Genomic DNA, 57,671 nt, shown 5'->3' on the forward strand with positions numbered 1-57,671 from the left:
TGCGCGCGGACGGCGGGCCCGCCGCGGAACCGCTCGCGCGGCCGGGCAGCGGCGCCGCCGGAGGCTGCGGTTGCCTCGAGCCCCTCGCCCGCCGGAGGCCGGCGCCGCCGCCGCCCGTCTCCCTCCGACAGCCGCCCGCCGGACGCCGTGCGCCGCCGGCCGCCCGCCGGCCCGGCGCGGGCCTGATCGCGGGCCGTGTCGTACACCACTCGTACGATGGACCGCATGACCACCGCGCCCATCGCCTTCCTCAAGGGCCACGGCACCGAGAACGACTTCGTGATCGTGCCCGACCCGGACAACGCCATCGACCTGCCCCCCGCCGCGGTCGCCCGCGTCTGCGACCGCCGGGCGGGCATCGGGGGTGACGGGCTCCTGCACGTCGTCCGCTCCGCCGCCCACCCCGAGGCCCGGGACATGGCCGACGAGGCCGAGTGGTTCATGGACTACCGCAACGCCGACGGCTCGATCGCCGAGATGTGCGGCAACGGCGTCCGCGTCTTCGCCCGCTACCTGCAGCGCGCCGGGCATGTCGGCGACGGTGACGTCGCCGTCGCCACCCGGGCCGGCGTCAAGCAGGTCCACCTCGCGAAGAACGGCGACGTCACCGTCGCCATGGGCCGCGCCCGGCTGCCCGAGGACGGCGTCACCGTCACCGTCGGCGACCACAGCTGGCCCGCGCGGAACGTGAACATGGGCAACCCGCACGCCGTGGCCTTCGTGGACGACCTCGCCCAGGCGGGCGAGCTGCGGTCCGAGCCGCCGTACACGCCCGCGTCGGTCTACCCCGACGGGGTCAACATCGAGTTCGTCGCCGACCGCGGCCCCCGGCACGTGGCCATGCGCGTGCACGAGCGCGGCTCCGCCGAGACCCGCTCGTGCGGCACGGGCGCGTGCGCCGTGGCCGTCGCCACGGCCCGCCGGGACGGCGCCGACCCGGCCGTCACCGGCACGCCCGTCACGTACACCGTGGACGTCCTCGGCGGCACCCTGGTGATCACCGAGCACCCCGACGGCGAGATCGACATGACGGGCCCCGCCGTCATCGTCGCCGAGGGGCACATCGACCCGGCCTGGCTGGCGGCGTCCGCGCTCGCACCGGCCGCCGCCAAGCACCCGGAGAACGCGAACGCCTGAAGCTTCGCTCGAATGGGTGGTCCCGGTCACGCTGGGCGAGAGCGGGACTGCGCCACGTGGTGGGCTCGGTAGCATCAAGCACCGGCCCGGCGGGCATGCCCTGTCCGTCCACCGCCGGTCGACCCCGCCGGAGGTGCCCCCATGAGCGCAGAGGCCACCAACCCCGCGCCCAGCCGCCGGCGCGGCCGCCCGAGGATCGACCTCCGGAGGCTCGGCCGCGCCGCACTGCTCGGTCCCGGCGGGCGGGACCGGCTGCCCGACGCCATCAGTCACGTCGCGGACGCCCACCGGGCGCACCACCCGGACGCCGACCTGGTCGTGCTGCACCGGGCGTACGTCCTCGCCGAGTCCTCGCACCGCGGCCAGTTCCGCAAGAGCGGCGAGCCGTACATCACCCACCCGCTCGCCGTGACGCTGATCCTCGCCGAACTCGGCGCGGAGACCACGACGTTGACCGCCTCTCTCCTCCACGACACCGTCGAGGACACGGATCTGACCCTCGACCAGGTGCGGGAGCAGTTCGGTGACGAGGTCTGCTACCTGGTCGACGGCGTGACCAAGCTGGAGAAGGTCGACTACGGCGCCGCCGCCGAGCCCGAGACGTTCCGCAAGATGCTCGTCGCCACCGGCAACGACGTCCGCGTCATGTCGATCAAACTCGCCGACCGGCTGCACAACATGCGCACCCTCGGCGTCATGCGCCCCGAGAAGCAGGCGCGGATCGCGAAGGTCACCCGCGACGTCCTCATTCCGCTCGCGGAAAGGCTCGGCGTACAGGCGCTCAAGACGGAGCTGGAGGACCTGGTCTTCGCCATCCTCCACCCCGCCGAGTATGAACAGACCCGCGCCCTCATCGCCGACAACGCCACCGCCGGCGACGCCCTGGCCGCCATCGCCGACGACGTCCGCACCGTGCTGCGGGAAGCCGGCATCACCGCCGAAGTCCTCGTCCGCCCGCGCCACTTCGTCTCGGTGCACCGGGTCAGGCTCAAACGCGGCGAGCTGCGCGGCACCGACTTCGGCCGGCTCCTGGTCCTGGTCGGTGAGGACGCCGACTGCTACGGCGTGCTCGGCGAGCTGCACACCTGCTTCACCCCCGTGATCTCGGAGTTCAAGGACTTCATCGCGGCACCCAAGTTCAACCTGTACCAGTCGCTGCACACCGCCGTCGCGTCACCGGACGGCGCGGTCGCCGAGGTCCTCATCCGTACGCACCAGATGCACAAGGTCGCCGAGGCCGGTGTCGTCGCCCTCGGCAATCCGTACGCGCCGGTCGAAGGCGCCGAGGACGGCGAGGACGGGCTGCGCGCCGACCCGACCCGCCCCGGCTGGCTGTCCCGGCTGCTGGAGTGGCAGCAGGCCACCCCCGACCCCGACACCTTCTGGACCTCGCTCCGCGCCGACCTGGCCCAGGACGGCGAGATCACCGTCTTCCGCCCCGACGGCGGCACCCTGGCTCTGCCGGGCGGTGCGACCTGCGTCGACGCCGCCTACGCGCAGTACGGCGAGGCCGCCCACGCCTGCGTGGGCGCCCGGGTCAACGGACGCCTGACCTCACTCGGCACGGTGCTGAGCGACGGCGACACCGTGCAACTGCTGCTCGCCGAACCCGACGCGTCGCAGGACGCCGCCTCCGGGCCGTCGCCCGACTGGCTGGACCACGCCAGCACGCCCGCCGCGCGGATCGCCATCACCGGCTGGCTCGCGGCGCACCCCGAGGCCGCGAAGGCCCCGGCGACGGGCCTGCGGCCGCCCACCGCGGGGCCGTCGTATGAAGGCGCTCCGGCGGAGCCGGACGAGGGCGCCCCGGCCGGCCCCCGCGCGCCGTCCCCCGCCGCCGCGAACGCCGTGGTCGCCGACCTCCCCGACGCAGCCGTCCGCCTGGCCCGCTGCTGCACCCCGGTACCGCCCGACACGGTCACGGGCTTCGCGGTGCGCGGCGGCAACGTCACCGTGCACCGCGCCGAGTGCCCCGCCGTACGGCGCATGGAGTCGCTGGGGCGGGCGCCTGTCGCCGTGAGGTGGGGCGACGCCTCGGAGTGCCGGGTCACCCTGGTCGCGGAGTCGTTCGGCCGCCCGCGACTGCTCGCCGACCTCACCGAGGCCATCGCCACGGCCGGCGCCGCGATCGTGTCGGCCACCGTGGAACCGCCCAGCGAGCAGCGCGTCCGGCACACGTACACGCTCCAGCTCCCGGACGCCGCCCTGCTGCCCGTCCTGATGCGGGCGATGCGCGACGTGGCGGGGGTCTACGACGTCAGCCGGGCCCAGCACGCGGCCCGTGCCCACTGACCGGCAGGCAGGCGCCCACCGACCGCGCACGCACGGGCCCGGACCGCTGGAGAGACCTGACCGGCGCGGGCCCTTGCGCCGGCACCGGGTTTCCGCGCCGACGCGGGCCCGCCTGGCCGGCGCACCCGCCCCTCAGGCCGTCGGGGCCCGGTGCGCTCGGAGGCGCGCCCGGGCGGGGGAGGGCGTGCGACGCCGTTCGGGTGCGCGGGAGGCGCGCGGGGCGCGCGCCGCCACGGCCCGCGCCGGGTGCGCTGATAGCGGTTGCCCATGTCCCTCACATCCCGGTCTCCCGCTCGACCGTCCCGGCGCCTCCGCGCGGCCCTGCTGATCGCCGCCTCGGCCGGCCTGATCGCCGCCGGCGTGCCCCAGCCCCAGCCGCTCGGCATCGGCGACCCGCTCTTCCCCCACCTCGGCAACCCCGGCTACGACGTCCTCGCGTACGACATCGCCTTCACGTACCGCGGCGACAACACCCAGCCGCTGGACGCCTTCACCAGGATCGACGCACGGGCCACCGAACGCCTGGACCGCATCAACCTCGACTTCACCCACGGCACCGTCCGCTCGGTGCACGTGAACGGCCTGCGCGCCGAGTTCGCGAGCAGCGGCGAGGACCTGGTCGTCCTGCCGGTCCAGCCGGTCGCCCAGGGCACCCCGCTGAGCATCGCCGTCTCCCACACCAGCGACCCGAGCGGCCCCCGGGACGCGGGCGGCTGGGTCCGCACCTCCGACGGGCTGGCGATGGCCAACCAGGCCGACGCGGCCCACCGGGTCTTCCCCGGCAACGACCACCCGGCCGACAAGGCGTACTTCACCTTCCGCATCACCGCTCCCAAGCAGCTGACGGCCGTCGCCAACGGGCGCCGGATCGCGCGGGCCGTCGTGGGCGACCGGCAGACCTGGCTCTACCGGACCGCCCACCCCATGGCCACCGAGCTCGCCCAGGTCACCATCGGCCGCTCCGCCGTCGTCGAGCGCACCGGCACGCACGGCCTGCCGGTGCGCGACGTCGTGCCGGTCGCCGACGCCGAGCGCCTGGAGCCGTGGCTGGCGAAGACGCCGGGCCACCTGGAGTGGATGGAGCGGCTGGTCGGGCGCTACCCGTTCGAGACGTACGGGGTGCTCGTCGCTGACGCCGACACCGGCTTCCAGCTGGAGACCCAGACCCTCTCCCTCTTCGAGCGCTCCCTGTTCGCCGACGGTGACTACCCGAAGTGGTTCGTCGACTCCGTCATGGTCCACGAGCTGGCCCACCAGTGGTTCGGCAACAGCGTCTCGCCCCGCACCTGGTCCGACCTGTGGCTCAACGAGGGCCACGCCACCTGGTACGAGGCCCTGTACGCGGAGGAGACCGCCCAGCTGTCGCTGGAGCAGCGGATGCGCAACGCGTACCTGGCGTCCGACGGCTGGCGCGCGGCCGGCGGACCCCCCGCCGCCCCCAAGCCCCCCGCGCCGGGCGCGAAGACCAGCCTCTTCCGGCCGGTGGTCTACGACGGCTCCGCCCTGGTCCTCTACGCCCTGCGCCAGGAGATCGGCAAGGACGCCTTCGAGCGGCTCGAACGGCGCTGGGTCACGCAGTACGCGCACTCCACGGCGAGCACCGCGGACTTCGTACGCCTCGCCTCCGAGGTCGCCGGACGCGACCTGACGGCCTTCCTGAAGAGCTGGCTGTACGACGCGAGGACCCCGAGGATGCCCGGCCACCCGGACTGGCGCAGCAAGGCGCCGGCCAAGGGCGCGCAGCCCGGGTCGAAGCGCTGAAAACCCGCGTGACGGGCCCGGCGCGCCGTGCGACCATCGGGGGGTCGGCGGCGCTGCCGGGCCCGGAGCATGCCGGGGCCCGCCCCGGGAATGATCCGGGTGAGTCACGCGTTGTGACTGACGAACCGAGTGTTCCACCGAGTATTTCTTCGACGTAAGGATCCAATGACCTCCTCTTCATCCCCTTCCCAGGACGCACAGAGCTTCGCGGACACCACCCGCACCGAGAGCCTTCGGGCCGATGCCCTGATGGAAGAGGACGTCGCCTGGAGCCACGAGATCGACGGGGAGCGCGACGGCGACCAGCTCGACCGCCACGAGCGCGCCGCGCTGCGGCGTGTGGCGGGCCTCTCCACGGAGCTCGAGGACGTCACCGAGGTCGAGTACCGCCAGCTGCGCCTGGAGCGCGTGGTGCTGGTCGGCGTCTGGACCTCGGGGACCGTTCAGGACGCGGAGAACTCCCTCGCGGAGCTCGCCGCCCTCGCCGAGACGGCGGGTGCGGTGGTGCTCGACGGAGTGATCCAGCGCCGCGACAAGCCGGATCCGGCCACGTACATCGGCTCCGGCAAGGCCAACGAACTGCGCGACATCGTGCTCGAGACCGGGGCCGACACCGTCGTCTGCGACGGTGAGCTCAGCCCCGGCCAGCTGATCCACCTGGAGGACGTCGTCAAGGTCAAGGTGGTCGACCGCACCGCCCTGATCCTCGACATCTTCGCCCAGCACGCCAAGTCCCGCGAGGGCAAGGCGCAGGTGTCGCTCGCGCAGATGCAGTACATGCTGCCGCGGCTGCGCGGCTGGGGTCAGTCGCTGTCCCGTCAGATGGGTGGCGGTGGCTCCGGCTCCTCGGGCGGCGGTATGGCCACCCGTGGTCCCGGTGAGACCAAGATCGAGACGGACCGTCGGCGCATCCGCGAGAAGATGGCGAAGATGCGCCGGGAGATCGCGGAGATGAAGACCGGCCGCGAGATCAAGCGGCAGGAGCGGCGGCGCAACAAGGTGCCGTCGGTCGCGATCGCCGGGTACACCAACGCCGGCAAGTCGTCCCTGCTGAACCGGCTGACGGGCGCGGGCGTCCTGGTGGAGAACGCACTGTTCGCCACCCTCGACCCGACCGTCCGCCGGGCCGAGACGCCGAGCGGCCGCCTGTACACGCTGGCCGACACCGTCGGGTTCGTACGGCACCTGCCGCACCACCTCGTCGAGGCGTTCCGTTCCACCATGGAGGAGGTCGGCGACTCCGACCTGATCCTGCACGTGGTGGACGGGTCGCACCCGGCGCCGGAGGAGCAGCTGGCCGCCGTGCGCGAGGTGATCCGGGACGTCGGCGCGACCGACATCCCCGAGATCGTCGTGATCAACAAGGCGGACGCCGCGGACCCGCTGGTGCTGCAGCGGCTGCTGCGTATCGAGAAGCACTCGATCGCGGTGTCCGCGCGGACCGGGAAGGGCATCGACGAGCTGCTCGCGCTGATCGACGCCGAACTGCCGCGGCCGCGCACCGAGGTCGAGGTGCTCCTGCCGTACACGCAGGGCGGCCTGGTCTCACGGGTGCACGCCGAGGGCGACGTGATCTCCGAGGAGCACACCGCGGAGGGCACCCTGCTCAAGGCCCGGGTGCACGAGGAGCTGGCAGCCGCGCTCGCCCCGTTCGTCCCCGCGGCGCGCTGACGGCTCCCCGAGCCGCGCCGGGCAGTCCGCAGGCCCGCCCCCTCCTCGCGAGGGGGCGGGCCTGCGGCTTGGTCACCGGCCGGCGAACTTGTCGCTCATCATCGTGTAGATCTGCTGCGCGCCCGGGCCGAGGCGCGGGCCCGCCAGCCAGCCGGCCGTGACCGGGCCGATCGAGGTGTTCGACACCAGCGCCAGCTTGCCGTTGGGCATCTCACGGAACCAGCCGCCACCGGAGGAACCGCCGGTCATGGTGCAGCCGATCCGCCACATCGTCGGCGTACCGGGGCTGAGCGCCAGGCGGCCGGGGCGGTCGACGCACTTGTGCATCAGCGCACCGTCGTACGGGGCGGCGGCCGGGTAGCCCCAGGCGCCCATCGCCGGGATGCTCTGCGCCTCGGGGGCCTGGAAGTCGACGTCGAGGGCGACCCCGACGGTCTCCTCCAGCGACTTGCCGCCGTTCTCCGGCTTCACGTGCATCACGGCGTAGTCGTAGGGAGCGCCCGCGCCGCCGGTCGGGCCGCCGTCGGAGATCCACTCGTTGGACGTCGCCACCCAGTCCGCCCAGTACACGCCGTACGGAGCGACCTCCTGCGGCGGGGCGCTCTGCAGCTGCGCCGGGGACTTGCCCAGGTCGTTGTACGCGGGGACGAAGGCGATGTTGCGGTACCAGCCGCCCGCCTGTCCGGCGTGCACGCAGTGGCCGGCGGTCCACACCAGGTTCGACCTGCCCGGGTTCTTCGGGTCCTTGATGACGGTGGCCGAGCAGACCATCGAGCCTTCGGGGGCGTCGAAGAAGACCTTGCCGACCGGGGCCGCGTTCTCGTGGTACGGCTTCTTCTCGGGCTCGGCCCGGACCGGGCGCGGCTCCGGGTCGGTGACGCCCTGGTCACCGGAGATGCTCCCGGCGGCCATGGTCTTCTGCGGCGACGTGGCGGACTGCATCCGCTCGGGCTTCCACAGCCCCTCGATCACCGGGTTGACGAAGTCCTTGGCCTCACGCAGCCACGTGTCCTTGTCCCAGTTCTTCCACTCGCCGTTCTTCCACTTCTCCGGGTCGACATCGTGCTCCTTGAGCTTGTCGGCCAGGTCCTTCGGAAGCTCGGCACCGCCCTGACCGTCCCCGGCCGCGGAACTCGCGGCGGCCGGCTTGCCGGACGCGGCGTCCTCGGTGGGGCCACAGGCCGTGGCCGTCAGCGCGAGCGCCGAGGCCAGACCGGTGACGGCCAGCAATGGACGTATGGATCGCATGAAAACGACTCCCCCATGAAGGCGCAGGAAAGGGCCTGCGTATTGCCATGTACTTGTCACATTTGTCGCGCACGGCGGCGGTCTTCCGGGACCGCGGCACGAGGACGCGCCTCACTCTGTGCAGGTGGTGCCGGGGCGCATTGCCACCCGCCACCACCTGCACGGACTCTCCACGCCGAGGCCGGCGCACGCAGCGACCACCGGCCGCTGCCGGCGGCTACCGGCCCGCGAACTTCCTGCTGACCTCGACGTACACGCCCTTGGCCTCGTCACCCAGGCGCGGCCCCGCCAGCCAGCCGGCCGTGACCGGGCCGATCGAGGTGTTGGACACCAGGGCCGGCTTGCCGTCCTTGCCCTGCGCGACCCAGCCGCCGCCGGACGAACCGCCGGTCATGGTGCAGCCGATCCGGTGCATCGTCGGCTGGCCCGCCTTGATCGACAGCCGGCCCGGCTTGTCCTCGCATTGGAACATCTTCTGACCGTCGAACGGCGGCGCCGCCGGGTACCCGGTCGCCGTCATGCTCGCGATCTTCTGCGTGGCCGGGGCGGCGAACTCCACCGGAAGGGCCGAACCGACAGTCTCCTCCAGCGACTTGCCGTTGCCGCCCTTCTCCGGGGTCACGTGGATGACCGCGAAGTCGTACGGCGCGCCCTGACCGCCGGTCGTGGCACCCTCGTCGATCCACTGCTCCGACGTCTGCGCCCAGTCGCCCCACCACACGCCGTAGGGAGCGACCTCTTCACGCGACGCCTTCTCCAGCTCGGCGGTCGACTTGCCGCTGTCGTTGTACGACGGCACGAAGGCGATGTTGCGGTACCAGCCGCCGCTCTTGCCGGCGTGGACGCAGTGGCCCGCGGTCCACACCAGGTTGGACTTGCCGGGGTTCGCCGGGTCCTCGACCACCGTCGCCGAGCACACCATCGGGCCCTGCGGTCCGTCGAAGAGGAGCTTGCCGGCCTCCGGGACGCCGGAGTGGTACGGCGCCGCGACCGGCTGCGCCTGGACCGGCTCCGGCGTCGGGTCGGTCACGCCGTCGTCACCGGAGATGTCCCCCTCCTCGACCGGACGCTCCGGCTCCTCCGCCTCCCGCATCCGGTCCGGGTCCCACAGGTCCTCGATGATCGGGTTGACGAAGTCCTTGGCCTCACGCAGCCACGTGTCCTTGTCCCAGTTCTTCCACTCGCCGTTCTTCCACTTGTCCAGATCGATCCCGTGCTCCTTGAGCCGGTCCTTCAGGTCCTCGGGAATCGTGATCTTCCCGTCGGCGGTCGGGCCGGCGGAAGCGGCGGGGTCGCCGCCCGCGTTGTCCTCGGTCGGGCCGCACGCAGTGGCCGTCAGCGCCAGCGCGGCGGCGACGGATGCTGCGGCGAGCAGCGGACGAATGGGTCGCATGTCGTGATCCCCCTGGGACTTCGTAAACCAAGCACGTCTTCGACTAGGGCACCGGAGTGCGGCCCCCACTATGCCGGTGCCGATGGGGACGGCGTACGGCAGGTCCGCGGTTCCACCGCGCAAGGATCTCCACCGATGGCCGTGATCCCGGGCAGGCACCGTCGTTGGTACGGACGGGGGACACGCAACCGCTCCAGCCGGGAGGACCCGAAGACGTGGCCGCGACCGAACCGACCACGGTGGCGCCGCCCGCCGCGCACGAAGGCATCCTGCGCCGCCAGTCACTCCGCGAATCGGCGGCCCGCACCTACGCACGCTCCCTGCCCATCGTGCCCGTACGGGCCAGGGGCCTGACCATCGAGGGCGCCGACGGACGGCGCTACCTCGACTGCCTCTCCGGAGCCGGCACCCTGGCCCTCGGCCACAACCACCCGGTGGTCCTGGAAGCCATCAAGAAGGTCCTCGACTCGGGAGCCCCGCTCCACGTCCTGGACCTCGCCACCCCGGTCAAGGACGCCTTCACCACCGAGCTGTTCGCGACGCTCCCGCGTGAACTCGCCGACGACGCACGGATCCAGTTCTGCGGGCCGGCCGGCACCGACGCGGTCGAGGCCGCGCTGAAACTGGTGCGCACCGCCACCGGACGCACCGGGCTGCTCGCCTTCACCGGCGCCTACCACGGCATGACGGCCGGAGCCCTCGACGCCTCCGGCGGCGCCACCGACGTGCGGGTCACCCGCCTGCCCTACCCCCACGACTACCGCTGTCCCTTCGGCACCGGCGGCGAACGCGGCGCCGAACTCGCCGCCCGCTGGACGGAGCACCTCCTCGACGATCCCAAGGGGGGCGTGCCGGCCCCGGCCGGGATGATCCTCGAACCCGTACAGGGCGAGGGCGGCGTGATCCCCGCCCCCGACGACTGGCTGCGGCGCATGCGCCGCATCACCGCCGACCGCTCCATCCCCCTCATCGCCGACGAGGTGCAGACGGGCGTCGGCCGCACCGGGGCCTTCTGGGCGGTCGACCACAGCGGTGTCGTCCCGGACGTGATGGTCATGTCCAAGGCCATCGGCGGTTCCCTCCCGCTGGCCGTCATCGTCTACCGGTCGGCGCTCGACGCCTGGCAGCCCGGCGCCCACGCCGGAACCTTCCGCGGCAACCAGCTCGCCATGGCGGCCGGGACCGCCACCCTCGCCTTCGTACGCGAGAACCGGCTCGCCGAGCGGGCGGCGACCCTCGGCGCCCGCATGCTGGGCCGGCTCCAGGGCCTCGCCGCCACCCACCCCTGCATCGGCGACGTACGCGGCCGGGGGCTGATGATCGGCGTCGAACTCGTCGACCCGGACGCCGACGACGGCACCCGCGACGGCACCCCGCCCCCGGCCCCCTCCCTCGCGGCCGCCGTCCAGCGGGCCTGCCTCGACCGCGGCCTCATCGTCGAACTCGGCGGCCGTCACTCCGCCGTCGTCCGCCTCCTGCCGCCCCTCACCCTCACCGACGAACAGGCCACGGCGGTCCTCGACCGCTTCGCCGACGCACTGGCCGCCGCGGAACGCGGCCGGCAGCACCACCCCGACGACACAGGACCGTCCCGCTGACCCCGAACACCCTCACCAGAAAGTCCCCTCGTGAACGCCACCCCCGCACCCGAAGCAGCCGACGCCGACGGCCCGCCCACCCCGTCCCCCGCAGGGCACACACCCCTGAGCCGAGGCCCCCGCGCGGTCGAATCGACGACGGTGCCGCGTCAGCAGCCGGGGGCGTACGCCGAGCGGCGCACCCCCGCCGCCGCGCCCGGCGAGGACCCCCTGGACGACCCGGACCCCCGGCGCGCGGCGGACGCGGCGACCATCGAGAACCTGCTGCGCTGCTGGGTACGGGAGAAGAACCTGGCCGAACCGGCCGGCGGCACCCTGCGCATCCCGCTCGACGCCAGCGGCACCGCCCTGCTCGTCCCCGTCCACTACTGGTCCCCGACCGGCTGGCACCGCTTCGGGCCGCCCGCCCTCGAAGGCGTACCGCGCAGCGCCGCACCGGCCGACGCGGTGACCGTCGCAGCCCTGATCAACCGCGAGGCCCACCACACGGCGACCCGGCAGGCGGGCCCCGGGCCCGACGCGGCACACCGCTACGGACCGGCCGTGCACGCGGGCGGGGAGCCCGCCCCGGGAGCGGACCACACACCGCACGGCAGCGGAACCGGCCACCACGACGGTGCCGACCTCGTCGGCCGCGTCGCCGACTCCGCACGGCGCACCGCCGCGTTCCTCACCCACCGCCGCAGCCGGCCCGCGCCCGCGCCCGACGCCGATCCGTTCCTCGCCGGCGAGCAGTGCCTCCTGCTCGGCCACCCCCTCCATCCCACGCCCAAGAGCCGCGAGGGACTCTCCGACGGCGAAGCCCGCCTCTACTCGCCCGAGTTGTACGGCTCCTTCCCCCTGCACTGGATGGCCGTGGACCGCTCCGTCCTCGCCACCGACTCCGCCTGGACCGAACAGGGCCGCCCCCTGCCCGCGGAACAGCTCACCGCCCGGCTCGCCAGGGACCTGCACCTCCCCGACCACACCGTCGCCCTGCCCCTCCACCCCTGGCAGGCCCGCGACCTGCACCACCGCCCGCAGGTCGCCGAGCTCATGACCGCAGGCCTCCTCCGCGACCTGGGCCCGCACGGCGCCCCCTGGTATCCCACCTCGTCCGTCCGCACCGTGCACCGGCCGGGCTCCCCGGCCATGCTCAAGCTCTCCCTCGGCGTCCGCATCACCAACTCCCGCCGCGAGAACCTGCGCAAGGAGCTCCACCGGGGCGTCGAAGTGCACCGCCTGATGCGCACCGGCCTTGCCAGGCAGTGGCGGGCCACCCACCCCGGCTTCGACATCGTCCGGGACCCGGCCTGGCTCGCCGTCGACACCCCCTGCGGCGAGCCCGTCCCCGGACTCGACGTCATGCTCCGCCACAACCCCTTCGGCCCCGGCGACGACGCCGTGTGCGTCGCGAGCCTCACCACCCCACGCCCCTGGCCCGGCAGCGCCCGCATGCAGTCCCGCCTCGCCGCCACCGTCTCCCGGCTCGCCGCCCGCACCGGCCGGCCCACCGGAGCGGTCGCCGCCGAGTGGTTCCTGCGCTACCTCGACCACGTCGTGCGCCCGGTGCTCTGGCTGGACGGCACCGCCGGGGTCGCCCTGGAAGCCCACCAGCAGAACACCCTGGTCATCCTCGACCCGGCCGGCTGGCCCATCGGCGGCCGCTACCGCGACAACCAGGGCTACTACTTCCGCGAGTCCCACCGCACCGCACTGGAGGAGCGGCTCCCCGGCATCGGCGCCGTGAGCGACACCTTCGTCTCGGACGCCGTCACCGACGAGCGCTTCGCCTACTACCTCGGCATCAACAACGTCTTCGGACTGATCGGGGCGTTCGGAGCGCAGCGCCTCGCCGACGAACGCCTCCTCCTCGCCGCCTTCCGCCAGTTCCTGTGCTCCGCCCGCGCCCTCGGCTCCCCCCTGCCGGACCGTCTGCTGGAGAGCCCCACCCTGCGGTGCAAGGCCAACCTCCTCACCCGGGTGCACGGCCTGGACGAACTCGTCGGCCCGGTCGACACCCAGTCCGTCTACGTCACCATCGCCAACCCCCTGCACACCTGAACCGGTCCCGGCCCACCGAGCCGCCGAGAGGAGCGCCCATGCCTCCCACCCATGCGAGCACCGGCACCGGCACCGGCACCGGCACCGGTCTCAGTCCCCAGCCCCGGCCGGAACCCGACGGTGCGGATACGGAAGACACGCTGGACATGCGGCTGCCCGACGAGCTCATCGCCCTCCTGGCGGGGGAGCAGCCCCTCCTCGTCGACCCACCGCAGGACACCACCACCGACGGCGATCTCCTCGACGGAGTCGCCGGCTGGGACACTGCCACCACCCCCGCGGGCGTCCTCCGCCTCGTACCCGTACGCATCGAGCGCGACCTCCCCCTGATCACCCGCTGGATGAACGACCCTGCCGTCGCCGCCTTCTGGGAGCTCGCCGGACCCGCGGCCGTCACCGCTGCCCATCTGCGGACCCAACTCGACGGGGACGGCCGCAGCGTGCCCTGCCTCGGCGTCCTCGACGGCGCCCCCATGAGCTACTTCGAGCTGTACCGGGCCGACCTCGACCCCCTGGCCCGGCACTACCCGGCCCGCCTCCACGACACCGGCATCCACCTCCTCATCGGGGGCGTCGCCGACCGCGGCCGCGGCCTCGGCACCACCCTCCTGCGGGCCGTCGCCGACCTCGTGCTCGACCACCGCCCCAGCTGTTCCCGTGTCATCGCCGAACCCGACCTGCGCAACACCCCTTCCGTCTCCGCCTTCATGACCGCCGGTTTCCGCTTCTGCGCGGAACTCGACCTTCCGGACAAGAGAGCCGCCCTGATGATCCGCGACCGCGCCCTGCGACACCTGCTGTGAACATCCCCCGCCTCCGCCCCTTCGTCTTATGCACACCGCCCGATCCACATCGGTTCGACCCCGAGGAGTCCACGTGCCGAAGTCCCCTGCCGTCCCCGACTCCGCGGATCCGTCCGCCCCGTCCCCGTCCACCCCGCTCCCGGCCGACCCGCCGGCGGCCACACCGCCCGAGCTGACCGCCGCGGCGTGGGAGCGGGTATCGCGCCGCCTGCTCGCCAAGATGATCGGCGAGTTCGCCTACGAAGAGATCATCCAGCCAGTCCGGCAGGCCGCCGCCGTGCCGCCCCCGGCCGCGCCCCCCGCTCCGTCCCCGGCCGCCGCCCCGGCCGCGAGCGCCCCCGCCGCCCCGGCCCCGGCCGGGGACCCGTACACGCTCCGGCTCGACGACGGCGGCACCCTCACCTTCACCGCACGCCGCACCGCGTACGGGAGCTGGCGGGTGGCTCCCGACTCCATCGCCTGCGACGGGCACCCCTTCACGGACGCGCTCGCCTTCCTCGTGCGCGCCCGGGGCCTGCTCTCCCTCGACGGCGCCACCCTCGGCCACCTGCTGCGGGAGCTGACCACCACGCTCGCCGCCGACACCCGCCTCGACCACACCGCACTCACCGCCGACCGGCTCGCCGATCTCGGCTACGCGGAACTGGAGGGCCACCAGACCGGGCACCCGTGGATCGTCCTCAACAAAGGGCGCATCGGCTTCTCCGCCGGCGACGCCGCCCGCTGGGCACCCGAAGCCCGCAGACCGGGTCCGCTGCCGTGGATCGCCGTCAGCACCGAGCTCGCCGCCTACCGGGGAGTCGCCGGCCTCGAACGCCCCGAGCAGCTCTACGCCCGCGAACTCGACCCCGTCGTGCACGAGTCGTTCACCACCGTGCTGCGGGACCGCGGCCTCGACCCGGCCGCCTACCTCCTCCTCCCCGTCCACCCTTGGCAGTGGGACGAGGTGCTCCTGCCCCTCTACGCACCGGCGATCGCACACAACCGGATCGTGCCCCTCGGCACCGACAACGACCTGCGGCTTCCCCAGCAGTCCGTGCGCACCTTCCTCAACACCAGCCACCCGGACCGCCACACCGTCAAGCTGCCGCTGTCCGTCCTCAACACCCTGGTCTGGCGCGGTCTGCCCACCACCCGCACCCTCGCCGCCCCGGCCGTCACCGCCTGGGTGCACGCACTGCGGGACAACGACCCGTTCCTGCGGGACGAGTGCGGGGTGATCCTGCTGGGCGAAGTCGCCTCCGTCACCGTCGAGCACCCCCTGTACGACCACCTGCCCGAGGTCCCGTACCAGTACAAGGAGCTCCTCGGGGCGATCTGGCGCGAGCCCCTCCTGCTCCCGCCCGGGGAGCGCGCCCGTACCCTCGCCTCCCTGCTCCACACCGATCCGCACGGCCGCGCCTTCACCGCAGAGCTCGTCGCCAGGTCGGGGCTCGCCCCCGCGGTCTGGCTCCGGCACCTCTTCGCGGCCCTGCTGCCGCCGCTGATCCACTTCCTCCACCGCTACGGCACCGTGTTCTCCCCGCACGGCGAGAACGCCATCGTCGTCTTCGACGACCGGGACGTGCCCGTACGGCTGGCGATCAAGGACTTCGTCGACGACATCAACGTCAGCGCGCACCCGCTGCCGGAGCACGGGACGATGCCCGACGACGTACGGGCCATCCTGCTCACCGAGGACCCGGGCTTCCTGACCCAGTTCATCCATTCCGGTCTCTTCATCGGGGTCTTCCGCTACCTGGCCCCCCTGTGCGAGGAGCAACTGGGGGTCCCGGAGCGTGACTTCTGGTCACTCGTACGGGCGGAGATCGTCAGGTACCAGACCCGCTTCCCGGAGCTGAAGGACCGTTTCGAGCTCTTCGACCTGCTCACGCCCCGCATCGAGCGGCTGTGCCTCAACCGCAACCGGCTGCACCTCGACGGCTACCGCGACCGCCCGGAACGCCCGCACGCGGCCGTCCACGGCACCGTCCCCAACCCACTGGCGTGATCACGGCCGTCCCGGTGATCGGCGGGACCGGATTGTCAGTGCCGCACCGTAGGGTGGACGGGCTATGACGAAGCCATCCCTCCCCGATCTCCTCCACGCCGCCGTCACCGCCGTCGGCGGCGTGGAACGGCCAGGCCAGGTCACCATGGCCGAGGCCGTTGCCCAGGCCATCGACGACGGCTCCCACCTCCTCGTCCAGGCCGGCACCGGCACCGGCAAGTCCCTGGGCTACCTGGTGCCCGCCCTGGCGCACGGGGACCGGGTCGTGGTGGCGACCGCGACCCTGGCCCTCCAGCGGCAGCTGGTCGAGCGGGACCTGCCGCGTACGGTCGAGGCGCTGCACCCGCAGCTGCGCCGCCGCCCGGAGTTCGCCATGCTCAAGGGGCGGTCGAACTACCTGTGCCTGCACCGTCTGCACGAGGGCGTCCCGCAGGACGACGAGGACGGTCTCTTCGACGCCTTCGAGGCCGCGGCGCCCACCAGCAAGCTGGGCAAGGACCTGCTCCGGCTGCGGGACTGGTCGGACGAGACCGAGACCGGTGACCGGGACGATCTGACGCCGGGTGTCTCCGACCGGGCCTGGGCCCAGGTGTCCGTCTCTTCGCGGGAGTGCCTGGGCGCGTCGAAGTGCGCGTACGGGGCGGAGTGCTTCGCCGAGGCCGCCCGCGAGCGGGCCAAGCTCGCCGAGGTCGTGGTGACCAACCACGCCCTGCTCGCCATCGACGCGATCGAGGGCGCCCCGGTGCTGCCGCAGCACGAGGTGCTGATCGTCGACGAGGCCCATGAGCTGGTGTCCCGGGTCACCGGCGTCGCCACCGGCGAACTCACCCCCGGCCAGGTCAACCGTGCCGTGCGCCGAGCCGCCAAGCTCGTCGACGAGAAGGTCGCGGACCAGTTGCAGACCGCCGCCGAGGGCTTCGAGCGGCTGATGGAACTGGCACTCCCCGGGCGCCTCGAAGAGATCCCGGAGGACCTCGCGTACGCCCTGATGGCGCTGCGTGACGCCGCCCGCGCCGTCATCTCGGCGCTCGGCTCGACGCGCGACCGGTCCGTGCAGGACGAGGACGCGGTCCGCAAGCAGGCCCTGGCCTCGGTGGAGACCATCCACGACGTGGCCGAGCGCATCACCGACGGCTCCGAGTACGACGTCGTCTGGTACGAGCGCCATGACCGTTTCGGGGCCTCGCTGCGCGTCGCGCCACTGTCCGTGTCGGGGCTGCTGCGGGAGAAGCTGTTCGCGGACCGGTCGGTCGTGCTCACGTCGGCGACGCTCAAGCTGGGCGGTGACTTCAACGGCGTGGGTGCGTCCCTCGGGCTGGCTCCGGAGGGTACGGAGGGCGAGGACGTACCCGTCTGGAAGGGCATCGACGTCGGCTCGCCCTTCGACTATCCGAAGCAGGGCATCCTGTACGTCGCGCGGCACCTGGCCACTCCGGGCCGCGAGGGCAGCCGCACCGACATGATGGACGAGCTCGCCGAGCTGGTGGAGGCCGCCGGCGGCCGCACCCTCGGGCTGTTCTCCTCCATGCGGGCGGCCCAGGCGGCTGCCGAGGAACTGCGCGGACGGCTCGACAAGCCGATCCTGCTGCAGGGCGAGGACACCCTCGGCGAACTGATCAAGACCTTCGCCGGCGACCCGGAGACCTGTCTGTTCGGCACCCTCTCCCTGTGGCAGGGCGTGGACGTGCCGGGTCCGAACTGCCAGCTCGTGGTCATGGACCGCATTCCGTTCCCGCGCCCGGACGATCCGCTGATGAGCGCCCGGCAGAAGGCGGTGGAGGAGGCCGGGGGCAACGGCTTCATGGCTGTGGCCGCCACCCATGCCGCCCTGCTCATGGCGCAGGGGGCGGGCCGCCTGGTGCGGGCGACGGGGGACCGGGGCGTGGTGGCCGTGCTGGACCCGCGCCTGGCCACCGCCCGGTACGGCAGCTACCTGCGGGCCTCGCTGCCGGACTTCTGGTACACCACGGACCGCAATCAGGTGCGGCGCTCGCTCGCCGCGATCGACGCCGCCGCGAAGGCGAAGGCCGAGGGCGCGTAGCCGCGCGGGTCCGCCCGGGCTCAGCCGCCCGCGCGACGGCGTGGCCCCTCGCGCGGCGCGGCGTCGGAGAGGCGGCCTGAGCCGGTCCCCGGGGGCTAGGCCCCGTCGTCACATTCCCGTCTGCCCCGCGACGCCATGCACGCACTCTCGCCGCACCGGGCCCGGACCCGAGTACATCCAGTACGAGGGTCAGGGCCCGGCACACCGAGACCACGCACCTGACGCCGCAGGGCCGCCCTTCGGGCGACGACGGGAATCTGACGACAGGGCCTAGGGGCCGCGTGGGGCGGGGCACGCGGTGGCCGGGCTGTGCCTGCGGCGACATGGGGCCGTGTGCAGCAAGCAGAGGGCTTCCCGTTCACCGCGCGGCTCGGGCTCCGCGCGGAGCTGGACTCCGGCTCCGCGGACATAGCTGGACCCCGGGACCGGCGCAGTGGGTCCCGGGGCCGTCAGGGGCGGCGGGGAGAAGTCAGACCCGCCGCAGCACCGCCACCACCTTGCCGAGGATCGTGGCCTCGTCACCGGGGATCGGCTGGTACGCCGCGTTGTGCGGGAGCAGCCAGACGTGGCCGTCCTCCCGCTTGAAGCGCTTGACCGTGGCCTCGCCGTCCAGCATGGCGGCCACGATGTCGCCGTTCTCCGCGACCGGCTGGCGGCGCACGGTCACCCAGTCGCCGTCGCAGATGGCCGCCTCGATCATCGAGTCGCCGACGACCTTGAGGACGAAGAGCTCACCGTCACCGACGAGCTGGCGAGGCAGGGGGAAGACGTCCTCCACCGACTCCTCCGCCAGGATCGGCCCACCGGCGGCGATCCGGCCGACCAGGGGGACGTACGACGCGGCGGGCTTGCCGGTCGTGTCCGTGGGCTGCGTGCTGGGCTGGTCGGAGCCGCGGACCTCGTACGCCCTGGGGCGGTGCGGGTCGCGGCGCAGGAAGCCCTTGCGCTCCAGAGCCATCAGCTGGTGGGCGACGGACGACGTGCTGGAGAGCCCGACCGCCTGGCCGATCTCCCGCATCGACGGCGGGTACCCGCGCCGCTGCACCGAGTCGCGGATGACCTCGATGACGCGCCTCTGCCGGTCCGTGAGTCCGGAGCTGTCCGCCCGGATGCCGGGAGGTCGGCCGGGCAGCGAGCGGGAGGGCTTGGGCCCCTCCGCGTTCGTGATCGCGTCATTCATGGCATGTACCGGCTCGAGTCGGCTCTGGGAGCGGTCCTGGGCAGTGATGGCGGCACTGTCTGCGGTGGTGGTCACGTCGGCCCCTCTCGAATGGTCTCCCTAGCCGGACAACGGTAGTAGCTTTCGAAAGGTTGCGCCAAACACACGTTCGAGTGAAAAATCGCGGATTGGCTTACGTGTACGTCTGGCGAGGTGTATGTGCGACCCTTCGTGCCCTCGTGGGCCCTCGGTGCGGTGGCATGTCGGGCCCTCAAGGTAACGCTCGCCGCCGACGCCCGGTGAGGCGGGGGTGAGGCGCCCAGTCTGTCATCCGGTGACCCCGGATCCGGGGCGCCGCGCCCGTCCCGTAGGCTCGTGGCCGCCGCCGCTGGTGACCGCATGCCGGTCACGCAGCGTGTCCGGCGTCCCTCCCGTCCGGCGCCGGCCGGCTCCGCCCATCGGACCTCCTGGTCCCCGGACCGCGCGGGGGCCGCCCGCGCTCCCCGCGGGGAGTGCTTGCTTCGGAGCCCGGTGCCGTTCGCCCGGCCGTGTGCGGGGCGTGCCGCTCTCCCGCGCACTCGGGTTCGATTCGTTGTGCGCGGGCATGCGTCGTTTCTGGTTCCATGTCGGTTCGGTAGGTGCCCGGCCCGCGACACGCGGTAGGCGTGGATTGACCGACCGGACCCCAGATCTAGTGGTTGTATTGCCCCGGCCGCCCAGAAGTTGTGGTCCCCGGGTCCTTCGGGGGTGTGGCGATCGCCTATGCTTAGGGCTGCTTCGAGGGGCCCGACGGGCCCTGGCGAGGCTATTCAGTCGTGCTGTGAAGGAGGGAGGGGAGCCATGCACTGCCCCTTCTGCAGGCACCCCGACAGTCGCGTCGTGGACAGTCGCACCACCGACGACGGGACGTCCATCCGGCGCCGCCGCCAGTGTCCCGACTGCTCCCGCCGTTTCACCACGGTGGAGACGTGCTCACTGATGGTGATCAAGCGCAGCGGGGTGACCGAGCCCTTCAGTCGGACCAAGGTCATCAACGGTGTCCGCAAGGCATGCCAGGGGCGGCCTGTCACCGAGGACGCCCTGGCCCAGCTCGGCCAGCGGGTCGAGGAGGCGGTGCGTGCCACCGGCAGCGCGGAGCTGACCACCCACGACGTCGGACTGGCCATACTGGGCCCGCTGCAGGAGCTCGACCTCGTCGCGTACCTGCGCTTCGCGTCCGTGTACCGCGCGTTCGACTCGCTCGAGGACTTCGAGGCCGCCATCGCGGAGCTCCGCGAACAGCGGCCACCCGCGGACGTGCGCGGGCCCGGTGCGACCCCAGAGGTCCCGGTGCCCGCGAGCGCCGCCGACTGATCGCCCCGTCCGGCGAACGGTGGCGATCCGCACCGATCGGTAGCGATCGGCAAACGACCTGTCGCAGGGGCTGTGCGTGGCACCTGTGACAACAGACAAAGACTGTGCCTTGGGAAGATCTGGGCACTTCAGGGCGTTTTTGCCCACATATGGGAGGCGGCATGACAGAGACGACGAGCGGCCCGGCACGAGGCGCCCGCGCCAAGGGAGCCAAGGTGAGCAAGGGCCTGCGTATCGAGCGCATCCACACGACCCCCGGCGTGCACCCGTACGACGAGGTCACCTGGGAGCGCCGTGACGTCGTCATGACCAACTGGCGCGACGGCTCGGTCAACTTCGAGCAGCGTGGCGTCGAGTTCCCCGACTTCTGGTCGGTGAATGCGGTCAACATCGTCACCAGCAAGTACTTCCGCGGGGCCGTCGGCACCCCGCAGCGCGAGACCGGTCTGAAGCAGCTGATCGACCGGATCGTGAAGACGTACCGCAAGGCCGGGGAGGACTACAACTACTTCGCCTCGCCCGCCGACGCCGAGATCTTCGAGCACGAACTGGCCTACGCCCTCCTGCACCAGATCTTCAGCTTCAACTCCCCGGTGTGGTTCAACGTCGGCACGCCGCAGCCCCAGCAGGTTTCCGCCTGCTTCATCCTGTCCGTCGACGACTCCATGGAGTCGATCCTCGACTGGTACAAGGAAGAGGGCATGATCTTCAAGGGCGGCTCCGGCGCCGGCCTGAACCTCTCCCGCATCCGCTCCTCCAAGGAGCTGCTCTCCTCCGGCGGCAACGCCTCCGGCCCGGTCTCCTTCATGCGCGGTGCGGACGCCTCCGCCGGAACGATCAAGTCCGGTGGTGCCACCCGCCGCGCGGCCAAGATGGTCATCCTCGACGTCGACCACCCCGACATCGAGGACTTCATCGAGACCAAGGTCAAGGAGGAGGAGAAGATCCGCGCCCTGCGCGACGCGGGCTTCGACATGGACCTGGGCGGCGACGACATCACGTCCGTCCAGTACCAGAACGCCAACAACTCCGTCCGCGTGAACGACGAGTTCATGAAGGCCGTGGAGTCCGGCAGCAAGTTCGGCCTGCGTGCCCGCATGACCGGCGAGGTCATCGAGGAGGTCGACGCCAAGGCGCTCTTCCGCAAGATGGCCGAGGCCGCCTGGGCCTGCGCCGACCCCGGCATCCAGTACGACGACACGATCAACCACTGGCACACGTGCCCGGAGTCCGGCCGCATCAACGGCTCGAACCCGTGCAGCGAGTACATGCACCTGGACAACACCTCGTGCAACCTGGCCTCGCTGAACCTGATGAAGTTCCTCAAGGACGACGGCAAGGGCCGCCAGTCGTTCGACTCCGAGCGCTTCGCCAAGGTCGTCGAGCTGGTCATCACCGCGATGGACATCTCCATCTGCTTCGCGGACTTCCCGACCCAGAAGATCGGCGAGAACACCCGCGCCTTCCGCCAGCTGGGCATCGGCTACGCCAACCTCGGCGCCCTGCTGATGGCCACGGGCCACGCGTACGACTCCGACGGCGGCCGCGCGCTGGCCGGCGCCATCACCTCGCTGATGACGGCCACCTCCTACCGCCGCTCCGCCGAGCTGGCCGCGGTCGTCGGCCCGTACGACGGCTACGCCCTCAACGCCGAGCCGCACAAGCGCGTCATGAAGCAGCACTCCGACGCCAACGCCAAGGCCGTCCGCATGGACGACCTGGACACCCCGATCTGGGCCGCCGCGACGGAGGCCTGGCAGGACGTGATCCGCCTCGGTGAGAAGAACGGTTTCCGTAACTCCCAGGCGTCCGTCATCGCCCCGACCGGCACCATCGGTCTGGCGATGTCCTGCGACACCACCGGCCTGGAGCCGGACCTCGCCCTGGTCAAGTTCAAGAAGCTGGTCGGCGGCGGCTCCATGCAGATCGTCAACGGCACCGTGCCGCAGGCCCTGCGCCGCCTGGGTTACCAGGAGGAGCAGATCGAGGCGATCGTCGCCCACATCGCCGAGCACGGCAACGTGATCGACGCCCCCGGCCTCAAGCAGGAGCACTACGAGGTCTTCGACTGCGCCATGGGCGAGCGTTCCATCTCCGCGATGGGCCACGTCCGCATGATGGCCGCCATCCAGCCCTGGATCTCCGGCGCGCTCTCCAAGACGGTCAACCTCCCCGAGACGGCCACCGTCGAGGACGTGGAAGAGGTCTACTTCGAGGCGTGGAAGATGGGCGTCAAGGCGCTCGCCATCTACCGCGACAACTGCAAGGTCGGCCAGCCCCTCTCCGCGAAGAAGAAGGAGCAGGAGAAGGCGGAGGTCACCGAGAAGGCCGAGGAGACGATCCGCGCGGCGGTCGAGAAGGTCGTCGAGTACCGCCCCGTCCGCAAGCGCCTCCCCAAGGGCCGTCCCGGCATCACCACCTCCTTCACGGTGGGCGGCGCCGAGGGCTACATGACCGCCAACTCCTACCCGGACGACGGTCTCGGCGAGGTCTTCCTGAAGATGTCCAAGCAGGGTTCGACGCTCGCGGGCATGATGGACGCCTTCTCCATCGCCGTCTCGGTCGGTCTGCAGTACGGCGTGCCCCTGGAGACGTACGTCTCGAAGTTCACCAACATGCGCTTCGAGCCGGCCGGCATGACGGACGACCCGGACGTGCGGATGGCGCAGTCGATCGTCGACTACATCTTCCGCCGCCTGGCGCTGGACTTCCTGCCCTTCGAGACCCGCTCGGCGCTCGGCATCCACTCGGCCGAGGAGCGGCAGCGCCACCTGGAGACCGGTTCGTACGAGCAGTCCGTCGACGATGTCGACGTGGACGTCGAGGGTCTCGCCCAGTCGGCGCCCCGCCAGCAGGAGGCGCCCAAGACCGTCGCGGCCACGCCGGCCAAGGCCGAGGTCCCGGCCCCGAAGCAGGCGCACACCTCGGCGGAGCTCGTCGAGATGCAGCTCGGCATCAGCGCGGACGCCCCGCTGTGCTTCTCCTGCGGTACGAAGATGCAGCGGGCCGGCTCCTGCTACATCTGCGAGGGCTGCGGCTCGACCAGCGGCTGCAGCTGACGCACGGGGCGCAGGGGGTCCTCGTGAGCACGAGGGCCCCCGACCCCCGGGGCCGCGAGCCACGGGACCCTGAGCTTCGAGCGCCCGCGGGGCGTGGAACCGGTGGAATGCCCGGGCCACGCCCCGCGGGCGTCCGCGTATCCGTGTCCGTGTGCGTGTGCGTGTGCGCGTGCGTGTGCCGTACGGGTCAGTCCTGCCGGGCGCCCATCAGGCGTGTGAAGGCCTGCGGGTCGGCGTCGAAGCCGCGCACCGTGCGGCGGTACTCCCAGCCGCCCGCTCCGTCCCGGACGAACTCGACGACGGTCGCGGCGGTCGCCTCCTGGACGTCGTGGAAATCGTGACCCTCCAGGTCCCGGTAACCCTGCCGCACGAGCACGTGCGCTCCGGACACGTCGGCGAAGGCGACGCGGCCGTCGCCCTGCTGTATGGCCACACCCACCACCACGCGCGTGTACACCGGGGCGAGCCGGAACAGCTCGAGCGTCATGAGCTCGTCGGCCCCGAATCCCTGGCCCGTCCTGCTGTCCCTGTTGAGGGTGATCGTGCCGTCCGGGGAGCGGCTGCCGAAGTGCACCAGGTAGGCCGGCTCCCCATAGGGGTCGTCCTCCCGGTAGACCGCGGCGATGATGTCGAGATCGTGGTCCGGTGCGCCGGCGGGGCTCGGGTCCCACTTGAGCGTCACCTCGACCTTCTCGACGCCCTTGTTCACACTGCTCACCGGATTCCCCTCTCTCGTCGGACCGGGTCAACTCCCCGTGGCCCCCGGCTCCTTAGCCATGGTGTCACGGGCTTCGGCACGGATCATGTGGTCGTGGATGAGCGCGCGGGCGCGGTGGTGGACGAGGCCGCCCCCGCGCGGGCCCGGTCTGCCGGAGCGTGACCCGCGCCACGTTCCCCGGCCGTACGATGGCGCGGTGCTGGTCAAGTGGATTCGCTGCACCGTGGTGGACCGTCGTGGGTTCGAGCGGGGGCAGCGGAAGTGGGCGGGGCTGCTCGGTGAGCCGGGGTTCCGGGGGCAGGGCGGCGGCTGGAGCCGCTCGCGGCCCGGTGTGGCCCATGTCTTCGCCTTCTGGGAGAGCCGGGCCTTCTACGACTCCTTCATGGCGCGGTCGCACGACCGGCTGGCGGCCTCCCAGTCGGGCACGTACAAGAACCTGCAGGCCAAGCTGTTCGACCACCGCTTCGACGTGAAGCTGGGCTTCGAGCCGCGGTTCACCGACGCCGATGTGGTCCGGGTCGCCCACAGCAGGGTCCACGAGGAGCGGGTCGAGCACTTCGCGCTGATGCAGGAGAAGGTGTGGAACCCGGCCATGGCCGGATCGCCCGGGATGCTGCGCGGGCTGTTCGGCGAGGCGCCGGGCAACGAGTTCCTGGTGCTGTCGATGTGGAAGTCGGCGGCCGAGCACGGCAAGTACCGCGCGGAGCGGGTGGAGCGCCTGGCGCTGCGCGCGCAGATCGAGGCGGACGTGGCGGCGCTGACGGGGGACGTCGTGGACCTGGAGCCGGCCTGGACGGTGTGAGGAGCCGCCCCCGGCAGCCCCCGGCGGGCGGCCTGAGGCTGCCCGGGGGCGCTTCCCCGGGTCCTGCGGGGGCTGCCGGGGGCGCTGTCCCGGGTCTCCTCGGACTCCACGCCCTTCGGACGGCGCCTTCCGGGCTCCCGCCTCGCGAGGGGACGGCTTCCGGCCTGCGGCGCGCCGCACCACCCGTACGAGCGCCGCGGACCCCTGAACCGCAGAGCATCACCGGATAGAGTGGCAGTGCGATGACCGCTGACTCCTCTCTCGACTCGCTCGACGGGCGCTTCCGACGCGCCCTGGCCAGCCTGCGCGGCCTGGCCGTGGGAGACGCCCTGGGCTCCCAGTTCTTCGTCCCCGTCCACTACCCCCTGCTGAAGAGGCGTGAGCTCCCGCCCGGCCTCTGGCAGTGGACCGACGACACCGAGATGGCCTGTTCCGTGCTCGCCGTGCTCGCCGAGCACGGCAGGGTCGACCAGGACGCGCTCGCCCGCTCCTTCGCCGAGCACCATGACTTCGACCGTGGCTACGGCCCCGCCGTCAACCGGATGCTCCGGCTGGTCCGGGAAGGCGGCGACTGGCGCGAGCTGGCCGCCGGTCTCTTCAAGGGCCAGGGCTCCTGGGGCAACGGCGCGGCCATGCGGATCGCCCCGCTCGGGGCCTGGTACGCCGACGACCCCGAGCAGGCCACGCACCAGGCGGAGATTTCGTCGTACACCACCCACCAGCACCGCGAGGCCGTGGTGGGCTGCATGGCGGTGGCCGCGGCCGCCGCCCTCGCGGCCGCTCCCGACGGGCCTCCCAAGCCCGAGGAGCTCCTCGACGGCGTCATCGCGCTGGTGCCGCGCAGCGCGGTGGGCGCTGGCCTGCGCCGGGCCCGGGACATGCTCGACTACGGCGACAGCGGGACCGTGGCCGCGGTGCTCGGCTGCGGTCGGCGTACCAGCGCGCACGACACGGTCCCGTTCGCCCTGTGGTCGGCGGCGCGCGCCCTGGGCGACTTCGAGCAGGCCTTCTGGACGACCGCCCAGGTCGGCGGTGACGTCGACACGACCTGCGCCATCGCCGGGGGAGTGGTGGCCGCCGCGGAGGGTGGGGCGCCGCCCGCGCAGTGGCTGGCGCGGACGGAGGAGCTTCCCGACTGGCTCCCCGCGGGCCCGACCGGCTGAGGTCGCGCCCGGCACCAGGTCACCGGCTGATGGCCGCGGGCGGACGTCGCCGGCTGACAGACGCCGGGCTGACGCCACCGGCAGCGGCCGGAGTGCCCCGGCCGACGGCCGGCGGGCGGGTGCCTGCCGGTCAGCAGGCCGGCCGCGCGTATGCCCGGCGGCGCGTACCGCCCAGTGTCACGGTCCTGCCACAGCACCGGGCCACCCCGCGGCGGGCAGCGTGTTCAGGGCTACCCTTTCCGCCACGCCGTCGCGTTGATCATGACAAGCGCGCGGCGAAGACACCGTGCCCCGTACGTCGCCTCAGTTGCCTCAGCCGCCTCTCACCTCAGCGCCGTGGCGAGCCGACCTGTCCGGGACCGGTCAGGAGGGGGGTCCCATGCCAGATACACCGTCCGCATCGCCCGAACCGTCGGCTCCGCCGCCGCAGGACACGCCCCCGCCGTCGCGCCCCAGGGCCCGGTCCGGGGCCGCGGGCCCGGCCGCCTCCCCGACGCCGGACCAGCCCGCCTCCCCGACGCCGGACAGGCCCGCCGCTCCGGCCGGGCCCGCCGCTCCGGCCAGGCCCTCGATGCCGGCGCCGCCCAACCCCTGGGGCGGCCCTTCCACGCCCCCGCCGGTGTCGTGGCTCGCGCGCATCCGCCCCGAGGCACCCCGCTCCGTGCCGACGGCCACCCTCTGGTCCGTCCTGGCCGCGGCCGTACTCAGTGCCGTACTGCTCGGGGACGGCCTCGGCCTCAACCTGCTCCTCGTCGCGATACCCGCTGCGCTCGCCGCGTACTTCGCCGCGAGCGCCGCCGGGCGCCGGCTCCGCCCGTGGACCGTGGTCTGGGGCACCGGCGGCCTGGCCCTTCTGGTGGTGCCCGCGCTCCGCGACGCCGGCTGGCCGACGTTCCTCGCCGTCGCCACCGCCGTCGCGATGGGCTCGCTCGCCCTGCACGGCAGCCGCACGTGGCGGGGCATCATCTTCGGGCCGATCGGGCTCGCCGAGTCCGTGGCCTCGGGCGTCGGCTGGGGCTGGCGCGGGCTGCGCGACCGCGCCGACGGCTCGCACGGCCGTTGGGGCCCGGTCCTGCGTACGACCGCGGTGGCCGCGGGGCTCCTCGTGGTGTTCGGGGCACTGTTCGCGGGGGCCGACGCCGCCTTCGCCGACCTCCTCGGCTCCCTGATGCCGGACATCGACTCGGTCGCCGACGTGCCCCTGCGCCTCTCCCTCTTCGTACTCGGTCTCGTCGGCGCGCTCGCCGCCGCGCGTACCGCCGCCGCCCCGCTGCGCTGGGACCGCCTGGAAGCGCGTCCGGGGCGGCCCCGCGGCCGACTGGAGTGGGCACTTCCGCTGATCGTGCTCAACCTGCTGTTCGCCGTCTTCAACACCGTTCAGCTCGCCGTGCTCTTCGGCGGGTACGAGAGGGTCCTCAGCGAAACCGGCCTGACCTACGCCGCGTACGCACGACAGGGCTTCTGGCAACTGCTGTGGGCCACGCTGCTCACGCTCGTGGTCATCGCCTTCGCCCTGCGCTGGGCGCCGCGCGGGGGCACGCGCGACCGCACCCTGGTCCGCTCCGTCCTCGGCTCCCTGTGTCTGCTGACCCTGGTCGTGGTCGCGTCGGCACTGCGCCGCATGGACCTCTACGTCGACGCGTACGGGCTGACGCGGCTGCGGATATCCGTGGCCGCGATGGAGCTCTGGCTCGGCGTCGTCATCGTGCTCATCATGATCGCCGGCGCCCTCGGCGCGCGCCGGCTGCCGCTGCCGCGTGCCGTCGCCGCGAGCGCCGCCGCGGGAGTCCTCGCCTTCGGGCTGATGTCGCCGGACGCGCTGGTCGCGGAGCGGAACGTGCAGCGGTACGAGACGACGGGCAAGATCGACGTCGGGTACCTGGACGGCCTGTCGGCCGACGCCGTACCGGCTCTCGACCGGCTGCCCGAGCCGCTGCGTTCCTGCGCCCTCCGCATCATCGAGGCTGAGCTGGAGGGGCAGGACGAGCCCTGGTACGCGACGAGTTGGGGCGAGCACCGGGCCCGGGCCGTCCTCGCCGAACGGGCCGTCTCCACCGTCGGCTACTCCTGCACGCCGGAGCGCAACGACATCGAGGACGAGTACGGCGACGGTGACGGCGTCGAATCCGGGGAGTCCGGCGAGTACGTCCCGCACGGCCCGCAGGGCCCGTACAGCGGCCCCTGAGAAGCCTCCGCCGTGTCGCTGAGCGCCGCCGGGTCACTCCTGCGTACGCGGATGACGATCGACTGGCAGGCCGTGATGACGGTCAGAGCGATGCCGGGGCGACCCTCGCGACGGCCTGGCCAGGAGTGACCTGTGTTTCGACGGAGAGCTGGAACAGGCCATTCTCGCAGCCGCCCTGGAGCAGTGATGCATCGTCGGCTGGAACGGCCTGACCATGGCGGGAGCCGCTGCCGGTGCGCGGACCGGCAAGGCCGCCGTCACCGGCGCCCGCCCTCCGAGGAGGGCCTCGTCGTGGAGGCGCTGGGCATCGGACTCCCGGCGTCCGGGCACGCTCCTGACCACGGGAGCGTGCCCGACGACCTGTACGAGCTCTGTCGGCGCCTGCGCGACGTGATGTCCTCCAGGCCGGCTGTGCTCTGTCTTCGGTGCTTCACGAGTGCGACAGCGCGACGGTCCAGCAATGCCCTGCGGTGATCGTCAGTGGTGTGAGCGAGCCCTCCACGGAGGTCCTCCGCCAAGCCGTACGTCGCGGAAGCGAGCGCGGAGATGCCCGGGCGGCGGACGCGACGGACGACATGGCCAGGGGTGTGATTCCGGCCATTCTGATGTATCGGGCAAAGGTGTGCGGCAGTGAATCGACCGCTGCCGGCATCGCGGAGATGATCGACCGGGTGATGGTGTCGCCGCTGCTGCGGTCGGCGGCTGATGGCAAGCGTCACGAACCGGCTGCCGGGCCGGTGCGGGCGGGGGCGTCGAACCGGACGCCGGGGCTCCGCGGTCCCCCGGCCCTGCGTCCGGCTCGCGGCCCGGGCCCGGGCTCCGGCCTGGTCCGGGACCGTGTCGTGGCCTGGTGGCACCGCCCCGCGAAGGGCCGGCCGGAGGCGGTCGTCGGCGAGATCGCAATCCGGGTGTTGCAGGCGGGGCCGGGCGGCGTAACCTATCTGGCGCCATGCCGTACGAACCACCCACCCACACCGTCGAGCGCTCGATCCGGGCGACCACCGGCGCCAAGATCATCGCCGGAGTCGACGAAGTCGGACGCGGGGCGTGGGCCGGGCCCGTCACGGTCTGCGCCGCGATCACCGGACTGCGCCGGCCCCCTCTCGGCCTCACCGACTCCAAGCTCATCACCCCCAAGCGCCGCGGTGAGCTCGCCGAGGAGCTGGAGAAGTGGGTGACGTCGTACGCGCTCGGCCACTCCTCACCCGAGGAGATCGACGAGCTCGGCATGACCGCGGCGCTTCGGCTCGCGGCGGTCCGCGCTCTGGACGGTCTCCCGGTGCGGCCCGACGCGGTGATCCTCGACGGCAAGCACGACTACCTCGGCAGCCCCTGGCAGGTTCGTACGGTGATCAAGGGCGACCAGTCCTGCGTCGCCGTCGCGGCGGCCTCGGTGATCGCCAAGGTGCGGCGGGACGCGATGATGGCCGAACTGGAAGCGGAGTCCGCGCAGTACGCGCCGTTCGGGTTCGCGGCCAACGCGGGTTACCCCTCCCCGGTGCACAAGGCGGCGCTGCGGGAGTGGGGGCCGACGCCGTACCACCGCCTCACGTGGGCGTACCTGGACGCGCTGCCGCAGTGGAAGCACCTCAAGAAGGTCCGTATCTCCGCAGAGGCGGCCGCACTGGAAAGCGGGGGCCAACTGGGCTTCGAGTTCTGAACCCTCCGGCACTTCCCGGCTGAACAGCCGTGCCGCGTATATGCGCCACCCGCCGATGCCGTTCGCACCGGCGTTTGATAGACATCCATTCATGCCTCTCATCCCCGAGGAGCCTCAGATTCACGAGAGTGCCCAGGGTCCCCGCGCCACTCCGGCCGCCGGCCGCCCCGCGCCGACCCCCCGTCCCGTACCCGGTCCGCGTACCGCGGCCTCGCCGCGTCCCGGCCGTCCGGGCCCCGCTCCCGCCAGGCCCACGCCTCCGGCGCCGCGCCCGCACAGCGGTGCCGGCCCGGTCCCTTCGCCTGCCGCCTCCCCGTCGTCCCCGCCCGGACCGGAGAATCGTTCCGCGTCCCCGGCCCGGCCGCAGATCCAGCTGATCCCCACTCCGCCGGCCGGCGCGCTGGACGCGGCCGAGGAGGCCGTGGACCTGCTGCTCGAGACCGGTCGGGCTCCGGGCGACATCCTGGTCCTCACCACCGGTGAGCAGCACCCCTGGGCGACGCACGAGTTGTCCTTCGGTGACGCCGCCTACTGGGCGCAGCACGACGCCCGCGACGACGTCTTCTTCGCCGACGCTTCCGCCGTGGAGCGTGCCGCGCAGCGGCCCGTGGTGGTCGTGGCCGTCAACGGCGGCGACGCCGAGGTGGCCGCCCGGGCGCTGCCCGCCGCGATGACGCGGGCGGGTGCGCTGCTGATCGTCTGCGGCGACCCGGAGCGGATCAACTCCGTGCTGGCCGCGGGCGTCTGACGCCGGGGCGGGGGTGGTGGGGCCCGGTGGCCCCGCCCGGCGCACTCCCTGCGCCGGGGCGCGGCAGCGGACCGCCGAGCGTGCTCCCGTGGCGTCGGGGGCTCGTCCTCGGCGTGCTGCCGTCCGGTGAGGAGGCCGTCCTCGGCGTGCCGCGTGCCGCCGTCCGGTGGACCGTCCTCAGCGTGCCGCGTGCCGCCGTCCGGTGAGGAGGCGGTCCTCAGCGTGCCGCTGTGCGGCGCAAGGGCTCGGCCGCGCCGCCGGCGGTCCGTGGGGCGGGCAGCCCCACGTCGGCCGAGGTGTCCGCGAGGTCGCCCGGCTCCGACAGGGAGTGGGGACGCCGGCCCCCGCGGCCTTCGCCCAGCACCTGCCAGCCGCTCTCGGTCAGCGTGATGTACGCGCCGCAGCGCAGCCCGTGCAGGGTGCATGCGTCGCGCAGGCCCCACATCCAGGCCCCGTCCTCCTCCGTCCAGCGCTCGTCGCCCTCACGGCAGTAGAGCAGCACCGCGGTGCGCACCGGGGTGCGGCGCCGCAGGTCGTGCGGGATGACCCGGCGCAGGTGCGCGAGCAGCGAGTTGCGGAACTCCCAGCCGTCCGAGGCCACGGGCCGCCGGGTGAACGAGGCACTGGCGGTGAGCCGCTCCTCGTGGTCGAGGACGGCGACGACCGCGGTCGCCGGCGTCGGCCGGTGGCGGGCGTGCAGGCCGCTGACGATCTCGCGGGGGTTGCGCAGCAACGGGATCCCCGCCGCTGCCCACTCGGCGGGTTCGAGCATGCGGGCGAGCCGGCTGGGAGAGTCGGCCGGGTTGGCGAGCGATGTGGCTGCGGACGGAGCGAATCCGAAGGTCACGGTCCTCCCTTCGCATACGCGCCCACAGTGCGGGCAGGGTCGAGTGGGGGCGCACCGCGGCACAGCCCTTCGGACCGCGAACGGACCGTGCGGGGGGCGGTCTCCAATTCTGTCGGGCACAACGGGCAGGCGGCAACGAGCAATTGAGGTCACTGCCGGGTATGGGCCGGTATGACACTCATATCCTGCCCACTGAAGCCCGTGCTGACGCGTCATGTCATCCCTGGACGGCCAGGACCAGGGGAAACACCCCCTCGGCTCCTGCCTTGCGGAGCAGCCGCGCCGCCACCGCGAGGGTCCAGCCGCTGTCCGCGAGGTCGTCCACGAGCAGGACCGGTCCGGCCGCCGCGGCCAACTCCCGGGCGAGCGGCTCGGGGACCGTCAGTGCCCGGTGCAGGCCCACCACCCGCTGCGCGCTGTTCGTGCGCGAGATCCGTGTTTCCACCGCTTCCGGTACGTACTCCACGGAGCCCAGCAGCGGCATCCGGCCGACCTCGGCGATGCGCCGGCCGAGCGAGCCGACCAGCTCCGGCCTGCTGCGCGACGCCACGGTGACCACGCCGACCGGCCGGGGCGGCGCTTCCGGCCCGCCGGACGCCCAGCCGCCGGGGCCCTTGGCCCAGTCGGCGAGCACGGTCACCACGGCGTTCACCACATCGTCCGGGACCGGACCGTCCGCGGCGCTCTCCGCCAGCATGGGGCGCAGCCGGTTCCCCCAGCCGATGTCGGAGAGGCGCCCCAGGGCACGGCCCGGGAAGGTCTGCTCGTCCGCCGGGATACGGCCCTTGAGGTCGACGCCCACCGCGGTGAGCCCGGTGGGCCACATCTTGCGCGGCTCGACCTCCACACCGGGCCGGCCCAGCTCGCCCCGCGCCGCGTCCAGCGCGGCGGCCGACACCTTGGCGTCGTACCGCGGGCCCGCGCAGTTGTCGCACCGCCCGCACGGAGCGGCCTCCTCGTCGTCCAACTGCCTGCGCAGGAACTCCATCCGGCACGCCGTGGTGGACGCGTACTCGCGCATCGCCTGCTGCTCGGAGCCGCGCTGCCGCGCCACCCACGCGTACCGCTCGGAGTCGTACGACCAGGGCTGCCCGGTGGCCGTCCAGCCGCCCTTCACGCGGCGTACCGCACCGTCCACGTCGAGGACCTTGAGCATCGTCTCCAGCCGGGTGCGGCGCAGTTCGACCAGCGGCTCCAGGGCGGGCAGGGACAGGGGCCGGTCGGCCTGCGCCAGCACCTCGAGGGTGCGGCGCACCTGCTCCTCGGGCGGGAAGGCGACGGAGGCGAAGTACTGCCAGATGGCCTCGTCCTCCTTGCCCGGCAGCAGCAGCACCTCGGCGTGCTCCACCCCGCGGCCCGCCCGGCCCACCTGCTGGTAGTAGGCGATGGGGGAGGAGGGCGAGCCGAGATGCACGACGAAGCCCAGATCCGGCTTGTCGAAGCCCATGCCGAGCGCCGACGTGGCGACGAGCGCCTTCACCCGGTTCGCGAGCAGGTCCTCCTCGGCCTGCTGCCGGTCCGCGTTCTCCGTACGGCCGGTGTACGAGGACACGGTGTGGCCGCACTGCCGCAGGTACGCGGTGACCTCCTCGGCGGCGGCCACCGTCAGGGTGTAGATGATCCCCGAGCCGGGCAGCTCACCGAGGTGGTCCGCCAGCCAGGCCAGGCGGTGGGCGGCGTCGGGCAACCGCAGCACCCCGAGGCTGAGGCTTTCCCGGTCGAGCGGGCCGCGCAGGACGAGCGCGTCGGTATCCGCGCCGGTCCCCAGCTGTTCGGCGACGTCCGCCGTCACGCGCGCGTTGGCCGTGGCCGTGGTGGCCAGGACGGGCACCCCCGGCGGCAGCTCCGCGAGCATGGTGCGCAGCCGGCGGTAGTCCGGGCGGAAGTCGTGGCCCCAGTCGGAGATGCAGTGCGCTTCGTCGACGACGAGCAGGCCGGTGGCGGCGGCGAGCCGCGGCAGGACCTGGTCGCGGAAGTCGGGGTTGTTGAGCCGCTCGGGGCTGACCAGCAGCACGTCGACCGAGCCCGCGGCCACCTCCTCCTGGATGGTGTCCCACTCCTCCGTGTTCGAGGAGTTGATCGTCCGGGCGCGGATGCCGGCCCGTGCCGCGGCCTCCACCTGGTTGCGCATCAGCGCGAGCAGCGGCGAGACGATCACGGTCGGCCCGCTGCCCTGCGCCCGCAGCAGCGAGGTCGCGACGAAGTAGACCGCCGACTTGCCCCAGCCGGTGCGCTGCACGACCAGCGCACGCCGCTTGTGCGCGACCAGCGCCTCGATCGCCCGCCACTGGTCCTCGCGCAGCCGGGCGGTACCGCTGCCGTCCCCGACGAGACGGGCGAGCACGGCATCGGCGGATGCGCGGAGTGTGCTGGGTCCTGCGTCGCTCGTGTACTCCATGCCCCCATGCAACAGCACAGGTCTGACAACGGGCCAACCGACGGCCTGCCCGCCGCATCGGCCGGTGCGGCGATACGCGGAGTCACAGCCCGCTCGCGCCCGCTCGTCTCCGCGTATACCAGCGGAGCGCCGGGGGCGCGAGCCGACCGCCCGGCCTGTGGACGACGCGCGGCCGCCGACGATCCGCGGTTATCCACAGGGGTCGACGGTCCGCCGGGTTCGCGGGACCGTCGTGACCATGAACAAGCACCAGGACTCGACCGGACCCGTCGGCGACCAGCAGCAGATCACCCTGCGCGGCCCCGCCGAACTCGCCGACGCACTGCCCTACATGATGGGGTACCACCCGACCGACTCGATCGTCCTCGTCGCACTCCACGGCGACCGGGGCCGCTTCGGCGGCCGTGTGCGCCTCGGCATTCCGCGCTCGCCGAGGGAGTGGCCACCCGTCGCCGAACAGCTCGCCGAGTGTTTGGTCGAGGGGTGTGAACGGCGCGGCTCCCGCCCCGAAGGCATCGTCGTCTTCCTCTGCCAGGACCCGGCCGACGGCGAGACGGGCCTGCGCGTGATGGAGCGCCTGCGCCCCCTCGCCCAGCGGCTGCGCACCGCCTGCGGTGCCCTCGACGTGCCGGTGTACGAAGCGCTCTGCATCTCCGACGGCCGCTACTGGTCGTACTGCTGCCCCGACTCGCGCTGCTGCCCGCCGGAGGGCAACGTCCTCGCCCTGCCCGGTACGACGGTGATGGCCGCGGCCGCGGCGTACGCCGGGATCCAGGTCCGCGGCTCGCTGCGGGAGCTGGAGGAGCGGCTCACACCGTGGCGGTCGGGGCAGGCGGAAGAGCAGAGCCGTGCGCTGGACGCGGCGAGCGCTGCGCTGGTCACCAGGATCCTGGACGTCGATCAGCGCGAGGAGGTCCGCACCGAGACGATCCGGCTGGCGCGGCAGGTCATGCGCCGGCTGACGGACAAGGTGCCGGTGCCCGATGCCGCGGCGGCCGATGCGGCCGACGACTCACTGATCGCACACGATGAGGCCGCCGCGCTGATCGTCGGCCTGCAGGACCGGGAGACCAGGGACCGGGCGGCGGAGTGGATGGAGGGAGCGGAGGCGCCTCCGGCGCTGCGGCTCTGGCGCGCGCTCTCCCGGCGGTGCGTCGGTGCCTACGCCGAGCACGCCGCGGCGCCCCTGACCCTCGCCGGCTGGGTCGCCTGGTCGACGGGCGACGAGCCGAGCGCGCGGGTCGCCCTCGGGCTCGCGCTGACCGCCGATCCCGAGTACGTCTTCGCCAGGCTGCTGCACCAGGCGTGCAACGAAGGGCTCGACCCGGAGTCGCTGCGCACATGCCTGCGCCAGGAGCGCGGTGCGCGTGCGGCCGCGGGCGGGTGCGGCGCGCCGGGTACGGCCGGCACCGCACGCCGGGGCGTCACCAAGCGGGCGGGGGCGGCGCGGCGGTCCCGGGCCCGCGTGGTACGCCGGCCGGCACCCGGGAAGCACGCGCCGAAGCGCACGGCGCCGGACAGGACCGTCCTCGGTCCCGACACGACCGCCCCCGGGCCTGACGCGACCGCCCCCGGCAGCGCCGGTTCCGCCGCGGTGCCACCCCTCCGGCCGGCTCCCGCCCGGACGCGGACACGAACGGCCAAGGGCAGCGGTCGCCGCGGCAGCAGGAGCGGACGGTGACGGCCGTGACCCGTGACCCGGTGCCGCCGTTCACGTCTTCGGCGGAGTCGTATGACCCGTGCCGCCGTACCTCCAGCGGCTGTCCGGAGCGCACAGAAGGCTCAGCGAACCACTCATGGACCGTCCCGTCCCGAACCGGACCCCCGTCCCGCAGTTCCGACAACCATCCACCACCGGCCTCCCGCCGGCGGGCGCGCCGGGAGCTCCGGCTTCCTGGAGCGCCCCCGGTGCTCCCGGTGCCGCCGGTGCTCCCGGTCATCCGGCCATCGATCCCTCCCGCGCACCGGGTGCCCGAGGGCCCCTCGGCGCCGGGCCACCGGGCTCCCCCTGGCCGGTCGCCGTACGCGCCGACGACCTGCCACCCGTGCACAACGCCCTCATCTGCGTCGCCCTGCCCCACCTCGCGGTGTCACAGGACCACGGCCAGCTCACCGGGCACGGCCTGGAGGGCTTCTACCAGTCCGGCCGCCGGCTCCTGTCCCAGTGCCGGCTGCGGGTGGGCGGCCGGGAACCCGTCCCCGTACAGGGCAGGCTCCTCACCGCCGACCGTGCCCACTTCATCGGCGTCGTCCGCACCCCGTCCGACCCCGGCCCCGACCCCGGCATCCGGGTGGAGCGCTCCCGGCATGCCGAAGGGACCGAGCGCATCACCTTCCGCAGCTCACTCGGCCACACCGTCCGGCTCCCCGTCGAGCTCGCTCTGGGCACCGACCTGGCACACCTGGGCGCGGTCGCGGCAGGACGGCCCGCTGCCGAGCTCCGTGCCAGCGTCCACGACGCGGGCATGCGCTGGACCGCCGCCGACGGCCACCACGCCGTCGTCACCGCCGACCCGCCTCCCAAGGACGCCCTGGCCTCCGCCGGTCTCCTGCGCTGGGAACTCGTGCTCCAGCCCGGTGGAGCGAGCACCATCGAGCTGCGGGTCCGTTCCGGGCAGCCGGTCCGTCCGGCGGGCCGTCCGACGAGCGGCCCGGTCCTCCCCGAGGCACGCGCGGAGAGCGACGACCCCCGCGCCGAGAAGCTGCTGCGCACCGCGCTCGACGATCTGCGCGCGCTGCTCCTGCGCGACCCCGCCCACCCCACGGCCCTCCACCCGGCCGGCGGCGTGCCCTGGCGCTGCGGTCTCGCCGCCGCCGAAGCCCTCTGGACGGTCAGGATGGCGCTGCCCCTCGGCACCCGGCTCGCCGCCGCCACCCTGCGCACCGTCGCCCGCACCCAGCTCACCGGCCCGGGGCCCGGCACCGGTCACATCCCCGGTCCGCTCCGGGACGCGGGCCCCCACCTCCCGCCCGGCTGCACGGGCGTCGAAGCGACCCTGGCCTTCCCCGCCGTACTCGCCGAGGCCCACCGCTGGGGCCTGCCGGAGCAGGACCTCGCGGAGCTGCTGCCGGCTGCCGAGCGCTGCCTGCACTGGCTGCGCTCCGCCACGGGTGACAGCGCCCTGGTTCCGGAACCGGGCCCCGCCGGCCTGCGGCGCGCGGAGACCCAGGCGCACGCACACCGGGCAGCGCTGCTGGGCGCCGACCTGTTGGATGCCTGCGGCCGTCCCGGTGCGGAGGGCTGGCGGGACTGGGCGGCCGACCTGCGCCGGCGTTTCCGCAAGGAGTTCTGGATCGACGACCGGGCCGGCGGCCGCCCGGCCGCCGCCCTCGCCCCGGACGGCCGGCCGCTGCCCCACCTCGGCGCGGGCGCGGCCCACCTCCTCGACACCGGTCTGCTGGGCGGCGGCCGGCTCGCCGACGGCCTGCTGGACAAGGTGCAGACCGAGCAGCTCGCCAGGCTGCTCGGAGGCCCCGCCGTGGACTGCGGATGGGGTCTGCGCAGCCTCGGCTCCCGCGAGCCGGGTCACAACCCCTTCGGCCACCGCTCCGGGGCGGTACGGGTGCACGAGACGGCCGTCGCCGTCGCGGGGCTCGCCGGCGCGGGGTACGACAAGGAGGCCACGTCGCTGCTGCGCGGACTGCTCGACGCCGCGGAGGTCTTCGGATACCGGCTGCCCGAGATGTACGCCGGGCTGCAGCGGACCGCGGACAGCGCCCCGGTCGCGCACCCCGCCGCCTGCCGCCCGGCGGCGGTGGCCTCGGCCGCCGCCGTCCAGGTGCTGACCACGCTGGCCGGCGTCCGTCCCGACGCACCGGGTGGGACGGTCACCCTGCAGCCGCTGCGCTGCGTCCCGCTGGGAGCCATCAGGCTGTCCGGGCTGTGCATCGCGGGGGAGCCCTTCGCCGTGCGGATCAGCAGGATGGGGCTCGGCATGGTGGAGGAGGCGGCACCGGGACTTCAGTTGGGTGTGTGACCGGCGGTGTCACCGGGTGGGGGGCCGAGGTGGGAAAGTGACCATCACGGGCGCCGGGGGCGTGCTTATCGTCAGTGAGACGACTATGATCAGCGGCATGTCGCCCTACGACCCGTCGGCCTTTCCCCCCTTCGCCGTCACCGTCGATCTGGTCGTGCTCACCGTGCGCCGCCATGCGCTGTGCGCCTTGGTCGTACGCCGCGGCGAGCCGCCGTTCCAGGGGCGCTGGGCCCTTCCCGGAGGGTTCGTACGGCCGGACGAGGACCTCGGCACGGCCGCGGCGCGGGAGCTCTCCGAGGAGACCGGGCTCTGCGCGCACGAACCCGGCACGCCTCTGCCGGCCGAGGGGAACGGCGCGCACCTGGAACAGCTCGCCACCTACGGGGACCCCGAGCGGGACCCGCGGATGAGGGTCGTGAGCGTGGCCCACCTCGCGCTCGCCCCCGACCTCCCGGCGCCACGTGCGGGGGGCGACGCCCACAGCGCCCGCTGGGCGCCGGTCGAGGACCTGCTCCAGGAGGCGGGATTCGGGCGCGAGGACGAGCAGCCGGCGCCGCTCGCCTTCGACCACGCCCAGATCCTGGCCGACGGGGTGGAGCGCGCCCGTTCGAAGATCGAGTACTCGTCGCTGGCCACCGCCTTCTGCCCGCCCGAGTTCACGGTCGGTGAGCTGAGACGGGTCTACGAAGCCGTCTGGGGTGTCGCCCTCGACCCCCGGAACTTCCATCGCAAGGTGACCGGTACGCCGGGCTTCCTCGTGCCGTCCGGCGGCACCACCACGCGGCAGGGCGGCCGGCCCGCCCAGCTCTTCCGGGCCGGGGGCGCCACCCTGCTCAATCCGCCGATGCTGCGACCGGAGGTCTGACACCCGGGGCCGCGCGCCCCCAACCCTGCACAAAAAGTCCGAAATGTCGCGTTATCTTGCTGCGGTACCCGACCTGCCGCCGAGCGGTCTCATCTACCGCGGGAGAAGCGATGCTCCAGGCAATCGGACTGACCAGCACCCCCCGCCGGGGATGCGACCCGGCCGTGCGGGACCTCACGTTCGAGGCCCGGCCGGGCGCGGTCACCGCGCTCCTCGGGGCGCCGGGCGCCGGCAAGACCACCGCACTGCGCCTCATGCTCGAACTCGAACCGGGCCGTGGCATCACGTACTTCCGCGGCCGGCCCCTGCACCGCATCGCCCACCCTGCCCGCGAGGTCGGCGTCCTCCTCGCCGCGGTCCCGGGCCAGCCCTCCCGCACGGTCCGGGGGCAGCTGCGGATGCTCTGCGCGGCCGCCGGCGTCCCCGTGACACGCGCCGACGAGGTGCTCGAGGCCGTCGGCCTCCACGGCCTGCAGGACCAGCGCCTCGGTGCCCTCTCGACCGGCATGGAGCGCCGACTCGGGCTCGCCGCCGCCCTGTTGGGCGACCCGCACACCCTCCTGCTCGACCAGCCCGCCGTGAGCCTGTCGCCGCGCGAGGCCGGCTGGCTGTACGAGCTCCTGCGAGCTCACGCCGCCGACGGCGGCACCGTCCTGTGCACCACCGACGACCCCAAGGAGGCCGCCCGCATCGCCGACCACGTCGTCGCCATCGACGAAGGCCGGCTCGTCGCGGACCAGGAGGCCGCCGACTTCGCCCGCACCCGGCTTCGCCCCCGCGTCGCCGTCCGCACGCCCCACGCCGCCCGCCTGGCCGCCGTCGTCAGCCGCGAGGCCCGCGCCGCCCGGCGCTCGGTCGAGGTGGTCACCGAGAACGGCAACCGCCTGTGCGTGTACGGCAGCACGTGCGCCGAGATCGGTGAGACGGCCTTCCGGCACGGGATCCTGCTCCACCAACTCGCCGACGAGACCGGCGGCACAGGCCCCGCCTTCACGCCGGCCCTCACCCCCGCCCTCGATCCCGAGCCCGCCCCCGAGCCCGGTTCGGCACCCGCGTCCGACGTCGGGGCGGAAGCCGAACCGACTGCCGGAGCCCCCTCCTCCGGTGCGTCCCCCTCCGGTGCGCCTCTCGCCGGCGCACCTTCCGCCAGTGCCCCTTCTCCCGGCGCGGCACCGGCCCCCGGCGTCCCGGACGAAGCACTCGCCGCTCCGGATGCCGGCGCACCGTCCGGGGCGGCCCCCGCGCCGCGCCGGGGCTCCGACGCGGCCGGGGCGCATGTGCGTCCCGTTCTCGCCACCTCCGTGGTCCGCGGCCGCCCGGCCGAAGATGGGCCGCCTGCCGCTGCCGCCGCCCCTGGAGGTGCGCTGCCCGGCCAGCGCGCCGCCGCCCGCGCCGAGGACGCGGACCCCGGGCCCCTGCCGCCACCGCTCCGCCCCAAGCCCGTACGCAGCCCGCTGCACCCCCTGCGCTACGAGCTGCGCCGGCTGTTCGGTGCGCCCGCCACGTACGCGGTCACCGTCGCCGTGCTCGTCGCCTCCGCCGCCATCGCCGTGCTGCTCGCCCGGACCGGCCGCACGTCGCTCCCAAACGTGATCGCCGCCTGGCCCGGCCTGCTGCCGCTGCCCCCCGCGGCTCTCGGGGCCGGTCTGCTCGGCGCCTTCTCGTTCGGCGACGAGTACCGCTACCCCGTCCTCTCCTCCGGCCGCGGCCCCGTTCCGCGCCGCGCCGGCCTCCTGCTCGCGAAGCTCGCCGTCACCGCCGTGACCGCGCTGACGCTCGCCCTGCTCGCCGGAGTGATCGATCTCGAAGCACTCCGCCTCGTCTACGGCGGAGACTTGATCCCCGTACCGGAAAACTGGCGCATCCTGTGTGCCAGTTGGGCCGGACTGGCCGTGGGCTGCGCCTGGGCGGGCCTCCTGGCGGCGGGAATCTTCCGGGCGACCGCGGCCGGTGTGGCCGCCGTCCTCGCCGTGCCGGTCCTCATCGCCCCGCTCGTGCAGAAGGTACTCGTGGGCCCGTCCGTGCGTTCGATCGCGGGATTGCCCGGCCGGCTGCGCGAACTGTCCTGGACGCACTGGCCGTACGAGGTCGACCGCTGGCTCATGGGGGTGGGGCACGTGGTGGCGCAACCCGTCGGTACGGCACTGGTGTTGTCGCTGACCGCCCTCATCTGTGCCTATCTGCTCACCGGGCTGCGGCGCCGCGCCCGTTGGTGACCGAGCGGTGACCAAAGCGCTTCGAACGGTCACAACTCCCTTGGAAATTGCCCGCTTCCTTCCGATAAGGCGTCAATTGGGAAGCGAGCGCCGATCACCCTTTCGTGTGCTTTTCACCAAAGACCTCAAGGGCCGTGGAAACGACGCCGACAAAAGATGCGTGAGTACCCTTGCGCACACCATGATGACCGCCGCCCGCCCCGTGGAGTCCGGCCTCGCGGCCCCGGGCGGACTGGACCGATACCCCTACGCGGAAGGCCCCGGTGCCGACCGCGTCGGCCCGACCGCGTGGGAAGGCGCCGATACGGACCTGGGCCGGGTGGGCCGGCGGGCGGCAGGCAATCGCGGCCGCGGACTGCACGGCCAACTCGTCCAGCAGCTCGGCCAGATGATCGTCTCCGGCGATCTGGGCGCGGACCGGCCGCTCGTCCCCGAGGAGATCGGCCAGCGCTTCGAGGTCTCCCGCACCGTCGTCCGCGAATCCCTCCGCGTCCTCGAGGCCAAGGGCCTGGTCAGCGCGCGCCCCAACGTCGGCACCCGGGTCCGGCCGGTCAGCGACTGGAACCTGCTCGACCCGGACATCATCGAGTGGCGGGCCTTCGGCCCGCAGCGCGAGGATCAGCGCCGCGAGCTGAGTGAGCTGCGGTGGACGATCGAACCGCTGGCCGCGCGCCTCGCCGCCGGGCACGGCCGCGAGGACATCCAGCAGCGGCTCGGTGACATGGTCGAGATCATGGGCCACGCCTTCGCGCAGGGTGACGCGATCACGTTCTCCCGCGCAGACGCCGAGTTCCACTCCCTGCTGATCCAGGTCGCCGGCAACCGCATGCTCGAGCACCTCTCCGGCATCGTCTCCGCCGCCCTGCAGGTCTCGGGATCCCCGGCCATCAGCTGCGACCGTCCCAGCGAGCCCTGCCTCGCGCATCACGCGCGCATCGTCGACGCCCTGGCCACGGGCGACGGGCACGCGGCCGAGTCGGCCATGCGGCAGCTGCTGACGACCCACCCGGAGGTGGAGCGGGTCGTGCCCGCTCCTCGCGAGCACTGAGCCGCCGGCGGCAACCGCGCACGCGCACGGACACGGGCGCGGGCGCTGTGTGCCGCCGGGCCCCGGACGATCCCGCGCGCCGATCACCCGCAGGGTACCTGCGGCGTACGAGCAGCACGCTGCGTGCACGGCGCCGACGGTACAAGTGGCGTACGCACTGTGGTCGGCGCACACCGCACGTATCCGGGATGACGTACAGAACGGACGTACCCCGGTGGTCCGCCTGACATGCGTTTACAGGGGTGATCTCCCCATCTGGCCGTTTTGATCATATTCGGGGTGTGACTCGGGCCACGTGGAACGGGCGTAACGCTCTTCGAAGCCCTGCGATGACCTAAGAGGTGATGGCCGAGGAAGGAATACAGCCGCCGTTCAGGGCGCTGTGCAGCTCCGAGGTCCACCCGCGTCGTCGGCACATTCCCCGCCGGCGGTCGTCGGCTCCGGCCCGATCATGGGCGGGGCCGGAAGCCGTTTCCATCGTTCCGAGAGGTTGTTCGTGTCGGCCAGCACATCCCGTACGCTCCCGCCGGAGATCGCCGAGTCCGAGTCTGTGATGGCGCTCATCGAGCGGGGAAAGGCTGATGGGCAGATCGCCGGCGATGACGTGCGTCGGGCCTTCGAGGCTGACCAGATTCCGCCAACCCAGTGGAAGAATGTTCTGCGCAGCCTCAATCAGATCCTCGAGGAAGAGGGTGTGACGCTGATGGTCAGTGCAGCGGAGTCGCCGAAGCGCGCCCGTAAGAGCGTCGCAGCGAAGAGCCCGGCAAAGCGCACCGCCACCAAGACCGTCACCGCCAAGACGACCGTGACGAAGCCCGTCGCGGCCGCCGCGGCCCCGGCGGCCCCGAGCGCGGACGCCCCGGCCGACGAGGCCGGTACCCCCGCCAAGAAGGCGGCCGCGAAGAAGACCGCCGCCAAGAAGACGGCGGTGAAGAAGACCGCTGCCGCGAAGAAGACGACGGCCAAGAAGACCACGGCCAAGAAGGACCCCGACGAGCTCATCGAGGGCGAAGAGCTGCTCGACGACGTCGCCCCCGGCAAGGGCGAGGAGGAAGAGGCCGACGGCGAGACCAAGGGCTTCGTCCTGTCCGACGAGGACGAGGACGACGCGCCCGCGCAGCAGGTCGCCGTCGCCGGTGCCACCGCGGACCCGGTCAAGGACTACCTGAAGCAGATCGGCAAGGTCCCGCTGCTCAACGCCGAGCAGGAGGTCGAGCTCGCCAAGCGCATCGAGGCCGGTCTGTTCGCCGAGGACAAGCTGGCGAACTCCGACAAGCTGGCCCCCAAGCTCAAGCGCGAGCTGGAGATCATCGCCGAGGACGGGCGCCGCGCCAAGAACCACCTGCTGGAGGCCAACCTCCGTCTCGTGGTCTCGCTCGCCAAGCGCTACACCGGCCGCGGCATGCTCTTCCTGGACCTGATCCAGGAAGGCAACCTCGGTCTGATCCGTGCGGTCGAGAAGTTCGACTACACCAAGGGCTACAAGTTCTCCACGTACGCCACCTGGTGGATCCGGCAGGCGATCACCCGCGCCATGGCCGACCAGGCCCGCACCATCCGTATCCCGGTGCACATGGTCGAGGTCATCAACAAGCTTGCGCGCGTCCAGCGCCAGATGCTCCAGGACCTGGGCCGCGAGCCCACCCCGGAGGAGCTGGCCAAGGAACTCGACATGACCCCCGAGAAGGTCATCGAGGTCCAGAAGTACGGCCGCGAGCCGATTTCGCTGCACACCCCCCTCGGTGAGGACGGCGACAGCGAGTTCGGTGACCTGATCGAGGACTCCGAGGCCGTCGTGCCGGCCGACGCGGTCAGCTTCACGCTCCTCCAGGAGCAGCTGCACTCGGTGCTCGACACGCTCTCCGAGCGTGAGGCGGGCGTGGTCTCCATGCGCTTCGGCCTCACGGACGGCCAGCCGAAGACCCTGGACGAGATCGGCAAGGTCTACGGCGTGACCCGTGAGCGGATCCGCCAGATCGAGTCCAAGACCATGTCGAAGCTGCGCCACCCGTCGCGCTCGCAGGTGCTGCGCGACTACCTCGACTGAGTCGGCAGCGCAAACGCAGCAGTGGCGGAGGGCCCGGTTCCCGGAAGGGAGCCGGGCCCTCCGGCGTCCGAGCGGGTGCGGGCGCGGGCCAAGTGGCCGACGCTGGGTGAACGGGGTTCACCGGAGAGTCAGGAGACCGTATGCGCCGTATGCGTCGTCTGCGTCGACCCAACAGCCGGATCCGGACGGGTGCCGTGGCCGTGACCACCGGCGTGCTGGCGGCCGTGGCGTTGCCACTGGCCGCGGCCCCCGTGTCCGCCGACAGCGTGGTGGTCGGCGGGCAGCCGGTCCGCGCCGCCGACAGCCCCTGGGCCGTGGCCCTGGCGAGCCGTGAACGGTTCGGGGCCGTGCGCTCCGGCCAGTTCTGCGGTGGTGTGGTCGTCGCGCCGACCAAGGTGGTGACCGCCGCCCACTGCCTGGGGCCCGCGGTGCTCGGCATGGAACCCGGCGGGCTGGCGGATCTGGCCGTCATCGCGGGGCGGACGGACCTGAGCGGCACGGGCGGGCGGGAGGTGTCCGTGAAGCGGGCGTGGATCAGCCCGGCGTACGACCCCGAGACGCAGTCCGGCGACCTCGCCGTGCTGACGCTGGCGACCGCTCTGCCCGCCTCGTATGTGATCAAGGTGGCCGGACCGGACGATCCGGCGTACAGGCCCGGTACGAGCGCCGACGTGTACGGCTGGGGGGACACGACGGGTGGGGGCGCCTATGCGCACGGGCTGCGCTCGGCACGGGTGCAGGTCCTGCCCGATGAGGTCTGCCGTAGCGCCTACGCGACCGGAGCGGGCGGGGCGTACCTGCCGTCCACGATGCTGTGCGCGGGGGACCCGGACGGGGGCCGGGACGCCTGCCAGGGCGACAGCGGGGGGCCGCTGGTGGCGCGGGGCCGGCTGATCGGTCTGGTCTCCTGGGGGAGCGGTTGCGGCCAGCCGGGCAGCCCGGGGGTGTACACCCGCGTCTCGGCAGTGATGCCGGCGCTCTGATGCCCTCGGCCCCGCAGGCAGCGCCTGCCCGGCCGCCCGGTTCTCCCGCGCGTCAGGGCGTACGAGAACGGGCGGCCGGCCCCCGTGGTGCGGGGGCGGCCGCCCGTCGGCCGGTCCGGGACCGGCCCGTAGCTCGTCGGGATGTGAGCGTCAGCGATCCTCTTCGGTGCTGGCCGGTACGGTGGTGAGCCGGTCCGTCTCATCCTGTATTTCCGCGGCGATCTTCTTGAGTTCCGGCTCGAACTTGCGCCCGTGGTGGGCGCAGAAGAGCAGTTCGCCACCGCTGGTCAGCACGACGCGCAGATATGCCTGGGCGCCGCAGCGGTCGCAGCGGTCGGCGGCCGTCAGCGGGCTCGCGGGGGTCAGAACAGTAGTCACGTCGCCTCTTCTCTAGCTCGACGAGCTGTCGTACCAGGGTCAACATCCAACCAGGCCGAAAACGTTCCCGCTCGTGGCTTTTCCTCGAAACTTTTTCCAAGGTGGCTGTCTGCTGCCGGTTGGCGGCGAATGAGCCGTATTGCTGTGCTCTACGGGTTTCGCGTTGTTTGCGGTGTATGTGTCGTTCGGTCCTCCCGGCTGGTTGCCGGTTGTGCATGAGGACGTGCCCGGAGCCTAAATGGTTCATGCCTGGAAGGGAACGTGATGTGCACGTCACCCCATCGAGGGATCGAACACCTATACGACCCTGGACTAGCATGAGTGTTCCACGAGGGTGGCGTTACAACGGCTCTACCAGGCCTCGGTACCCTCTGACCCGGTGACAGACGCCGGGCCTTACCCCCATGGGCCACATCCCAAATTCAGCGAGGAGCGAACCGCGTGACCGCCGAGACGTCCGTGCCGTCCAGTGCGCTGCTGACCGCAGACCGTGACGGTTCCAACTACACCGCTCGGCACCTGCTCGTCCTGGAGGGCCTCGAGGCGGTTCGCAAGCGCCCCGGCATGTACATCGGGTCCACGGACAGCCGTGGCCTGATGCACTGCCTCTGGGAGATCATCGACAACTCGGTCGACGAAGCCCTCGGCGGGTACTGCGACCACATCGAGGTGATCCTGCACGAGGACGGCTCGGTCGAGGTCCGGGACAACGGCCGTGGCATCCCGGTGGACGTCGAGCCGAAGACCGGCCTCTCCGGCGTCGAAGTCGTCATGACCAAGCTGCACGCCGGCGGCAAGTTCGGCGGCGGGTCGTACGCCGCCTCCGGCGGTCTGCACGGCGTGGGCGCCTCGGTCGTGAACGCCCTGTCGGCCCGCCTCGACGTCGAGGTCGACCGCAGCAGCTCGACCCATGCCATCAGCTTCCGCCGCGGAGTCCCGGGCATCTTCACCGAGTCCGGCCCGGACGCCCCCTTCGACCCGGCGAACGGGCTGCGCAAGACCAAGCGCGTGCCCAAGACCCGCACCGGCACCCGCGTGCGCTACTGGGCGGACCGCCAGATCTTCCTGAAGGACGCCAAACTCTCCCTGGAGACCCTGCACCAGCGCGCCCGCCAGACCGCCTTCCTGGTGCCCGGCCTGACCATCGTCGTACGGGACGAGCGCGACCTGGAGGGCGAGGGCAAGAGCGAGGAGATCTTCCGGTTCGACGGAGGCATCAGCGAGTTCTGCGAGTACCTGGCGCAGGACAAGGCCGTCTGCGACGTGCTCCGCCTCACCGGCCAGGGCACCTTCAAGGAGACCGTGCCGGTCCTGGACGAGCGCGGCCACATGACGCCCACCGAGGTCACCCGCGAGCTCGGCGTCGACGTGGCCCTGCGCTGGGGCACCGGGTACGACTCCACGGTCAAGTCCTTCGTGAACATCATCGCCACCCCCAAGGGCGGCACCCACGTCACCGGCTTCGAGCGAGCCATCACCAAGACGGTGAACGAGGTGCTGCGCTCCACCAAGCTGCTGCGCGTCGCCGAGGACGACATCGTCAAGGACGACGCCCTGGAGGGCCTCACCGCCGTCGTGACCGTACGGCTGGCCGAGCCGCAGTTCGAGGGCCAGACCAAGGAGGTACTCGGCACCTCCGCGGCGAACCGCATCGTCGCCACGGTGGTCGCCAAGGAGCTCAAGGCCTTCCTGACCTCCACCAAGCGCGACGCCAAGGCGCAGGCCCGCGCGGTCCTGGAGAAGGCCGTCGCCGCGGCCCGGACGCGCATCGCGGCCCGCCAGCACAAGGAGGCGCAGCGTCGCAAGACCGCGCTGGAGTCCTCCTCCCTCCCCGCGAAGCTGGCCGACTGCCGCAGTGACGACGTGGAGCGCAGCGAGCTCTTCATCGTCGAGGGCGACTCGGCGCTCGGTACGGCGAAGCTCGCCCGGAACAGCGAGTTCCAGGCGCTGCTGCCGATCCGCGGCAAGATCCTCAACGTCCAGAAGTCGTCCGTCTCGGACATGCTCAAGAACGCCGAGTGCGGCGCGATCATCCAGGTCATAGGGGCGGGATCCGGCCGGACCTTCGACATCGACGCGGCGCGCTACGGCAAGATCGTGCTCCTCGTCGACGCCGATGTCGACGGCGCCCACATCCGCTGCCTGCTGCTCACGCTCTTCCAGCGCTACATGCGTCCGATGGTCGAGGCGGGCCGGGTCTTCGCCGCCGTACCGCCGCTGCACCGCATCGAGCTGATCCAGCCCAAGAAGGGCCAGGACAAGTACGTCTACACGTACTCGGACAACGAGCTGCGGCAGACGCTGCTGGAGTTCCAGCGCAAGGGCGTCCGGTACAAGGACTCGATCCAGCGGTACAAGGGACTCGGCGAGATGGACGCCGACCAGCTCGCGGAGACCACGATGGACCCCCGGCACCGCACCCTGCGCCGGATCAACATCGGTGACCTGGAAGCCTCGGAGCAGGTCTTCGACCTGCTGATGGGCAACGAGGTGGCGCCGCGCAAGGAGTTCATCACCAGCTCCGCGGCGACGCTGGACCGTTCGCGTATCGACGCCTGATCCACCGGGGCTCCCCGCCGGCTTCACCTGATGGGGTGAAGAGGGCGGGGACCGGAGGCCGGGATCCTTCCTGAATGCCCATCCTTGGGCACGCGGCCGAAACGGTTCGCTGACAAGGAGGGTCGATTCGGTGATCCATGACCCGTGGTATGACGCGCCGGTCTCCGGCTGGGGGGACCCGGCCGGAGCGGACGAGCCCGCCGCCGCGGGGCCGCGGCGGACACAGCCGCCGCAGCGGCCCCCCACCGCGACCGACATCTACCGCGAAGTGCAGCGCAGCGCCGCCTTCCAAGAGGTGCGCAGCCGCTACCGGCGGTTCGTGGTGCCGGCCGCGCTCGCCTTCCTCGCCTGGTACCTGGCGTATGTCGTCGCCGCGACCGCCGCGCCCGGGCTGATGTCCCGGCCGGTGGCCGGCGCGGTCAATGTGGCGATGGTCGCGGGACTCGGCCAGTTCCTCACCACCTTCGTGCTGACCTGGGCGTACGCACGCCATGCCCGGCTGCACCGGGACCGGGCGGCGCTGGACCTGCGGTGGGCCATGTTCGAGCGGGAGCGGGGCCGGGAGAGCGACCGGCGGGCCGCCGGGGAGCGGAGTCCGCGGCCGACCCGGGAGGGGGCCGGGCGGTGAGCGGAGACCACCAGACCCTGGCCCTGCTGCTGTTCAGCGCGTTCGTCGCGGTGACCCTGGCCATCACGACCTGGGCCGGCCGCAACCGGCGCGGCTCCGCCGAGGAGTTCTACGCCGGAGGACGCCTGTTCTCCCCTATGGAGAACGGTTTCGCCATCGCCGGCGACTACATGTCCGCCGCCTCCTTCCTCGGCATCTCCGGGCTCATCGCGCTCCACGGATACGACGGAATGCTCTACTCCGTCGGCTTCCTGGTGGCCTGGCTGGTCGTCCTGCTGTTCGTGGCCGAACTCGTCCGCAACTGCGGCCGGTTCACGCTCGCGGACGTCATCGCCGCGCGGATGAGGGAACGGCCGGTGCGCATCGCGGCAGGCACGTCCTCCGTCACCGTGTCCGTGCTCTACCTGGTGGCGCAGATGGTCGGTGCGGGCAGCCTGGTCGCCCTGCTGCTGGGCGGTACGAGCGAGGCCGCGCGCTCCTGGACCGTCATCGGGGTCGGGGCGCTGATGGTCGTCTACGTATCCCTGGGCGGCATGCGCGCCACCACCTGGATCCAGATCGTCAAGGCCGTGCTGCTGATGGCGGGAACACTCGCGCTCACGGTTCTCGTCCTGCTGCGCTTCCACGGCGACGTCGACCAGCTGCTCACCACCGCGGCCGAACGCAGCGGCCACGGCTCCGACTTCCTCGCCCCCGGACTGAAGTACGGCGAAAACTGGACCGCGCGGCTGGACTTCATCAGCCTCGGTCTGGCGCTCGTCCTCGGCACCGCCGGCCTGCCGCACATCCTGTCCCGGTTCTACACGGTGCCGACCGCCCGCGCCGCACGGCGCTCGGTCGTCTGGTCCATCGGACTCATCGGCAGCTTCTACCTCATGACGATCGTGCTCGGCTTCGGCGCGGCCGCGATCATCGGCAGCGACGAGGTGCGGGCCTCCAGCGCGGCCGGCAACACCGCCGTGCCGCTCCTCGCCCTCGACCTGGGCGGCGGAGCCGGCACGACGGGCGGGGCGGTGCTGTTCGCCGTGGTCGCGGCGGTCGCGTTCGCGACGATCCTTGCCGTCGTCGCCGGCATCACGCTCGCCTCCTCCGCCTCGGTCGCGCACGACCTGTACGCCTCACTGCGGCGCCGGCGACGCTCCACGCCGTACAGCGAGGTCGCGGTGGCGCGCGCGGCCGCGGCCGGGATCGGCGCGGTGGCGATCGGCCTGGGCCTCCTCGCCCGGGACCTGAACGTGGCTTTCCTGGTGGGCCTCGCCTTCGCCGTCGCCGCCTCCGCCAACCTGCCGGTCCTGCTCTATTCGCTCTTCTGGCGGAACTTCACCACGCGCGGGGCGGTCTGGTCGGTGTACGGAGGGCTGGTGCCGGCCGTCCTGCTGGTGGTGCTCTCCCCGGTCGTCTCCGGCAGTCCGGACGCGCTCTTCCCCGGCGTGGACTTCCAGGTCTTCCCGCTCCAGAACCCCGGCGCGGTCTCCATCCCGCTGGGCTTCCTGGCCGGCTGGCTCGGTACGGTGACCTCGCCCGAGCCACCCGACGAGGCCGGCCACGCCGAGACGGAGGTACGGGCGCTGACGGGCGCGGGCGCGGTCTGAAAGCCGCCGGGGCTGCGGTTCAGAGGTCCCGCCTGCGCAGGGCGGCGCTTCAGGGATCCGGGCCTCGGCAGGGCCGCCCTTCAGGCGGTGGCCCAGGCGTAGCGGTGTTCCGGACGGCCTGTATCGCCGTACCTCAGCGACAGCCGCACCCGCCCCGCCCGCTCCAGCAGTTTCAGGTAGCGCTGTGCGGTCTGCCGGCTCACCCCCGCCCGTTCGGCGATCTCCTGCGCCGACAGCGGCCCGCCGGCGGCCAGCAGCACCTGCCGTACGAGCTCCGCCGTGGTCGGGGAGTGGCCCTTGGGCAGGTCCGGCGCGCCCGAGCCGACCGACAGCGCACCGAAGATCCGGTCCACCTCGGCCTGTTCCGCCTCGCCGCCGCCGTCCAGGGTGCGGCGCAGCGCGGCGTACGCCTCCAGCTTGGGGCGCAGCCCCGCGAAGTTGAACGGCTTCACCAGGTACTGCAAGGCCCCGTGACGCTGGGCGGCCTGGACGGTCGCGACGTCCCGGGCCGCCGTCACCATGATCACGTCGGTCTCGTGGCCGCGCCGCCGCAGCTCCCGCACGACCGCGAGCCCGTTGCGGTCCGGCAGGTAGTGGTCGAGCAGGACCAGGTCGAGGCCGGGCAGCTCCTCGACGCGCGCCAGGGCCTCGGCTGCCGTGTGCGCCCGCGCGGCGACCTCGAAGCCCGGCACCTTGGCCACGTACGCGGCGTTGATCTCCGCGACCCGGACGTCGTCGTCCACGACGAGGACGCGGATCACGGGGCGACCTCCGCCCCCGGTACCCCGGCCACTCCAGGCGCCTGGGCCGCCCCCGGTACCCCGGCCACTCCAGGCGCCTGGGCCGCTCCTGGCACCCCGGCCACTCCGGGGACCTCCGTTCCCGGGACGTACTCCGCCGCAGCAGGGGACCCCGCCGTGGCCCCCACCGGCGCGCGCGGCGCCGGTGGGGGCTCCGTCAGGGCCTCCGGCAGCACGACGGTGAACGCGGCGCCCCCGTCCGCGCCGTCCGTCACCCGCACGCTGCCGCCCTGCCGCTCCGCCAGCCGGCGCACCATGGCGAGTCCCAGGCCGCGCTGTCCGCCGTGCGCGGGCATGTCCTTGGTGGACCAGCCCTCGGTGAAGATCAGTTCGCGCCGCTCGGCCGGTACGCCCGGTCCGCTGTCCGTGACCCGCAGCACCGCCGTACGCCCCTCGGCACGCAGTTCGACCACCACCACGGGCTGCGCGGAACCGGCCGCGGCGTCCAGCGCGTTGTCGACCAGGTTGCCGACGACCGTGACCAGCTCGCGCGGCTCCACCAGCCGGTCCGGCAGCAGCGTGCCCGGTGCGACGCGCAGCGAGACGCCCCGCTCCGCGGCCACCGTGGCCTTGCCCACCAGCAGCGCCGCCAGCAGCGGATCGTGCACCCGCTCGGTGACCTGCTCGGCCGTCGCCCGGTGCACGCCCGCCACCTCGGTGACGAACTCCACCGCCTCCTCGTGCATCTCCAGCTCCAGAAGCCCGAGGAGTGTGTGCATCCGGTTGGCGTGCTCGTGGTCCTGGGCCCGCAGTGCGTCGATCAGCCCGCGCGTCGAGTCCAGCTCCCGCCCCAGCCGCTCCAGCTCGGTCCGGTCACGCAGCGTCGCGACGGCGCCCCCGTCGTCCGTGGGCATCCGGTTGGCGATCAGTACGCGGTGTCCGCGTACCGTCACCAGGTCCTCGCCCGTGACGCGGCCGGCCAGCACGTCCGCGGTCCGGCCCTCCCCGAGGACCTCGTCCAGCGGCTGCCCGGCCGCGTCGGGCGCCACGCCGAGCAGCCGCTGCGCCTCGTCGTTCAGCAGCCGGATCCGTCCGGCCGCGTCCAGGGCGACCACCCCTTCGCGGATGCCGTGCAGCATCGCCTCGCGTTCCGCGAGGAGCGCCGAGATGTCGGAGAAGGCGAGGTCGTGCGTACGGCGCTGGAGGCGGCGCGAGATGAGGTACGCGGCCAGCGCCCCCACGGCCAGCGCCCCGCCCGCGTACGCCAGCAGCCCGGGGATGGCCGCCAGCAGCCGGGCCCGGACGCTGTCGTACTCGATGCCGACCGACACCGCGCCGACGATGTCGCCGTCCGCCGCGCGCAGCGGGACCTTGCCGCGGGCGGAGCGGCCGAGCGTGCCGCTGTCGATCTCCATGACGTCCCGGCCCGCGAGGGCGTCGCTGGGATCGGTGGACACGACCCGGCCGATCTTGCGCGGATCGGTGTGCGACCAGCGCACACCGCGGGTGTCCATGATCACCACGTACTCGGCGCCGGTGGCCGTCCTGATCCGCTCGGCCTCCGCCTGGACGGGTCCGGTGGCGGTGGGCGGCGAGGCCAGCAGCTCGCCGGCGACCTCGGGGGAGGCCGTGGCCTCGGCGATGGCCAGGGCCCGCCGCATGGCCTGGTCGTCGAGCTGGGCGCTCAGCGGTGCCAGGAACAGACCCGTGGCGAGGACGGTGACGCCGGTCGCGATGGCCAGCTGCATCAGCAGGACCTGCGAGAACACCCGCTGCGGCCAGCCGAACCGCCGCCGCCGCGCGGGTGCGCGCAGGGCGGGAGAGGGGGTGGGGACCGGTGCCGGGCTCATCCCAGGAACCGTAAACGGCCGAGCCCCCTCGGGGAAATGCCGGACATCACGCGGGCTCCCCGGGCTGATCACCGCGCCTATCCTGGGTAGCCGTGTCCGGAGCCGTCGGCCGGAAGCCACAACCGGAAAGGTGTCCCTTGAGCAGCGTGCAGCAGATCCCCGTCGTCGTCCTCTCGGGCTTCCTCGGGTCGGGGAAGACGACCCTGCTGAACCATCTGCTGCGCAGCGCCCGGGGCACCCGCATCGGCGTGATGGTCAACGACTTCGGCTCGATCGAGATCGACGCCATGACGGTCGCCGGCCAGGTCGGCTCCACCGTCTCCCTCGGCAACGGCTGCCTGTGCTGCGCCGTCGACGCCAGTGAGCTCGACACCTACCTGGAGGCCCTCACCCGGCCCTCCGCCCACCTCGACGTCATCGTCATCGAGGCGAGCGGCCTGGCCGAGCCGCAGGAGCTGGTGCGGATGGTGCTCGCCAGCGACAACGAACGGATCGTCTACGGCGGGCTGGTCCAGGTCGTCGACGCGGCCGAGTTCGACGCCACGCGCGCCCGGCACCCCGAGACCGACCGCCACCTCGCCATCGCCGACCTCGTCGTCGTCAACAAGGCCGACCGGGTGGACCCGCAGGAGCTGCGCCGCGTGCACACCGTGGTCGCCGGCCTGGCGGAGCGGGCCGCCGTGATCGACGCCGCGTACGGCCGGGTCGATCCCGAGCTGCTCTTCGACCGGGCCGCGCGACGGGACGAGGACCGGATCGAGGGACAGCTCTCCTTCGACGACCTGCGCGAGGACGAGCACCACGCCCACCCGCACGCGGCGTACGACACGCTCTCCTTCACGGCCGAGGACCCCCTGCACCCGCGCCGTCTGCTGGACTTCCTCGACTCGCGCGCGGAGGGCCTGTACCGGATCAAGGGCTTCGTGGACTTCGGCGACGCCGACCCCGCCAACCGGTACGCGGTCCACGCGGTCGGCCGCTTCCTGCGCTTCTACCCCGAGCCCTGGCCGGCCGGGGAGCAGCGCCTCTCCCAGCTGGTGCTCATCGGCTCGGGCATCGAGCCCGACGGCCTGCGCAAGTCCCTGGACGGCTGCCGGGTGACCGGCCCGCATGACGCCCCGGAGGAGCACAGCATGTGGGGCGTCCTGCGCTTCGTCCCCGACAAGGGAGAGCCCGACGAGGTCTCTTAGGGGGTGTCTTGCCGATCACGCCGGGCTCGCGGCGCCCGGCACCGCACCTCGCCGCGTTGTCGTCGGTCGCCGACGGCCCCGTTGCCCTTCGGGCAGGGGAGGTGCCCCCACCGCGGAATTCGGGCAGCTGAGCCCGGCCGTCCTCGACCTGGCGCAGCAGATCGCGCAGCGGGCGCTTGTCGACGCTGAATGCCTCTTCCGTCAACGCGGCCATCCTTCCCCAGGGGTGCCGGACCTACCGGCAGCCGCCCGCGAGCGCCGGGGGAGGGCTGCCGATCATGACGAGGCCATCCGGCGCACCGCGCCGGTATGCGGGAATCGGCAGGACAGCGCCGTCACGCACGAAGACCTCCCGCAGTACGACGTGAGCCGCCGGCCGCAGGAGGTCCTCGATCGCCCCGTTACGACGCCGGGCCCGCCACCACCGCGACCGGCTTGGGGAGCGGTGTGCCCGAGCCGTCGCGGCGCGGGTCGGCCTCCGGCAGGTCGACCGGGGAGCCGTTCTTCTGGGCCGCCCGGGCCGGGGCGGCCCCCGCCCAGGCCAGGACCAGCATGTCCTCGCCCTTCAGGAAGCGCTGGCAGCGCACGCCGCCCGTCGCCCGGCCCTTGCGCGGGTACTGGTCGAACGGGGTCAGCTTCGCCGACGTGCCCGCCTCCGGGTCCAGCGCGCCGGACGAGCCGGCGACCGTGAACACCGCCGCGTCCGCCGCCGGGTCGACCGCGGTGAACGAGATCACCTCGGCGCCGGCCGACAGCTTGATGCCCGTCATACCGCCCGCCGGGCGGCCCTGCGGCCGCACCTGGGAGGCCGGGTAGCGCAGCAGTTGCGCGTCGGAGGTGATGAAGACCAGGTCCTCCTCGCCCGTGCGCAGCTCGGCCGCGCCCACGATCCGGTCACCCTCCTTGAGGGTGATCACCTCCAGCTCCTCCTTGTTCGCCGGGTAGTCCGGCACGACGCGCTTGACGACGCCCTGGAGGGTGCCGATCGCCAGGCCCGGGGACGCCTCGTCCAGCGTGGTCAGACAGACCACCGTCTCGTCCTTCTCCAGCGTCAGGAACTCGGAGATCTGCGCCCCGCCCGACAGGTTCGGCGCGGACGCCGTGTCCGGCAGCTGCGGCAGGTCGATCACCGACAGCCGCAGCAGGCGTCCGCCGGACGTCACCGCGCCCACCTCGCCGCGCTGGGTCGCCGGCACCGCCGAGACGATCACGTCGTGCTTGGTGCGCCGGCCGCCGCTGTCCGGGAGCGGCTCGCCGCTCGCCGTACGCGCCAGCAGACCGGTCGACGACAGCATGACCCGGCACGGGTCGTCCGCGACCTGCAGGGACACCGACTGGACCGGCGCGCCCGCCGACTCCAGCAGCACCGTGCGCCGCTCGGTGCCGAACTTCTTCGCCACCGCGGCCAGTTCCGACGACACCAGCTTGCGCAGCTCGGCGTCCGAGTCCAGGATCCGGGTCAGCTCGGCGATCTCGGCGTTCAGCCGGTCCCGCTCGCCCTCCAGCTCCAGCCGGTCGAACTTGGTGAGCCGGCGCAGCGGGGTGTCCAGGATGTACTGGGTCTGGACCTCGCTCAGCGAGAACCGCTCGATCAGCCGCTCCTTGGCCTGCGCGGAATTCTCGCTCGACCGGATCAGCCGGATCACCTCGTCGATGTCGAGGAGCGCGACGAGCAGGCCCTCGACGAGGTGCAGCCGGTCCCGCTTCTTGCCGCGCCGGAACTCGCTGCGGCGCCGCACGACGTCGAAGCGGTGGTCGAGGTAGACCTCCAGCAGCTCCTTCAGGCCCAGGGTCAGCGGCTGCCCGTCGACCAGCGCCACGTTGTTGATGCCGAAGGACTCCTCCATCGGCGTCAGCTTGTACAGCTGCTCCAGCACGGCCTCGGGGATGAAGCCGTTCTTGACCTCGATCACCAGCCGCAGGCCGTGCGCGCGGTCGGTCAGGTCCTTGACGTCGGCGATGCCCTGGAGCTTCTTCGCCGCGACCAGGTCCTTGATCTTGGCGATGACCTTCTCCGGGCCGACCGTGAAGGGCAGTTCGGTGACGACCAGGCCCTTGCGCCGGGGGGTCACGTTCTCCACGGCCACGGTGGCGCGGATCTTGAAGGTGCCGCGGCCCGTCTCGTATGCGTCCTTGATCCCGGACAGCCCCACGATCCGGCCGCCGGTCGGCAGGTCGGGCCCCGGCACGTACCGCATCAGGGTCTCCAGGTCCGCGCCCGGGTGCCTGATCAGGTGCCGGGCCGCGGCGATGACCTCGCCCAGGTTGTGCGGCGGCATGTTGGTCGCCATGCCGACCGCGATCCCGGACGCGCCGTTGACCAGAAGGTTGGGGAAGGCGGCGGGCAGCGCGACCGGCTCGCGCTCCTGCCCGTCGTAGTTCGGCGTGAAGTCGACGGTGTCCTCGTCGATCGACTCCGTCATCAGGGAGGTGGCGTCCGCCATCCGGCACTCGGTGTACCGCATGGCGGCCGGCGGGTCGTCGTTGCCGAGGGAGCCGAAGTTGCCGTGGCCGTCCACCAGCGGCAGCCGCATGGAGAAGGGCTGCGCCATACGCACCAGCGCGTCGTAGATCGAGGCGTCGCCGTGCGGGTGCAGCTTGCCCATCACCTCGCCGACGACCCGGGCGCACTTGACGAAGCCGCGTTCGGGCCGCAGGCCCATCTCGTTCATCTGGTACACGATGCGGCGGTGCACCGGCTTCATGCCGTCGCGGGCGTCGGGCAGGGCCCGGGAGTAGATCACCGAGTACGCGTACTCGAGGAAGGAGCCCTGCATTTCGTCGACGACGTCGATGTCGAGGATCCGCTCCTCGAAGTCGTCGGGCTGCGCGGTCTTCGTGCTGCGGCGGGCCATCGCGGCTGCGCTCCTTCACCAGGCAAGGGCTGATCTGACGCCGACCATTGTGGACCGTCCCACCGACAACGCCGACCGCGACCCGGAAGAGGGATGATCCGGCGGTACGGGAACTTCGCCAGGTGTCGGTCCGCTTGCATACAGTGGCAGCACTTTCCACCAGCGATCGAAGGGACGTACATGCCCATGGGTCACACGGCCACAGCCCAGGCCGGCTCCGGCGGCCTGACAGCGACCGAGCACCGCCTGGCCAACGGCCTGCGCGTGGTGCTCTCCGAGGACCACCTGACCCCGGTCGCCGCGGTGTGCCTCTGGTACGACGTCGGCTCCCGCCACGAGGTCGAGGGCCGCACCGGCCTGGCCCACCTCTTCGAGCACCTGATGTTCCAGGGCTCGGCCCAGGTGAAGGGCAACGGCCACTTCGAGCTGGTCCAGGGCGCCGGCGGCTCGCTCAACGGCACCACGAGCTTCGAGCGGACCAACTACTTCGAGACCATGCCCGCCCACCAGCTGGAGCTGGCCCTGTGGCTCGAGGCCGACCGGATGGGCTCCCTGCTCGCGGCGCTCGACGACGAGTCCATGGAGAACCAGCGGGACGTCGTCAAGAACGAGCGCCGCCAGCGGTACGACAACGTCCCGTACGGCACGGCCTTCGAGCGGCTGACCGCCCTCGC

39 protein-coding genes (1 of these 39 only partly in view) are annotated in these 57,671 nt (G+C 72.7%); 29 read left to right on the forward strand and 10 right to left on the reverse strand.

Going from position 1 to position 57,671, the window contains the following annotated elements:
* The first annotated feature begins 225 nt into the window (after positions 1 to 225).
* The 4 genes from dapF (at position 226) to hflX (ending at position 6,861) form a co-directional block, all read left to right on the forward strand.
* A complete protein-coding gene (dapF, locus tag ACIA79_RS23525) occupies positions 226 to 1,137 on the forward strand; it encodes a diaminopimelate epimerase (protein WP_399430311.1) in 912 nt (303 codons plus the stop codon).
* Between the two features lie 141 nt (positions 1,138 to 1,278).
* The gene (locus ACIA79_RS23530) at positions 1,279 to 3,429 is read left to right on the forward strand and encodes a RelA/SpoT family protein (RefSeq protein ID WP_399430312.1); all 2,151 of its coding nucleotides are present in this window, start codon (positions 1,279 to 1,281) and stop codon (positions 3,427 to 3,429) included.
* 267 nt (positions 3,430 to 3,696) lie between these two features.
* The gene (locus ACIA79_RS23535) at positions 3,697 to 5,190 is read left to right on the forward strand and encodes a M1 family metallopeptidase (RefSeq protein ID WP_399430313.1); all 1,494 of its coding nucleotides are present in this window, start codon (positions 3,697 to 3,699) and stop codon (positions 5,188 to 5,190) included.
* A 165-nt stretch (positions 5,191 to 5,355) separates the two neighbouring features.
* The gene (hflX, locus tag ACIA79_RS23540) at positions 5,356 to 6,861 is read left to right on the forward strand and encodes a GTPase HflX (protein WP_399430314.1); all 1,506 of its coding nucleotides are present in this window, start codon (positions 5,356 to 5,358) and stop codon (positions 6,859 to 6,861) included.
* 72 nt (positions 6,862 to 6,933) lie between these two features.
* On the opposite strand, the gene ACIA79_RS23545 is transcribed toward hflX, so the two are convergent.
* Both ACIA79_RS23545 and ACIA79_RS23550 read right to left on the reverse strand, forming a co-directional pair.
* Positions 6,934 to 8,109: a trypsin-like serine peptidase gene (locus ACIA79_RS23545; RefSeq protein WP_399430315.1), complete on the reverse strand. Its 1,176-nt coding sequence runs from the start codon at positions 8,107 to 8,109 to the stop codon at positions 6,934 to 6,936.
* Positions 8,110 to 8,326: 217 nt separating this feature from the next.
* Entirely contained in the window at positions 8,327 to 9,502 is a 1,176-nt protein-coding gene (locus tag ACIA79_RS23550) for a trypsin-like serine peptidase (RefSeq protein ID WP_399430316.1), read from the reverse strand.
* Between the two features lie 215 nt (positions 9,503 to 9,717).
* Between ACIA79_RS23550 and ACIA79_RS23555 the strand changes: the two genes are divergently transcribed.
* From ACIA79_RS23555 to ACIA79_RS23575, 5 genes are all read left to right on the forward strand, one after another.
* Positions 9,718 to 11,100 carry a diaminobutyrate--2-oxoglutarate transaminase family protein gene (locus ACIA79_RS23555; RefSeq protein WP_399430317.1) on the forward strand — a complete coding sequence of 461 codons (1,383 nt, stop codon included), beginning with the start codon at positions 9,718 to 9,720 and terminating at the stop codon, positions 11,098 to 11,100.
* Positions 11,101 to 11,130: 30 nt separating this feature from the next.
* Positions 11,131 to 13,143, forward strand: coding sequence for an IucA/IucC family protein (locus ACIA79_RS23560; RefSeq protein WP_399430318.1), 2,013 nt, complete (start codon positions 11,131 to 11,133; stop codon positions 13,141 to 13,143).
* Between the two features lie 38 nt (positions 13,144 to 13,181).
* Complete coding sequence (locus ACIA79_RS23565) at positions 13,182 to 13,946, forward strand: GNAT family N-acetyltransferase (RefSeq protein WP_399430319.1); 765 nt, start codon at positions 13,182 to 13,184, stop codon at positions 13,944 to 13,946.
* Positions 13,947 to 14,019: 73 nt separating this feature from the next.
* Positions 14,020 to 15,936, forward strand: a complete 1,917-nt coding sequence (locus tag ACIA79_RS23570; protein ID WP_399430320.1) for an IucA/IucC family protein — start codon at positions 14,020 to 14,022, stop codon at positions 15,934 to 15,936.
* A gap of 64 nt (positions 15,937 to 16,000) precedes the next feature.
* Positions 16,001 to 17,977: an ATP-dependent DNA helicase gene (locus tag ACIA79_RS23575; RefSeq protein WP_399430321.1), complete on the forward strand. Its 1,977-nt coding sequence runs from the start codon at positions 16,001 to 16,003 to the stop codon at positions 17,975 to 17,977.
* A gap of 469 nt (positions 17,978 to 18,446) precedes the next feature.
* On the opposite strand, the gene lexA is transcribed toward ACIA79_RS23575, so the two are convergent.
* A complete protein-coding gene (gene lexA, locus ACIA79_RS23580) occupies positions 18,447 to 19,232 on the reverse strand; it encodes a transcriptional repressor LexA (protein WP_399430322.1) in 786 nt (261 codons plus the stop codon).
* A 744-nt stretch (positions 19,233 to 19,976) separates the two neighbouring features.
* Between lexA and nrdR the strand changes: the two genes are divergently transcribed.
* A complete protein-coding gene (gene nrdR, locus ACIA79_RS23585) occupies positions 19,977 to 20,489 on the forward strand; it encodes a transcriptional regulator NrdR (RefSeq protein ID WP_399430323.1) in 513 nt (170 codons plus the stop codon).
* A 161-nt stretch (positions 20,490 to 20,650) separates the two neighbouring features.
* Positions 20,651 to 23,548: a vitamin B12-dependent ribonucleotide reductase gene (locus ACIA79_RS23590; RefSeq protein ID WP_399430324.1), complete on the forward strand. Its 2,898-nt coding sequence runs from the start codon at positions 20,651 to 20,653 to the stop codon at positions 23,546 to 23,548.
* A gap of 187 nt (positions 23,549 to 23,735) precedes the next feature.
* On the opposite strand, the gene ACIA79_RS23595 is transcribed toward ACIA79_RS23590, so the two are convergent.
* Positions 23,736 to 24,266 (reverse strand): TerD family protein, encoded by a 531-nt coding sequence (locus ACIA79_RS23595; protein WP_399430325.1) that lies wholly within the window; start codon positions 24,264 to 24,266, stop codon positions 23,736 to 23,738.
* 196 nt (positions 24,267 to 24,462) lie between these two features.
* Between ACIA79_RS23595 and ACIA79_RS23600 the strand changes: the two genes are divergently transcribed.
* The 6 genes from ACIA79_RS23600 to ACIA79_RS23625 all read left to right on the forward strand — a co-directional run bounded on the left by ACIA79_RS23600 (position 24,463) and on the right by ACIA79_RS23625 (position 31,030).
* Positions 24,463 to 25,068: a YdbC family protein gene (locus tag ACIA79_RS23600; RefSeq protein WP_399430326.1), complete on the forward strand. Its 606-nt coding sequence runs from the start codon at positions 24,463 to 24,465 to the stop codon at positions 25,066 to 25,068.
* A 242-nt stretch (positions 25,069 to 25,310) separates the two neighbouring features.
* Positions 25,311 to 26,231 (forward strand): ADP-ribosylglycohydrolase family protein, encoded by a 921-nt coding sequence (locus ACIA79_RS23605; protein ID WP_399430327.1) that lies wholly within the window; start codon positions 25,311 to 25,313, stop codon positions 26,229 to 26,231.
* 379 nt (positions 26,232 to 26,610) lie between these two features.
* Positions 26,611 to 28,416, forward strand: coding sequence for a DUF4153 domain-containing protein (locus ACIA79_RS23610; protein ID WP_399430328.1), 1,806 nt, complete (start codon positions 26,611 to 26,613; stop codon positions 28,414 to 28,416).
* A 949-nt stretch (positions 28,417 to 29,365) separates the two neighbouring features.
* A complete protein-coding gene (locus tag ACIA79_RS23615) occupies positions 29,366 to 30,076 on the forward strand; it encodes a ribonuclease HII (RefSeq protein ID WP_399430329.1) in 711 nt (236 codons plus the stop codon).
* A 91-nt stretch (positions 30,077 to 30,167) separates the two neighbouring features.
* Entirely contained in the window at positions 30,168 to 30,824 is a 657-nt protein-coding gene (locus ACIA79_RS23620; RefSeq protein ID WP_399430330.1) for a hypothetical protein, read from the forward strand.
* 80 nt (positions 30,825 to 30,904) lie between these two features.
* On the forward strand, positions 30,905 to 31,030 hold the full coding sequence (locus ACIA79_RS23625; protein ID WP_399430331.1) for a hypothetical protein: 126 nt from the start codon (positions 30,905 to 30,907) through the stop codon (positions 31,028 to 31,030).
* Between the two features lie 11 nt (positions 31,031 to 31,041).
* On the opposite strand, the gene ACIA79_RS23630 is transcribed toward ACIA79_RS23625, so the two are convergent.
* Together ACIA79_RS23630 and ACIA79_RS23635 are read right to left on the reverse strand one after the other, a co-directional pair.
* Positions 31,042 to 31,671, reverse strand: coding sequence for a hypothetical protein (locus ACIA79_RS23630; RefSeq protein WP_399430332.1), 630 nt, complete (start codon positions 31,669 to 31,671; stop codon positions 31,042 to 31,044).
* Between the two features lie 217 nt (positions 31,672 to 31,888).
* Positions 31,889 to 34,069 carry a RecQ family ATP-dependent DNA helicase gene (locus ACIA79_RS23635; protein WP_399430333.1) on the reverse strand — a complete coding sequence of 727 codons (2,181 nt, stop codon included), beginning with the start codon at positions 34,067 to 34,069 and terminating at the stop codon, positions 31,889 to 31,891.
* Positions 34,070 to 34,307: 238 nt separating this feature from the next.
* Here ACIA79_RS23635 and ACIA79_RS23640 point away from each other — a divergent pair, with 238 nt between their 5' ends.
* The 7 genes from ACIA79_RS23640 (at position 34,308) to ACIA79_RS23670 (ending at position 45,205) form a co-directional block, all read left to right on the forward strand.
* Positions 34,308 to 35,750 carry a DUF4192 domain-containing protein gene (locus tag ACIA79_RS23640; RefSeq protein WP_399430334.1) on the forward strand — a complete coding sequence of 481 codons (1,443 nt, stop codon included), beginning with the start codon at positions 34,308 to 34,310 and terminating at the stop codon, positions 35,748 to 35,750.
* 115 nt (positions 35,751 to 35,865) lie between these two features.
* Positions 35,866 to 38,046, forward strand: a complete 2,181-nt coding sequence (locus tag ACIA79_RS23645; protein ID WP_399430335.1) for a glycogen debranching N-terminal domain-containing protein — start codon at positions 35,866 to 35,868, stop codon at positions 38,044 to 38,046.
* A 97-nt stretch (positions 38,047 to 38,143) separates the two neighbouring features.
* Positions 38,144 to 38,911, forward strand: a complete 768-nt coding sequence (locus tag ACIA79_RS23650; protein ID WP_399430336.1) for an NUDIX domain-containing protein — start codon at positions 38,144 to 38,146, stop codon at positions 38,909 to 38,911.
* A gap of 110 nt (positions 38,912 to 39,021) precedes the next feature.
* A complete protein-coding gene (locus tag ACIA79_RS23655) occupies positions 39,022 to 41,127 on the forward strand; it encodes an ATP-binding cassette domain-containing protein (protein WP_399430337.1) in 2,106 nt (701 codons plus the stop codon).
* A 160-nt stretch (positions 41,128 to 41,287) separates the two neighbouring features.
* The gene (locus tag ACIA79_RS23660) at positions 41,288 to 42,175 is read left to right on the forward strand and encodes a FadR/GntR family transcriptional regulator (protein ID WP_399430338.1); all 888 of its coding nucleotides are present in this window, start codon (positions 41,288 to 41,290) and stop codon (positions 42,173 to 42,175) included.
* A gap of 496 nt (positions 42,176 to 42,671) precedes the next feature.
* Positions 42,672 to 44,222, forward strand: coding sequence for an RNA polymerase sigma factor (locus ACIA79_RS23665; RefSeq protein WP_399430339.1), 1,551 nt, complete (start codon positions 42,672 to 42,674; stop codon positions 44,220 to 44,222).
* A gap of 158 nt (positions 44,223 to 44,380) precedes the next feature.
* The gene (locus tag ACIA79_RS23670; protein ID WP_399430385.1) at positions 44,381 to 45,205 is read left to right on the forward strand and encodes a serine protease; all 825 of its coding nucleotides are present in this window, start codon (positions 44,381 to 44,383) and stop codon (positions 45,203 to 45,205) included.
* Positions 45,206 to 45,355: 150 nt separating this feature from the next.
* Here ACIA79_RS23670 and ACIA79_RS23675 read toward each other — a convergent pair whose 3' ends face one another.
* Positions 45,356 to 45,583 (reverse strand): hypothetical protein, encoded by a 228-nt coding sequence (locus ACIA79_RS23675; protein WP_031075888.1) that lies wholly within the window; start codon positions 45,581 to 45,583, stop codon positions 45,356 to 45,358.
* A gap of 441 nt (positions 45,584 to 46,024) precedes the next feature.
* On the opposite strand from ACIA79_RS23675, the gene ACIA79_RS23680 reads away from it, so the two are divergent.
* The 3 genes from ACIA79_RS23680 to ACIA79_RS23690 all read left to right on the forward strand — a co-directional run bounded on the left by ACIA79_RS23680 (position 46,025) and on the right by ACIA79_RS23690 (position 50,362).
* Positions 46,025 to 48,142 carry a type IIA DNA topoisomerase subunit B gene (locus ACIA79_RS23680; RefSeq protein ID WP_399430340.1) on the forward strand — a complete coding sequence of 706 codons (2,118 nt, stop codon included), beginning with the start codon at positions 46,025 to 46,027 and terminating at the stop codon, positions 48,140 to 48,142.
* Between the two features lie 130 nt (positions 48,143 to 48,272).
* The gene (locus ACIA79_RS23685; protein WP_399430341.1) at positions 48,273 to 48,770 is read left to right on the forward strand and encodes a DUF485 domain-containing protein; all 498 of its coding nucleotides are present in this window, start codon (positions 48,273 to 48,275) and stop codon (positions 48,768 to 48,770) included.
* The gene (locus ACIA79_RS23690; protein WP_399430342.1) at positions 48,767 to 50,362 is read left to right on the forward strand and encodes a cation acetate symporter; all 1,596 of its coding nucleotides are present in this window, start codon (positions 48,767 to 48,769) and stop codon (positions 50,360 to 50,362) included. Before ACIA79_RS23685 ends, ACIA79_RS23690 begins: the two co-directional genes overlap by 4 nt.
* An 80-nt stretch (positions 50,363 to 50,442) precedes the next feature.
* Here ACIA79_RS23690 and ACIA79_RS23695 read toward each other — a convergent pair whose 3' ends face one another.
* Both ACIA79_RS23695 and ACIA79_RS23700 read right to left on the reverse strand, forming a co-directional pair.
* Entirely contained in the window at positions 50,443 to 51,123 is a 681-nt protein-coding gene (locus tag ACIA79_RS23695; RefSeq protein ID WP_399430343.1) for a response regulator, read from the reverse strand.
* Complete coding sequence (locus tag ACIA79_RS23700) at positions 51,120 to 52,952, reverse strand: ATP-binding protein (RefSeq protein WP_399430344.1); 1,833 nt, start codon at positions 52,950 to 52,952, stop codon at positions 51,120 to 51,122. The genes ACIA79_RS23695 and ACIA79_RS23700 overlap by 4 nt, the downstream gene beginning before the upstream one ends.
* A 146-nt stretch (positions 52,953 to 53,098) precedes the next feature.
* On the opposite strand from ACIA79_RS23700, the gene ACIA79_RS23705 reads away from it, so the two are divergent.
* Positions 53,099 to 54,142: a CobW family GTP-binding protein gene (locus ACIA79_RS23705; RefSeq protein WP_399430386.1), complete on the forward strand. Its 1,044-nt coding sequence runs from the start codon at positions 53,099 to 53,101 to the stop codon at positions 54,140 to 54,142.
* Positions 54,143 to 54,543: 401 nt separating this feature from the next.
* Here ACIA79_RS23705 and ACIA79_RS23710 read toward each other — a convergent pair whose 3' ends face one another.
* Positions 54,544 to 56,997, reverse strand: a complete 2,454-nt coding sequence (locus ACIA79_RS23710; RefSeq protein ID WP_399430345.1) for a DNA topoisomerase (ATP-hydrolyzing) subunit A — start codon at positions 56,995 to 56,997, stop codon at positions 54,544 to 54,546.
* A gap of 186 nt (positions 56,998 to 57,183) precedes the next feature.
* On the opposite strand from ACIA79_RS23710, the gene ACIA79_RS23715 reads away from it, so the two are divergent.
* A protein-coding gene (locus ACIA79_RS23715) for a M16 family metallopeptidase (RefSeq protein WP_399430387.1) crosses the window boundary here: on the forward strand, positions 57,184 to 57,671 show its 5' end (the start). The gene runs 847 nt beyond the window's last position; the window shows 488 of its 1,335 coding nt (coding positions 1-488); its start codon is at positions 57,184 to 57,186; its stop codon lies beyond the right edge, outside the window.

Origin of the sequence: Streptomyces sp. NPDC051310 (assembly GCF_044455245.1) — a bacterium.
Taxonomy (GTDB): Bacteria; Actinomycetota; Actinomycetes; order Streptomycetales; family Streptomycetaceae; genus Streptomyces.

Coding starts and splice junctions, on each gene's coding strand:
- dapF (WP_399430311.1), top strand. CDS start 226: ATGACCACCGCGCCCATCGCCTTCCTCAAGGGCCACGGCACCGAGAAC.
- ACIA79_RS23530 (WP_399430312.1), top strand. CDS start 1,279: ATGAGCGCAGAGGCCACCAACCCCGCGCCCAGCCGCCGGCGCGGCCGC.
- ACIA79_RS23535 (WP_399430313.1), top strand. CDS start 3,697: ATGTCCCTCACATCCCGGTCTCCCGCTCGACCGTCCCGGCGCCTCCGC.
- hflX (WP_399430314.1), top strand. CDS start 5,356: ATGACCTCCTCTTCATCCCCTTCCCAGGACGCACAGAGCTTCGCGGAC.
- ACIA79_RS23545 (WP_399430315.1), bottom strand. CDS start 8,109: ATGCGATCCATACGTCCATTGCTGGCCGTCACCGGTCTGGCCTCGGCG.
- ACIA79_RS23550 (WP_399430316.1), bottom strand. CDS start 9,502: ATGCGACCCATTCGTCCGCTGCTCGCCGCAGCATCCGTCGCCGCCGCG.
- ACIA79_RS23565 (WP_399430319.1), top strand. CDS start 13,182: ATGCCTCCCACCCATGCGAGCACCGGCACCGGCACCGGCACCGGCACC.
- ACIA79_RS23575 (WP_399430321.1), top strand. CDS start 16,001: ATGACGAAGCCATCCCTCCCCGATCTCCTCCACGCCGCCGTCACCGCC.
- nrdR (WP_399430323.1), top strand. CDS start 19,977: ATGCACTGCCCCTTCTGCAGGCACCCCGACAGTCGCGTCGTGGACAGT.
- ACIA79_RS23590 (WP_399430324.1), top strand. CDS start 20,651: ATGACAGAGACGACGAGCGGCCCGGCACGAGGCGCCCGCGCCAAGGGA.
- ACIA79_RS23605 (WP_399430327.1), top strand. CDS start 25,311: ATGACCGCTGACTCCTCTCTCGACTCGCTCGACGGGCGCTTCCGACGC.
- ACIA79_RS23610 (WP_399430328.1), top strand. CDS start 26,611: ATGCCAGATACACCGTCCGCATCGCCCGAACCGTCGGCTCCGCCGCCG.
- ACIA79_RS23615 (WP_399430329.1), top strand. CDS start 29,366: ATGCCGTACGAACCACCCACCCACACCGTCGAGCGCTCGATCCGGGCG.
- ACIA79_RS23620 (WP_399430330.1), top strand. CDS start 30,168: ATGCCTCTCATCCCCGAGGAGCCTCAGATTCACGAGAGTGCCCAGGGT.
- ACIA79_RS23635 (WP_399430333.1), bottom strand. CDS start 34,069: ATGGAGTACACGAGCGACGCAGGACCCAGCACACTCCGCGCATCCGCC.
- ACIA79_RS23640 (WP_399430334.1), top strand. CDS start 34,308: ATGAACAAGCACCAGGACTCGACCGGACCCGTCGGCGACCAGCAGCAG.
- ACIA79_RS23645 (WP_399430335.1), top strand. CDS start 35,866: ATGGACCGTCCCGTCCCGAACCGGACCCCCGTCCCGCAGTTCCGACAA.
- ACIA79_RS23650 (WP_399430336.1), top strand. CDS start 38,144: ATGTCGCCCTACGACCCGTCGGCCTTTCCCCCCTTCGCCGTCACCGTC.
- ACIA79_RS23655 (WP_399430337.1), top strand. CDS start 39,022: ATGCTCCAGGCAATCGGACTGACCAGCACCCCCCGCCGGGGATGCGAC.
- ACIA79_RS23700 (WP_399430344.1), bottom strand. CDS start 52,952: ATGAGCCCGGCACCGGTCCCCACCCCCTCTCCCGCCCTGCGCGCACCC.
- ACIA79_RS23710 (WP_399430345.1), bottom strand. CDS start 56,997: ATGGCCCGCCGCAGCACGAAGACCGCGCAGCCCGACGACTTCGAGGAG.